The sequence below is a fragment of the Anaerocolumna aminovalerica genome (assembly GCF_900115365.1).
Classification (GTDB): domain Bacteria; phylum Bacillota; class Clostridia; order Lachnospirales; family Lachnospiraceae; genus Anaerocolumna; species Anaerocolumna aminovalerica.
This window is the reverse complement of record NZ_FOWD01000031.1, coordinates 1-51,592: the sequence shown is the minus strand read 5'-3', so window position 1 is coordinate 51,592 and position 51,592 is coordinate 1. Positions and strand designations below refer to the sequence as shown.

At 35.4% G+C, this 51,592-nt stretch carries 47 protein-coding genes and 1 riboswitch; of the genes, 25 read left to right on the top strand and 22 right to left on the bottom strand.

Annotation, left to right across the window (positions count from 1 at the left end):
* Positions 1–198 precede the first annotated feature (198 nt).
* Together BM183_RS15330 and BM183_RS15325 are read right to left on the bottom strand one after the other, a co-directional pair.
* Complete coding sequence (locus BM183_RS15330; protein WP_091687750.1) at positions 199–918, bottom strand: response regulator transcription factor; 720 nt, start codon at positions 916–918, stop codon at positions 199–201.
* Positions 919–949: 31 nt separating this feature from the next.
* Positions 950–3,328: an endonuclease MutS2 gene (locus BM183_RS15325; protein ID WP_091687749.1), complete on the bottom strand. Its 2,379-nt coding sequence runs from the start codon at positions 3,326–3,328 to the stop codon at positions 950–952.
* 280 nt (positions 3,329–3,608) lie between these two features.
* Here BM183_RS15325 and BM183_RS15320 point away from each other — a divergent pair, with 280 nt between their 5' ends.
* The 3 genes from BM183_RS15320 (at position 3,609) to rlmD (ending at position 7,841) form a co-directional block, all read left to right on the top strand.
* Positions 3,609–5,015, top strand: a complete 1,407-nt coding sequence (locus tag BM183_RS15320) for a S1C family serine protease (RefSeq protein ID WP_091687748.1) — start codon at positions 3,609–3,611, stop codon at positions 5,013–5,015.
* Between the two features lie 243 nt (positions 5,016–5,258).
* Positions 5,259–6,200, top strand: coding sequence for a 3'-5' exoribonuclease YhaM family protein (locus tag BM183_RS15315; RefSeq protein WP_091687747.1), 942 nt, complete (start codon positions 5,259–5,261; stop codon positions 6,198–6,200).
* Between the two features lie 255 nt (positions 6,201–6,455).
* The gene (gene rlmD / locus BM183_RS15310) at positions 6,456–7,841 is read left to right on the top strand and encodes a 23S rRNA (uracil(1939)-C(5))-methyltransferase RlmD (protein WP_091687746.1); all 1,386 of its coding nucleotides are present in this window, start codon (positions 6,456–6,458) and stop codon (positions 7,839–7,841) included.
* Positions 7,842–8,059: 218 nt separating this feature from the next.
* Here rlmD and BM183_RS15305 read toward each other — a convergent pair whose 3' ends face one another.
* From BM183_RS15305 to BM183_RS20790, 3 genes are all read right to left on the bottom strand, one after another.
* Positions 8,060–8,725 (bottom strand): hypothetical protein, encoded by a 666-nt coding sequence (locus BM183_RS15305; protein WP_091687745.1) that lies wholly within the window; start codon positions 8,723–8,725, stop codon positions 8,060–8,062.
* A 628-nt stretch (positions 8,726–9,353) separates the two neighbouring features.
* Entirely contained in the window at positions 9,354–10,082 is a 729-nt protein-coding gene (locus BM183_RS15300) for a GAP family protein (protein WP_091687744.1), read from the bottom strand.
* Between the two features lie 51 nt (positions 10,083–10,133).
* Positions 10,134–10,237, bottom strand: a riboswitch (guanidine-I (ykkC/yxkD leader).
* An 86-nt stretch (positions 10,238–10,323) separates the two neighbouring features.
* Complete coding sequence (locus BM183_RS20790; RefSeq protein ID WP_170848039.1) at positions 10,324–10,476, bottom strand: hypothetical protein; 153 nt, start codon at positions 10,474–10,476, stop codon at positions 10,324–10,326.
* Between the two features lie 595 nt (positions 10,477–11,071).
* On the opposite strand from BM183_RS20790, the gene BM183_RS20785 reads away from it, so the two are divergent.
* The 3 genes from BM183_RS20785 to BM183_RS15290 all read left to right on the top strand — a co-directional run bounded on the left by BM183_RS20785 (position 11,072) and on the right by BM183_RS15290 (position 12,418).
* Positions 11,072–11,218: a hypothetical protein gene (locus BM183_RS20785; protein WP_170848038.1), complete on the top strand. Its 147-nt coding sequence runs from the start codon at positions 11,072–11,074 to the stop codon at positions 11,216–11,218.
* Positions 11,219–11,244: 26 nt separating this feature from the next.
* Positions 11,245–11,976, top strand: coding sequence for a hypothetical protein (locus BM183_RS15295; RefSeq protein WP_091687743.1), 732 nt, complete (start codon positions 11,245–11,247; stop codon positions 11,974–11,976).
* Positions 11,977–12,049: 73 nt separating this feature from the next.
* Complete coding sequence (locus BM183_RS15290; RefSeq protein WP_091687742.1) at positions 12,050–12,418, top strand: hypothetical protein; 369 nt, start codon at positions 12,050–12,052, stop codon at positions 12,416–12,418.
* Between the two features lie 387 nt (positions 12,419–12,805).
* On the opposite strand, the gene BM183_RS15285 is transcribed toward BM183_RS15290, so the two are convergent.
* Positions 12,806–13,564: a MurR/RpiR family transcriptional regulator gene (locus tag BM183_RS15285; protein ID WP_091687741.1), complete on the bottom strand. Its 759-nt coding sequence runs from the start codon at positions 13,562–13,564 to the stop codon at positions 12,806–12,808.
* A 196-nt stretch (positions 13,565–13,760) separates the two neighbouring features.
* Between BM183_RS15285 and BM183_RS15280 the strand changes: the two genes are divergently transcribed.
* The 9 genes from BM183_RS15280 (at position 13,761) to BM183_RS15240 (ending at position 23,117) form a co-directional block, all read left to right on the top strand.
* The gene (locus tag BM183_RS15280; protein ID WP_091687740.1) at positions 13,761–15,104 is read left to right on the top strand and encodes a PTS sugar transporter subunit IIC; all 1,344 of its coding nucleotides are present in this window, start codon (positions 13,761–13,763) and stop codon (positions 15,102–15,104) included.
* Positions 15,104–16,048, top strand: a complete 945-nt coding sequence (locus BM183_RS15275) for a GNAT family N-acetyltransferase (RefSeq protein ID WP_091687739.1) — start codon at positions 15,104–15,106, stop codon at positions 16,046–16,048. The genes BM183_RS15280 and BM183_RS15275 overlap by 1 nt, the downstream gene beginning before the upstream one ends.
* Before the next feature lie 12 nt (positions 16,049–16,060).
* Positions 16,061–16,735, top strand: a complete 675-nt coding sequence (locus tag BM183_RS15270; protein ID WP_091687738.1) for a PIG-L deacetylase family protein — start codon at positions 16,061–16,063, stop codon at positions 16,733–16,735.
* Positions 16,736–16,761: 26 nt separating this feature from the next.
* The gene (locus BM183_RS15265) at positions 16,762–17,064 is read left to right on the top strand and encodes a PTS sugar transporter subunit IIB (RefSeq protein WP_091687737.1); all 303 of its coding nucleotides are present in this window, start codon (positions 16,762–16,764) and stop codon (positions 17,062–17,064) included.
* Positions 17,065–17,406, top strand: coding sequence for a PTS sugar transporter subunit IIA (locus BM183_RS15260; RefSeq protein ID WP_334292872.1), 342 nt, complete (start codon positions 17,065–17,067; stop codon positions 17,404–17,406). It abuts the gene before it with no gap.
* 1 nt (position 17,407) lies between these two features.
* Positions 17,408–18,313 (top strand): N-acetylmuramic acid 6-phosphate etherase, encoded by a 906-nt coding sequence (gene murQ / locus BM183_RS15255; RefSeq protein WP_091687736.1) that lies wholly within the window; start codon positions 17,408–17,410, stop codon positions 18,311–18,313.
* Positions 18,310–19,356 carry a MupG family TIM beta-alpha barrel fold protein gene (locus tag BM183_RS15250; RefSeq protein WP_091687735.1) on the top strand — a complete coding sequence of 349 codons (1,047 nt, stop codon included), beginning with the start codon at positions 18,310–18,312 and terminating at the stop codon, positions 19,354–19,356. The genes murQ and BM183_RS15250 overlap by 4 nt, the downstream gene beginning before the upstream one ends.
* Before the next feature lie 604 nt (positions 19,357–19,960).
* Entirely contained in the window at positions 19,961–21,415 is a 1,455-nt protein-coding gene (locus BM183_RS15245; protein WP_170848037.1) for a S8 family serine peptidase, read from the top strand.
* Entirely contained in the window at positions 21,408–23,117 is a 1,710-nt protein-coding gene (locus BM183_RS15240) for an ABC transporter ATP-binding protein (protein ID WP_091687733.1), read from the top strand. Before BM183_RS15245 ends, BM183_RS15240 begins: the two co-directional genes overlap by 8 nt.
* A gap of 193 nt (positions 23,118–23,310) precedes the next feature.
* Here BM183_RS15240 and BM183_RS15235 read toward each other — a convergent pair whose 3' ends face one another.
* From BM183_RS15235 to BM183_RS15195, 10 genes are all read right to left on the bottom strand, one after another.
* Entirely contained in the window at positions 23,311–23,559 is a 249-nt protein-coding gene (locus BM183_RS15235) for a hypothetical protein (RefSeq protein ID WP_091687732.1), read from the bottom strand.
* Between the two features lie 18 nt (positions 23,560–23,577).
* Positions 23,578–24,687 carry a TIGR04066 family peptide maturation system protein gene (locus BM183_RS15230; protein ID WP_091687731.1) on the bottom strand — a complete coding sequence of 370 codons (1,110 nt, stop codon included), beginning with the start codon at positions 24,685–24,687 and terminating at the stop codon, positions 23,578–23,580.
* 2 nt (positions 24,688–24,689) lie between these two features.
* Complete coding sequence (gene ccpM / locus BM183_RS15225) at positions 24,690–26,078, bottom strand: Cys-rich peptide radical SAM maturase CcpM (protein WP_091687730.1); 1,389 nt, start codon at positions 26,076–26,078, stop codon at positions 24,690–24,692.
* 108 nt (positions 26,079–26,186) lie between these two features.
* Positions 26,187–26,348, bottom strand: a complete 162-nt coding sequence (locus BM183_RS20780; RefSeq protein ID WP_170848036.1) for a hypothetical protein — start codon at positions 26,346–26,348, stop codon at positions 26,187–26,189.
* 423 nt (positions 26,349–26,771) lie between these two features.
* Positions 26,772–28,889 (bottom strand): methyl-accepting chemotaxis protein, encoded by a 2,118-nt coding sequence (locus BM183_RS15220; RefSeq protein WP_091687729.1) that lies wholly within the window; start codon positions 28,887–28,889, stop codon positions 26,772–26,774.
* A gap of 104 nt (positions 28,890–28,993) precedes the next feature.
* Complete coding sequence (locus tag BM183_RS15215) at positions 28,994–30,631, bottom strand: ABC transporter substrate-binding protein (RefSeq protein ID WP_091687728.1); 1,638 nt, start codon at positions 30,629–30,631, stop codon at positions 28,994–28,996.
* A gap of 58 nt (positions 30,632–30,689) precedes the next feature.
* A complete protein-coding gene (locus BM183_RS15210; protein ID WP_091687727.1) occupies positions 30,690–31,628 on the bottom strand; it encodes a carbohydrate ABC transporter permease in 939 nt (312 codons plus the stop codon).
* Between the two features lie 13 nt (positions 31,629–31,641).
* A complete protein-coding gene (locus BM183_RS15205) occupies positions 31,642–32,343 on the bottom strand; it encodes an ABC transporter permease subunit (RefSeq protein WP_242961021.1) in 702 nt (233 codons plus the stop codon).
* A gap of 881 nt (positions 32,344–33,224) precedes the next feature.
* Positions 33,225–34,097 carry an anti-sigma-V factor RsiV gene (rsiV, locus tag BM183_RS15200; RefSeq protein ID WP_091687725.1) on the bottom strand — a complete coding sequence of 291 codons (873 nt, stop codon included), beginning with the start codon at positions 34,095–34,097 and terminating at the stop codon, positions 33,225–33,227.
* Positions 34,098–34,131: 34 nt separating this feature from the next.
* Positions 34,132–34,632 carry an RNA polymerase sigma factor gene (locus BM183_RS15195; RefSeq protein WP_091687724.1) on the bottom strand — a complete coding sequence of 167 codons (501 nt, stop codon included), beginning with the start codon at positions 34,630–34,632 and terminating at the stop codon, positions 34,132–34,134.
* Between the two features lie 445 nt (positions 34,633–35,077).
* Between BM183_RS15195 and BM183_RS15190 the strand changes: the two genes are divergently transcribed.
* From BM183_RS15190 to BM183_RS15175, 4 genes are all read left to right on the top strand, one after another.
* Positions 35,078–35,941, top strand: coding sequence for a YitT family protein (locus BM183_RS15190; RefSeq protein ID WP_308742460.1), 864 nt, complete (start codon positions 35,078–35,080; stop codon positions 35,939–35,941).
* A gap of 178 nt (positions 35,942–36,119) precedes the next feature.
* Positions 36,120–36,437: a spore coat associated protein CotJA gene (locus tag BM183_RS15185; protein WP_242961020.1), complete on the top strand. Its 318-nt coding sequence runs from the start codon at positions 36,120–36,122 to the stop codon at positions 36,435–36,437.
* Positions 36,434–36,688 (top strand): spore coat protein CotJB, encoded by a 255-nt coding sequence (locus BM183_RS15180; protein WP_091687723.1) that lies wholly within the window; start codon positions 36,434–36,436, stop codon positions 36,686–36,688. Before BM183_RS15185 ends, BM183_RS15180 begins: the two co-directional genes overlap by 4 nt.
* Positions 36,689–36,691: 3 nt before the next feature.
* Complete coding sequence (locus BM183_RS15175) at positions 36,692–37,303, top strand: manganese catalase family protein (RefSeq protein ID WP_091687722.1); 612 nt, start codon at positions 36,692–36,694, stop codon at positions 37,301–37,303.
* A 166-nt stretch (positions 37,304–37,469) separates the two neighbouring features.
* Here BM183_RS15175 and BM183_RS15170 read toward each other — a convergent pair whose 3' ends face one another.
* From BM183_RS15170 to rpoD, 6 genes are all read right to left on the bottom strand, one after another.
* A complete protein-coding gene (locus tag BM183_RS15170) occupies positions 37,470–37,700 on the bottom strand; it encodes a hypothetical protein (protein WP_091687721.1) in 231 nt (76 codons plus the stop codon).
* Positions 37,701–37,804: 104 nt separating this feature from the next.
* On the bottom strand, positions 37,805–38,272 hold the full coding sequence (locus BM183_RS15165) for a low molecular weight protein-tyrosine-phosphatase (protein WP_091687720.1): 468 nt from the start codon (positions 38,270–38,272) through the stop codon (positions 37,805–37,807).
* A 362-nt stretch (positions 38,273–38,634) separates the two neighbouring features.
* Positions 38,635–40,860 (bottom strand): ferrous iron transporter B, encoded by a 2,226-nt coding sequence (feoB, locus tag BM183_RS15160; protein WP_091687719.1) that lies wholly within the window; start codon positions 40,858–40,860, stop codon positions 38,635–38,637.
* Entirely contained in the window at positions 40,861–41,109 is a 249-nt protein-coding gene (locus BM183_RS15155; RefSeq protein WP_091687718.1) for a FeoA family protein, read from the bottom strand.
* A gap of 166 nt (positions 41,110–41,275) precedes the next feature.
* Positions 41,276–41,989, bottom strand: coding sequence for a lysophospholipid acyltransferase family protein (locus BM183_RS15150; protein ID WP_091687717.1), 714 nt, complete (start codon positions 41,987–41,989; stop codon positions 41,276–41,278).
* A 209-nt stretch (positions 41,990–42,198) separates the two neighbouring features.
* The gene (gene rpoD, locus BM183_RS15145) at positions 42,199–43,314 is read right to left on the bottom strand and encodes an RNA polymerase sigma factor RpoD (protein WP_091687716.1); all 1,116 of its coding nucleotides are present in this window, start codon (positions 43,312–43,314) and stop codon (positions 42,199–42,201) included.
* 568 nt (positions 43,315–43,882) lie between these two features.
* On the opposite strand from rpoD, the gene BM183_RS15140 reads away from it, so the two are divergent.
* From BM183_RS15140 to pgmB, 6 genes are all read left to right on the top strand, one after another.
* Positions 43,883–44,860 carry a LacI family DNA-binding transcriptional regulator gene (locus tag BM183_RS15140; RefSeq protein WP_091687715.1) on the top strand — a complete coding sequence of 326 codons (978 nt, stop codon included), beginning with the start codon at positions 43,883–43,885 and terminating at the stop codon, positions 44,858–44,860.
* A gap of 240 nt (positions 44,861–45,100) precedes the next feature.
* Positions 45,101–46,405, top strand: coding sequence for a sugar ABC transporter substrate-binding protein (locus BM183_RS15135; protein WP_207650154.1), 1,305 nt, complete (start codon positions 45,101–45,103; stop codon positions 46,403–46,405).
* 189 nt (positions 46,406–46,594) lie between these two features.
* Positions 46,595–47,470: a carbohydrate ABC transporter permease gene (locus BM183_RS15130; protein ID WP_091687714.1), complete on the top strand. Its 876-nt coding sequence runs from the start codon at positions 46,595–46,597 to the stop codon at positions 47,468–47,470.
* Positions 47,470–48,306 (top strand): carbohydrate ABC transporter permease, encoded by an 837-nt coding sequence (locus BM183_RS15125; RefSeq protein ID WP_091687713.1) that lies wholly within the window; start codon positions 47,470–47,472, stop codon positions 48,304–48,306. Before BM183_RS15130 ends, BM183_RS15125 begins: the two co-directional genes overlap by 1 nt.
* A gap of 39 nt (positions 48,307–48,345) precedes the next feature.
* Positions 48,346–50,646: a glycoside hydrolase family 65 protein gene (locus tag BM183_RS15120; RefSeq protein WP_091687712.1), complete on the top strand. Its 2,301-nt coding sequence runs from the start codon at positions 48,346–48,348 to the stop codon at positions 50,644–50,646.
* Positions 50,647–50,787: 141 nt separating this feature from the next.
* Entirely contained in the window at positions 50,788–51,429 is a 642-nt protein-coding gene (gene pgmB, locus BM183_RS15115) for a beta-phosphoglucomutase (RefSeq protein ID WP_091687711.1), read from the top strand.
* Positions 51,430–51,592 lie beyond the last annotated feature (163 nt).

Genomic DNA, 51,592 nt, shown 5'->3' with positions numbered 1-51,592 from the left:
TGAAAACAGGTCTTTTTGTTATGCATAAATTTACATCTGATATTCAAAAACTTTTTCACTTACCTATTGACTTTTAATAGTTGGTCTTTCTATTTGTTATGAGAACAGTATATTAATATTATATCCTGCCATTCTGAACAACGTTAAATGACAGGTTCTATGATGTGTTTCTATCTTTACATAGATTAGAAACAAAGTTTAATTCTTCTTCACATCAAATTTATAACCAATGCCCCATACAGTTGATAAACTCCAGCTGGGGTGATCTTTAATTTTTTCGCGAAGTCTTTTTATATGAACATCTACGGTTCTTGTGTCACCTATGTATTCGTATCCCCAGATGTGGTCTAATAATTGCTCTCTGGTAAACACCTGGTTAGGATGGGAAGCCAGGAAATAAAAGAGTTCTAACTCCTTTGGCGGCATTTCAATGGTATGACCGTAGTATTGTACGGAATAATTGGATTGGTTGATAATCAAATCAGGGTATGAAACATATTCCCCTGTTTGCTCAGGAACTTCCGGTTCTGCTGGCTTTGCTGCAGCAGGGTGGAAACGGCGCAATACCGCTTTTACCCTGGCTACCAATTCTTTTGAATCAAAAGGCTTAATAATATAGTCATCTGCTCCCAGTTCAAGCCCTAATACTTTATCGAAGATTTCACCTTTGGCAGATAACATAATAATTGGGACAGAGGAGGTCTTACGTATCTCACGGCATACCTCATATCCGTCAATTCCGGGCAGCATTAAATCCAATAATATTAAGTTAGGCTCATAAGAAGCAAAGCTTTTTATAGCCTCTTCTCCATCATGAACCATTAAGGTGTCAAAACATTCTTTTGTCAAGTAAAGAGAAATTAATTCGGCAATATTTACATCATCATCTACAATTAAAATTTTTTGTTTCGTAGCCATTACTACCTCGATTCTGGCGCTTTAGCACCTGTTACTTAAATTCCACTACGGTAACACCTTGTCCGCCTTCTCCAAAGTCTCCTAAACGATAGGACTTCACATATTTGGCTTTCTTAAGGAAAGTGTGAACCGCATTCTTAAGAGCACCTGTACCTCTGCCGTGAATAACGGTTACCTTTGGAAGGTGTGATAAATAGGCATCATCCAAGTATTTATCCAATTCAGGAAGTGCTTCATCTACGGTTTTACCGATTAGATTCAGCTCCGGGCTGATAGAAGCAGTTTTAGATAGTTTGATTTTACCGCTTCCTGTACGGTTTAATGTAGGTCCTGTAATAACCGGTTCATCAATTAGCTCCAGGTCCTTTATATTCACTTGGGATCTTAATATTCCCATTTGAACGAATAAATCTCCTTTTGCATTAGGAAGACTGCTTACTGTTCCTTTTAAACCTAAACTCAGTACGTTTACTGCATCGCCAAGTCTAAAATCTTTTGGTTTTAAAACCTTTCGCTGCTTTGGTTTGTTTCCTATGGAAAGTTTAGATTCCGTTTCCGATAATCTTTCTCTTAAAGCCCCTCGCTGATTTTCCATATCTTTATTGAAGCCGCCTTCTGCATTCCACTTATTAAAGTTCTTAATGGAACGGTCCGCAAAATCTTTAGCTTCCTGAAGTATCTTTCTGGCTTCTTCATTTGCCTGTTCTAATATTTTTTCTTTTGCTTTATCTATTTTTTCGTTCTTTTGAGCCAATCGGTTACGAAGTTGTTCTACTTCCTGTTTAAGAGCAGTGATTTCCTCCCGCTCGTTTTCCATAGTGATTCTGCTCTGCTCCAAATCACTGATTAAATCCTCAAAGCTTTTATCTTGCTTACCAATGAGATTACTTGCATCTTCAATGATGTGATTTGGTAAACCTAGCTTAGAAGAGATAGCAAATGCATTACTCTTGCCGGGGATTCCAATCAAAAGACGATAGGTTGGTCTTAAAGTTTCCACATCGAACTCACAGCAGGCATTACTTACCCCTTCCGTAGACAGTGCATATACTTTTAATTCACTGTAATGGGTAGTTGCCATAGTTGTTACTTTTCTCTTATGAAGATTAGACAAGATAGCCATAGCAAGAGCAGCACCTTCTGTTGGATCGGTTCCTGCTCCTAATTCGTCAAATAATACAAGGGACTTATAATTGGCATGTTCCAGTATGGATACTGTATTGGTCATATGAGAGGAAAAAGTACTTAAACTTTGTTCAATACTCTGTTCGTCACCGATATCCGCATAAACTTCTTCAAACACTGCTAACTGTGAACCGTCAAAGGCGGGTATATGAAGTCCTGCCTGACCCATTAAGGTAAATAGACCTACTGTTTTTAAGGATACGGTTTTACCACCGGTATTTGGCCCGGTTATTACTAACAGGCTGAAGTCTTTTCCTAAATGGATATCAATAGGTACCACTTTCTTTGCATCTATCAGAGGGTGCCTTCCCTTTTTAATGTTAAGAATTCCCTTTTCGTTAAATTTTGGTTCGCTGCCCTTCATTTGCTTGGACAAATTGGCTCTGGCAAATATAAAGTCCAAGTGAGCCATGGTAGTTACATTGTTGTAAAGTTTTTCAATCTCCATACCTGCCAAATTACTTAATTCAGCCAATATTTTCTCGATTTCTTCCTGTTCCTTAACTGCCAGCTCTTTTAGATCATTATTTAATTTTACAACAGCCATTGGCTCAACGAATAAGGTGGAGCCGGAGGAAGATTGATCATGTATCATTCCGGGGAATTGGCTGCGGTATTCTTGTTTAATGGGAATACAGTATCTTCCGTTTCGCATAGTTATAATATTCTCTTGAAGCATAGTTCTTGAATTGGAAGAACTAACGATGGAATTTAACTGTTCGTGGATTTTGTCATTGGTTATTTTCATGGAACGGCGGATTCCCTTTAAAGTGGGACTTGCATCATCAGCTATTTCTTCTTCGCTGATGATACAACGTTTGATTTCGTTGTTTAAAGGGCTCAATGGCTCCAGAGAGGTAAACATCCCGTCTAAAGAATCCTGGCTGTTTTCTTCATTGTCTCTGCATCCATAGGCTTTTACCCGCAGGGTTGCATCTAAGAGTGAACTCATATGCAGCAATTCTCCTGCGCCTAAGGTAGAACCAATCTCCAGACGTTTTAAGGAAGAACGTATGTCGTGCAGTCCATAAAAGCCAAGGCTGCCTTTCTTAAAGATACGGGACAAGGCATCACTGGTTTCCTTTTGTTTTAGGTTGATTTCCTCTAAATCATCACTGGGAAGAAGGGCAGCACATAAGTCCTTGCCCATTCTGGAACCAGCAAGTTCTGTTAATTTATCTATAATCTTATTATATTCTAAGGTTTTTAATACTTTGGAATTCATAGGAATCCTCCTTCATTTACAAACTATATTGCCAAATTGCAGAGTATTTGATATGATGTCATTACCTATTTTACCTTATTTCACACAAAATTAAAACTATATTTTCAAAAGTAGCTATAAACCTTCCCTATGTTTACAAAACATTCATATATTGTTCATAAGTCGGTGATAAAATAGCCTTATGGATTGTCCTAAAGGAGAGGTGGAAGGAATTTCATTCTTCTCACCGTAGATTTGTCTATATATATCTACGGACTTTGAAAGGAGCATACTTATAAAGATGTCGGATGAATATAATAACAAGGATAATAATTTTTCTTTTATTCAAGAACAGATCACATCCAAAAAGAAAAGCAGGTGGAAAAGGATGCTGCTTTCCTTAGTCTGGACGATAGTATTAGGATGTATATTTGGTGTTATAGCAGGTGTGGCATTTTGTATTTCTGTTCCTAAGTTGAATGGGTTTCTGAATGTGAATAAGGATAAAAAGACAGTAGAATTTCCAACTATGTCACCGGATGATGAGCATAAAGATAACACAAATCCTGATTCTGGCGGTTTAACAGAGGAAAATAAGGAAAATACAGAGGGTAATAACGGACAAGACCCAGGCAATGAGAATTCCACAGGGGGAGAAAATACCAATGAGGGTACCGCTGGGGAACAGGCACATAATCCTGAGACTGTGGTTATTGAGAAATTCATACCTGCAACTATAGAAGATTATTCTAATATTTACGCAGAATTAAGGTCTATTGCCAATCATGCCAACCGGTCCATGGTTACCGTAACAAGTGTAAGTAAGGGCCTGGATTGGTTTAAAAATGAATATGAGGCTATAAAGGTTACCAGCGGGGTAATTGTGGCTGATAATGGCGCTGAGCTGCTTATTTTGGTTAGTTTAGACAAGATTAAAGAGGCCAACAGCATTAAGGTTACTTTCTTTAACTCCATTGAAGCAGAAGGAGCCCTGAAAAGTTATGATACGGATCTGAATATTGCAGCCATTGGGGTAAAATTAAAAGATATTCCGGAACAAAACCGAAAAGATATAAAACCTGCTAAATTAGGAGAATCCTTTGCTCTTGTTGTAGGAACTCCCATTATCGCATTAGGTAATCCCAATGGTTATGTAGGTTCAATGGAACTTGGAGCCATTACCAGTAAAGGAAATAGCGCATATATTACCGATAATAAAATAGAATTATTTAATACAGACATTAATGACAACAAGAATGGTGAAGGAGTCATCATAAACCTGAAAGGGGAAGTAATCGGAATCATTACACAGGTCCTAAAGGATGAAGTCAATGAGAATGTGAATACCGCCATAGGAATTTCCAGAATGAAAAAGATTATCGAAAGCCTGGTAAATAATCAAAACCGTGTTTATTTTGGAATAAAGGGTATTGACATGACTGCGGATGCCTTAGAAAAAGCAGGCATTGTAAGCGGAATTTCTGTTACAGAAGTAGAACCGGAATCCCCTGCCTTGGAAGCCGGATTAAAGAGCGGTGATATTATACTTACCGTTAATGAAACACCTATTAGTTCCATGAATTCTTTCTATAACATTATTTCCTTATATGAACCGAAAGCACCCATTCATATAACAGTAAAACGTGGCACTAAGAATGAAGCAAAGGATTTAACTCTGGATGTTGTTTTGGAGAAAAAAAATAACTGATATGAACTAAAAGTGAAGCTCCGGTTTTTTAGAGAAGATATTTAAATAGCATGAAAGTGATATTATATACCACTGAAAAAGTGCCAATGACCAGGCTGGACATAAGTTATGGACAGCAAAGGTACTTTTCAGTGGTTTTTCTTTTGGGCTTCCTTGAAATTAGGGAAAATAACCACTTTGATTCTATGTAATAATAGTGTACAATATAAACATGTGAGATTAGAAAGGTCAGGTAGTAACAGAATGAAATATATTAAGGATTTGCGTGAAGGAGATATTATATCCGAAACCTATCTCTGCAAGGAAAAAAGAAATTTAATGACTAAGGCAGGTAATGATTATTTTTCCTTGTCACTGCAAGACAAAAGCGGAAATCTTGACGGTAAAGTGTGGAAGCTTCATAATGGTATTGAAGAATTTGAAGCTATGGAATATATACACGTGGAAGGAAGAATTATTTGTTTTCAGGGTGCACTTCAATTAAATATTGAACGAGTCAGAAGAAGTCAGGAGGGGGAATATAATCCAGCTGATTTTGTACCTTCTACGAACAAAAATATTGAAGAAATGTACAGTGAAATATTAAAATATATCAGTAGATTACAGGAACCACATTTGAGAAAACTTGCGGAAAGCTTTTTTGTGAATGATACCGCTTTTATTCATAAATTTAAGAAACATTCTGCTGCCAAAACCGTTCATCACGGTTTTATCGGCGGTTTATTGGAACATACTCTAAGTGTTGTTAAGCTGTGTGATTATTTTGCCTGTCAGTACCCCATTATAAATAGAGACCTATTAATAACGGCTGCCATGTTCCATGATATCGGCAAGATGGAAGAATTGTCTTCTTTTCCTGAGAATGATTACACTGATGAAGGCCAATTATTGGGACATATATTTATAGGTGCTGAAATTCTAGGAAATAGAATTCAGACCATTCCGGGTTTTCCAAAACATCTGGCATTAGAATTAAGACATTGTATTCTGTCCCACCACGGTGAACTGGAATACGGATCACCAAAAAAACCGGCTATAGCAGAGGCTTTTGCTCTCAATTTTGCTGATAATGCAGATGCTAAATTGCAGACTATGACTGAAATATTGCAAGGTGCAGATGTCAAATGTGACTGGATTGGATACAACCGCTTTTTTGAATCCAATATAAGAAGAACGACTATATAACATAAGGTTTAATGAGTTTTAGATCTACCGATTCTATGACATAAGGTGAGCAAGCCATATAGTACAGAGCAAGTGTTGAAAAAGCAGCCGTTTTTCATATATGTTTGAAATGAGAAGTGGTTGCAATTGGAAATGGCTGTTTTAAGAATAATTGTAATCGGTAAAGTTGTTGGGATTCAATTCTTAGGGGATATCTTATAATCTTCTGTGAGAAAATATATAAAAAGAAAAATCAGATAATTTATGGAGACATAGATGATAGTTAATAAGAATGATGAAATAATAATAGACATTGAAGATATGGGTTCAGATGGAGAAGGAATTGGGAAATATCAGGGTTATACCATCTTTGTAAAGAATGCTCTTGTGGGGGACAGAATTAAAACAAAACTAATGAAGACAAAAAAGTCCTACGGATATGGAAGACTGATAGAAATCATAGAACCATCTCCCTACCGGGTAACCCCCAAATGTCCCATTGCAGATAAATGTGGTGGATGCAGCATACAGCACCTGGATTATAAGAGGCAGCTGGAATATAAACAAAATAAAGTAAAGAACTGTCTTGAGAGAATAGGCGGATTTCCTGTTGACACATTCAGTCAGGAAAATATAATGGAACCGATCATAGGAATGGAGGAACCTTTTTATTATAGAAACAAGGCCCAGTTTCCGGTAGGCATCAATAAAGATGGCAAAGTAGTTATTGGTTTTTATGCGGGAAGGACTCATTCCATTATAGATACCAGCCATTGTTATATTCAGGCAACTGTGAATGATGAGATTTTACAAAGGGTTCGTCAGTTTTTAGAGGAATATCATATTAGTGTTTATAATGAAGAAAAACATGAGGGCTTAGTACGCCATATCCTGACTCGTGTAGGTTTTACTACAGAAGAAATTATGGTATGTTTAATTGTTAACGGTAATGAACTTCCCCATAAGGAGCAGCTTATTGAAAGCCTTTGTCAGATACCTCATATGACAAGTATCAGTCTTAATATTAATGGAGAAAAAACCAATGTAATATTAGGTGATACAATAAAAACCCTATGGGGCAAACCCTATATTACGGATTATATCGGAGACATTAAGTATCAAATATCTCCGTTGTCTTTTTATCAGGTGAATCCAATTCAAACAAGGGTACTATATGAAACAGCCCTGGAGTATGCAGGTCTTACCGGAGAAGAAACAGTGTGGGATTTATACTGCGGAATCGGAACCATATCCTTGTTCCTGGCTCAGAAAGCAAAACAAGTGTATGGTGTTGAGATTGTTCCTCAGGCAATTGAGGATGCCAGAAAAAATGCAGAGATAAATCATATCACCAATGCAGAATTTTATGTAGGGGCAGCAGAAGAGATACTACCTAAAAAATATAAAGAAGATTCTGTCTATGGAGATGTGATTGTAGTTGATCCCCCAAGAAAGGGCTGTGAGGAAAGTCTGTTGGATACCATCCTGGCTATGGCACCAAAAAGAATCGTTTACGTATCCTGTGATCCGGCTACCTTGGCAAGGGATTTAAAGTATCTGTGTGATAAAGAGTATCAGATATCTAAAATTCAGGTAGTGGATCAATTTGGGCATAGTATCCATGTGGAGACGGTAGTATTAATATCAAGGGTAGAGAGATAGATGAACTGAAATTGTTAATAAATACAGGGCTTTCAAGTATTGGAGCTTCCGAAAGAAAAATGGAGGCTTTTGTACTGGGAAAGCTCTAATTTTTAATGTTGGAGAGATGTATTAAGTGATTTAGATTGAGGAGGGCAAAGCAGAAATCATGACCACCGAAACCGATGGCCATGTTTGAATCTCATAAGTATTTATATCATATGGGATATATCAACTAATTACTGGCATTCACCGATATAATCATATTTTGAACGGGTTTGAATATAATAACCGCTTCTTACTTCTGCAGCCCAGTTCTGCAGCATTTCTTTCCATTCTACACTTGCGAAGAAATAATCAATACCTTTGGAGGAGTCCCATATTAAAACACGGAAAGGAAATATACCTCCTTGTTGATTAACATCCTGTTCGGAAACATCTGCTTCAGTAATAAATAGTTCAGGAAGACCTTTTTGGTATGCCATTGCCGGTTCAATAAAGGAGAAAACAGATCCTGTCCAAAATTGTTTTCCGATGTCATTATCATATACAGTTGCACCGTTTGTTTCAATTACTTCTACTTTCCTTCTAGTAAGATTTAAAGTTATCATTCCAAAGCTTGAATTTACCATTCTTCGTATACTCGTCATAGTAGACTCTGGATATTGTTCCGTATTTGGGAGGGTCCTTGGAAATAATAATTCCTTTTTTAATTCATTCATAAGGCGAATTAAAAAACTTATTTGAAGATTATTCATAGTAACGCTGGTTGGATGACTTAGGAATACTGGAATTTGATAAAATCTATTAGTTTTCTCAACTAATTCAGGAGCAGGTATTTCATTCGTTTTTGTCATTTTTCCTAGATAAGACCTTTCATTTGTAATGTCCATGTCGTCTATCATAAAATCACCTCAATATAGATTATTCCACAAGCGACAATATGTTACAAAATACCTTATAAAATTACATCTGAAATGCTCCTACTTTTTCGCTGCATCAGATTTTTTGAGAGATAAGAGATGAGCGTCAAGGTAGATACTTTGGTCATCAGAATTGCAGCAACTAGGTACTGAAAACGGTGTATTGATGTCGCGGGTGGAGAACAGCTAAATTTGTATTATGGAAATGAGTGAGATAAGCCAATAATTAACTTTCAAAAGGCTAAGTGTTAGGTTGACTTTAATAACCTATGTGCTTAGTTTTTTTATAGCCCTATGAAAATCACTAAGAGATCTAGTTGCCTATAGTTTATTATTGTACTTCAGGATGTGGAAACAGTAGTTCTGATTCGTGAATGAAGAAATGAGAATAGTGAAAAGAATTAAACTACAGGGTTTCCAGGGACTGGGTATACCGTATGAGTTGTTGAAGGGAATGCAAGTCCCTGGAAACCTTTATTTTTCCGCTTAGGCAGAACATATCCATCTCATAAAAATGGATAAGACATCGTTGACAAGATGAATGACGGTTCTTTATTACACGCCATATGTTACTAATAGGTACTTGCTTTATGCTTTTGCACTAAACAATTTATTTTAATAAAAGTGATACGGAATGATAAACCATAATAGATCCAATAAGGCCAGCGGCAGTTGGAGCAATTATATTTGACCATTTTGTAATTCTTGATTTTATAATAGTATAAAGACTATCAAACTTGTCTTGGGCTTTTACATAAACAAAGTATAAAATCATCAATGGTAATGTGTAGATAGTATTGTACACGATAAGTATGAATGCCACTTGTATAAATGTAAGTTGATAATTAAAAAGGATTGTCAAAAAAGCAAAATAAGGCAAGGCGGTTGTCAATTCTGAAATGGTTGCGCATACACCCAGTGCCAGTAAGGCCGTTGGAGATACAGATTTTATTTTACTCGCAGCTTCTGTTTCGTCATTACTTTTACTTTCATCAGAATTCAAGGATGAAATCTGGCTTTTCAGTGATTGAATCTTAGCATTATGAACCAAATGAAAAAGGGCAATAAGAAAAACAATGCCTAGTATTAGTTCAAACGTATACAGCATTTGTCCATATTTATTCATAAGCTTACCGAAAAAATCACTTATGAAAGCGATAAGGCCAAAGTATGCCAGAAATTCACCAATCAAGTTTGTGACCCCGGTTGGTATAATAAAAAACCAAATATGTTTTGGCTTTTTTACCATGCCCTGCAGGATAAATTGCTGTGTTATAGCAATTGGGTTAAGGCTGTCTGCTGTACTTGTGAAAATTGTCGTAATTAATAATCCTAACATTTTATTTCCTCCTTTTTATGAACAAAAAATAAGCCTAGGAGTATTCAAAATAACTCCTAGGCTTTTATCCCACCGTGTACACAATCTATAAGACTGTGCGTTTTCTCTTGGACCAGACTAATAATTTCTATTACGGAACCCTAGAAAACTTAAATTATATTAACTTTTTTACCAAGTTAGAATAACAAAAAGGATGATTAATGTCAAGAGGTATTTATGCCCCCTTCCTTAGTACTGATTTTTATAATGCATCTGTTTGTCCGTTCAAATGATGTCTTCCTTTAGGTATGATAAATGGGGACCCGGATACAGAAACACTGATAACGGTGCAAGCTAGATTAAAGAACTGCTTAATTAATATTTCAGTAATAATATCCGTGGGCGTACCTTCCATCACGAATTTTCCTTTATTTAGAGCGAATTATAATCTGGAAACCGTGCTGATAAAACTACCGAATTATTACAAAAAATATTAATTTCTACAAAAATAGGTATTAATTTCAACATCGTACCTCATAAATATATTTTTATGTTATTATATGTTATTATATTAATATAAATCATCTGTGTAAGGTTGTTAATTTGTTCTAATGGTATTAACAGTTTCTAGCGCTAAACTCGAGTAAAGAAACTGCGATACATAAAAACTATTAAGCGAAGGGAGGGAAGTACATGAAAAGACAATATACGTTAAGGTCAATGGGAAAATCAACTGATCAGGCATCATTGTATTTAATGTTTCAACCCAAGAAACCAGATCGTTTAAGAAATCAAAAGAATATTAACAAACCGTAACAAGCTTATTTCAATTCTATAGTGTAACGATTAAATTACTTATTGAGTAAGCGGCCATTTCAAATTATGGGAAAGCCATTTGACACTAAATACTCAGTTATTTGACAAACAGTAAGTGGGATTTGAAAGAATTATATTTTAATTTATGTAGAGTCTTAAATTTTAAAATTAAGTACAAAAATAGGAGGGTGTATATGAAAAATATGTTTGTTTTATCAGTATTATGTTTAGTAGTTTTTATTTCTTCTTCTATTAAAGTTAGTGCAAATACTATTACTACAGAAAATGTGGAAAGCAATAGTTCTGTAGTAAATGAGTGGCACCTGGACATGAAGAAATAGTAATTTTTAAGATTAGTGAATATGATATGATTAATGATCTACAAGCACTTACGGATAATGAATTATATGAAATAGGTTATACTCAAGAGCAAATTAATGAGCTAAGAGCGATTGACTATGATGCTCTTTTGCGTAGTATGCAGAAAACTTCTGAAAGTAAGTTAAAGGATAAAGGATATAGTGATGCAAAGATAGCAGCAGTTAAAAGTTATAGTGGAACAGAAGCAGAAATGCGAGCAGCGGCTGCAACTTTAATTGGGACATATTCTCCTGTAATGTTCTCATATGCTAATGGAAAAACTACTTTTTCATGTAGGCTTTCTTGGAATTGGGATACAATGCCAGTTTGGACATTTCATGATATAGTAGCTTGCTCTATTAGTGAAAATATGTACTATAATTCTGAATCTTATCATCAAGTATCTTATTATTATCCGGATAATTACAACCAATATTATAAAACAATAAAGTATTCAATGAAACCTGATGCACCAACTGGAATAATGTCAAATACATTTGACATGAATTTATACAACACACCAGGTGGTGAAAAAGGTGTGGCAAAATATGGTTATGCATTTTTTAAATGGGATAAGATGGGGAGCGTTCCAGAAGTTGCTGGATTTATAAAATATGGACATGCCATTTTTAGTATAACACCAAGTATATCACTTGGTGCAGATGGAATTTCATTTAGTATAGAACCAGGACTTACGATTAATGAAGATTATAATAACTATTATCATGAATATAGATAATAATTTCATTCTAAACAAGCTAGTTAAGAACTGTTATAACAAACAGCTCTTAACTAGCTAGAGGTTATCAGATATGCGTAGTGTTAAATATTTTAAGTATGTTATAATTGCTTTGTCAATTATTGCATTATTATATCTAATTTTATTTATACAGGATCGGAATGAGCTTAATTATACGATTGAAGAAAATGTTCAAATGACGAATATAGAAAGTGATTATATTAAAATTAATGAAGCAGTATATGTAAAGTATGATAATAATGCTATTAAGCAAATTATGCTTCAATTAAAAGACAAAACGGGATTTCGTATTAAAGTCCAGAATAATGAAATGTTTATTAATTATGAGGAAAATAAATCAAATCAAGAATATGAAATGCATTTAATTAAAATTATTAAGGGTAAGTTAAAATCATTATATATAAATGATGAAAAACAATAAATTATATGGGTATAATAATTGTTCTAACTAGAATTTTTATAATACAATTTCTAATATGTAATGCTGGAGCTTTAATGCAGAAATCAAAAATACTTCAACCAAAGAATTTTTGATAAAAAGTCCTTATAGTGCTACTAGCGTGAGCGTAATCTAACGAGCGTAAGTCTCGAAACTACCCGGTAGCGGTGAGGTTACAGTGAGAATTAGAACACAGGCACGAGATTGGAGGATGAACTTGTACTAAGTCAATTTTATATGAATAAAAAATGAAGCAGGTGGCTATCAACCACTTGCTTCATTTTTTAACTTTTGATTGTCATATAAATGTTTAACTATTACTGTTCATTTAATGCGTATTATGGGAAAATCGTTTATAAAAGCGATAAGTTAAAGTAATTTTGATAGCTTATTAATAATCAGGTCAATAGTAATGAATATAATAGCCTGTGAGTCAAGGAACAATTGGTTTTTATCCAAGTTAAGAGAAGGAATAGAAATAAAGCAATCATATTTATTGGAATACTTAGCCTTGCTGTTCTGGGTAATAATTGCACAGGGAGTACCGCGGTCAAAAGAAGTTTTTGCGGCTGCTGTGATACAATCGGTAGTACCTGATACAGATATAAAAATATGAAAATCAGAAGTAGTAGAAAAAGCGGCTTTTTCACTAAAGATACCCCCATGTATGATTGCTTCAGAATCAATTCCAAGAGAGGCGAGACGATATGTGAAATATGTTGCAGAAAGGCCGCTTTCATGAAGGCCGAAAATTCGTATACGGGTAGCGTTGCGAATATAATTACCGAAAGAAATAAGGCTGTCTTCACTTATATAAGCCGGAACTTTTTGTATACAACTTATATAATGTTCAATAATATCCATATTAGATTTAACAACAGTTGGATTTTTAAATCTGCCAGATTGGAGGTACTTGGAAACCTCATATTTAAATTCTGAATATCCATTATAACCTAATTTTTTGCAAAAGCGCAGCAAGGCAGATTTGGACACACCTGCTTTGGCAGCAACATCAACAATTGGGTAAGAGGATATATAGTCAGGATTATTAATGACAAATGTTTTTATTTTCTCATCAGATTTTGTAAATTCTGATTCATGTAGATTAATTAATTCAATAGGGTTCATATAATTTCTCCATATAATAACATAATGATTTTAACTGTAAAAATTATAACATATAAATATAAAAAAACAAAATGGTAAATTAATATTGGGAAATTTCCCAAAGAAAATGAGAAAAGTATTGAAATGAGATAAAAATTATTGTATAATGTGTAAAACAGAATAAAGAGAGAAGTTAGAAAGGGTAAGGTATTCTATTATGGAAACACAAGCAAAAAAAACAGTATTGGAAAGAAGTACAGATTTTATTGAGCAAAAGATAGCACCGCCCCTGTTAAGGCTGTCACAGGTACGGTATCTCGAAGCATTACAGAGGACTTTTATAACATTGATGCCTTATATGGTATTAGGTGCTACTGCAACCCTTATTTTAAATCTTAGCGGGTTGTTTGCTGCGGAAACCGGATTAAATATGCCTGGTGTTGCTAAAGCTATTGATAGTGTGATTACTCCATGCAGGCCATGGCTGGTCCAGATTGTTTTTGTGACTATTAATCTGTTGGCAATGATTGCAGCTATGTTGAATGGTTACTTCCTTGGTGATCATTATAACAAGAAAGATTCCAATGTTACTGCAATAGCATCGTCAGTTGTGGCTGTGATAGCATTTCTTTGCTTTATTGATTTTTCGCAACTTAGCGCGAATTTTGACTGGCCGGCATATATATTAGGATCCCCCAGTTTATTTGGAGGATTATTGATTAGTATTTTTGCAGTAGAAATTTACAGACTCCTTATCGGAAGAAAGATCACGATTAAGATGCCGGAAGCAGTACCACCAATGATAGCATCAGCATTTACCAGTATGATTCCCGTTTGCGCGGTTATTATATTGTGTACTTTGATAGGACAGGGTCTAGGCGATTTTGATTTCCTGAGTATATTAAATAAGGCTACCGCATATCTGGTAGTAGGAGGAAGTGGACCCATTGCACAGGGTATTGGTTTTGTTTTGGATAGGGTACTCTGGTTTGTGGGATTACATGGATCCAATATTGTTTCTTCTGTTATGCAGCCGGTCTGGACTACAATGATAACAGATAATATTAATGCCTTTGCTGCACATCAGGAAATACCATATATGTTTACGGAACAATGGATTAATTTTTATGTAAGATGTTCCGTATTTCCGATAGCACTTCTTTGTACTATGAGTAAGGTAAAACGTTTTAAAGTATTAGGAAAGCTATCACTTCCAGGAACTATTTTTAATATAGCCGAACCTGTTATGTATGGACTGCCAATTGTGTTGAACCCTCTTATGTTTGTGCCATGGGTACTTGGATTCGCAGGGCTTTATGTTTTCAATGTGATCCTTGGAGTAATAGGAATCACGCCACCTGTTGTTGCCATGACTGTATGGACTATGCCTACTCCATTGGCATCCTTTATTGGCAGTGGGTTTAATATTATAGCACCAATTATTACTTTAATGAATATTGCTATCATCTTCTTCATGTTTCTTCCATTTTTCAAAGTAATGGAAAAACAGGTTTTAAAAGAAGAAGAACAATACGAAGCAGAATTAGGCAGGGAAAAATAATGGAAAAATATCGAATAGAATCATTCAAACAGAAATATATGGAACAGCTCATTACTGGCTGGAATGAAACATTAATTTTTGATCCGATTAGTGAAGAAAGATTTTTGCAACAGGTTTTAATGGATGAAAATTTTAATCCTGATTTTGCACTTGTTTTATTGGTAGAGGATAAGGTTGCAGGATTTTGTCTTGGAATTAAAAGAAGATATCCATATTTAACACGAGGTCTTGAGGAAAATAGAGGTTGGATCAGCATTATGTTTGTCCGAACAGAGTATCAGGGAAGAGGATATGGAAAGGCGTTACTAAATGAAGTGGAAAAACGTCTTAAGAAAGAGCAGGTAAAAGAAATTACACTATGTGCTTACAGTCCAAATTATTTTACACCGGGAGTTGATCTAAAGTATGAAAAAGCGTTGGCTTTTTTTGAACAAAATGGTTATGTAAAAGGAATGGATGCTGTAAGTATGCAAAAAGACTTGTTTTCCTATAGTATTCCGCAAAAAACACAGGATATGATAGAACAGTTAAAGGAAGAAGGAATAAGTTTCAATACATATTCGCAATTATATATGGAAAAACTATTGGCATTTGTTGAAAGGGAGTTTGATGCCGGCTGGGTTAGGAACATTTTACAAGCAATCCGTAATGGAGAAGCAGAAGATACTATTTTAATTGCAACAGATAAGGAAGATCAGGTAATTGGGTATTGCATGCGAAAAATTGATGGCAATGATGCCAGATTTGGCCCTATTGGGGTAAAAGAGTCCGTTCGCTCAAAAGGAATCGGAGGTATTTTATTTGATTTACAGATGAGAGAAATGCAAAAAAGAGGAATTTATTACGCATACTTTTTATGGACTCATGGCGCTGCAATGAGGTTCTATGAACGCCATGGAATGAGTGTGTATAGGACATATCAACTCTACCGAAAAAATATATAGGAGGAATATTGAATGGCAAAATACAATAGAATCGTATCCATTGGTGCACATCCATTAGATGCGGAACTTATGGGCGGACCAATGCTAATAAAATATGCTGAGCAGGGAGCTACCTGTACATTTGTACATGTGACGAAGGGACGCCTTACAGATTTAACTGCAACTGAGGAAGAGAAGAAGGCATATGAGGATGCATTAAACGATGAGATTAAAAGTGCGGCTGCTGCCATGGGATGTGATAGCTTTAGTATGAATTACATATCCGCGGAATTACCGGCGGTGGAGGAATTTACCAATATAATACTGGAATATCTGAAGAGAGAAAAAGTAGACTGTGTAATAACCCATGCCCGGGGAACATTACATCCCAGACACTATTATACTTATGAGGCAGTAACACAAGCGGTAAGAATACTTCGTGATGAAGGAAGTCCAATACAAATATATTATGGAGAGAATTGCGAAGACCTGATTGGATTTACTCCTACCGTATATGTAAGGATGAGTGAACAGAAGATGAAGACCTGGTTTGAGGGATTACAGAACTATAAAATTTTTAAAGGTAAGGTTAATGATGTTCCATATTATAATTATTATCATTCCATGGGAACCGTAAGAGCCATTGAGGCAGGGAGTCATGGTTTTGTAAAAGCATATATGCATGGTGCTTTAATTGATAACGAGTAGAGAAAAAAGAAAGGCAGGTAAATAATATGAAAAAAATCGTTTTAATATGTGTGGCAGGAATGTCAACGAGCCTTCTGGTATCACATATGAGAGATGCTGCAAAAGCGGATAATTATGAATGTGAAATAAATGCATATCCCATAGCAGATGCGCCCAGTGTAATTCCTAAAGCGGACATTGTTTTATTAGGTCCACAGGTCAAATATATGTCTAATAAGCTGAAAAATGAATATCCTGAAAAAATAATTGAAGCGATAGACATGCGGGTATATGGAATGATTGATGGCAAAGGTGCATTGGCACAGGCAAGACGGAGTATGGAGGAATAGGTGATGGAAAACTTAGAAACTATGCTGTTTCAGATTATTACTTATGTAGGAAGTGCCAGAAGCAGTTATATTGAAGCAATTGAACAGGCCAGATATGGGGATTTTGATAAATCAATGGAATTGGTAGAGTTCGGAAAAGACCAATTTAAAGAAGGGCATCATACTCATATGGAATTAATACAGAAATCTGCATCCGGTGAGTTGGATATAGAAAATTGTCAAATGCTTCTAATGCATGCAGAAGATCAATTGATGAGTGCAGAAGCATTTGGAATTTTGGCAGAGGAATTTATAGAATTATATAAAATTTTAAAGGAAAAAAGCATAATCGGAAAGGCATAAAATGATAAACTTAGCTACATATACAACAGAAAAAAGAAACAGGGATACGATGAATCTGGATAATATGAGTTCTATGGAAATTGCCCTGGTTGCAAATAAAGAGGATGAAAATGTGGTAAAGGCTGTTCGAAGTGTTATACCCCAGATTGCAGATACGATTGATATGGCTGCAGAAACACTGGAACAACGAGGACGACTGATTTATATTGGTGCCGGAACATCAGGACGCTTGGGTGTACTAGATGCCAGTGAATGTCCGCCAACCTTTGGGGTATCCCAGGAATTGGTAACCGGTATTATAGCAGGGGGAAAAGAAGCACTTTTTCATGCAGTAGAAGGAGCAGAAGACAGTAAAATACTTGCGGAGCAGGAATTGAAGAAACTGGAATTAACAGGAAGAGATATGGTAATCGGATTGTCTGCAAGCGGCAGAACTCCCTATGTATTATATGGATTAAAATATGCATCAAGTATAGGGTGCAAAACAGCCGCTATAGCATGTAATAAGGATTCCGTAATAGGAAAAGAGGCGGATATATCCATAGAGCCTGTTACTGGTCCGGAGATATTGACCGGTTCCACAAGATTAAAAGCAGGAACCGCGCAAAAAATGATTCTGAATATGATTTCTACCGGAAGTATGGTTAAAATCGGAAAAGTATATGAAAACTTGATGGTGGATCTGCAAAATACTAATGAGAAATTAGCAGTCAGGACAGAAAATATTGTGATGAGTGCAACATCATCTGACAGAGAAACTGCCAGGCGGTTATTAGAGGAAGCAGATGGAAGTGCAAAATTAGCAATAACTATGTTTATATTGGATAAGCCTGCCAATGAAGCAAAAGAGATATTAAAATCAACCCATGGAAGTATTCGTAAGGCAATAAGGGAGAGTAAAAAGTGAAGATAGGAATTTCCATATATTTAGGCACAAACCTGGAGAAAAATATAGAAATCTTAAAAAAAGCAAAAACCGCGAAAGTTTCTTATGCATTCACCTCTTTGCAAATTCCGGAAGAAAATGTTGATGATTACGAAAAAGAGACCAAAAAACTTTTGGGAAAATGCAAAGAGTATGGAATACAGCTGATTGCGGATGCCAGTCCTGAGACAGTAAAAAAACTGTCCTGCAATACAATAGAAGAATTAAAAGCTTGGGGAATTACATCAATAAGATTGGATTATGGATATTCACCGATAGAAATAGCAAAGCTGTCAGAGACTTTTCAAATAGTATTGAATGCTTCCACGATTACGGCAAAAGATATACAAGATTGGAAAACTGCCAAAGCAGATTTGTCAAGATTCATTGCCTGCCATAATTATTATCCAAAGGAATATACTGGGCTTTCCATTGAAAGAGTACGTGAGATAAATAAAAGCTTAAAAATGGAAGGCTTTCAGACCATGGCATTTGTACCAGGGAATATGACAATGAGAGGGCCATTGTTTGCAGGATTACCTACAGTGGAGGCACATCGCTTTAATAAGAATGATATTACGTTAAATATGCTTGAAATGCATTTTGATGGAAAATGTGATATGGTTATGGTTGGAGACGTTGATGTATCAGAGGAAGCATGGAAAAGTATAGAGTTGTTGAATCAGGATATGGTTGAGATAAAAGCAGCGTTAGATAAAAAATATCAGAACATTTGCAGCATGATTCATCACGATCGTATTGATTCCAGCAGCTTCGTTTTCCGTTCTGTGGAATCACGTATAATAAAAGATAAAATTAATCCGGAAAATTGTATTGAACGTAAAAAAGGCAGCATTTGCATTTCCAATAGCAAATATCTAAGATATGAGGGAGAAGTGGAAATAGCAAGGCATGATTTACCTCAGGATGATAGAGTAAATGTAATTGGTCATGTGGATTTGGAATATTTAAAGTATCTTCCATATATTAAGAATGGAATGGGTATCAAATTAAAAGCTGAATAAGAGAATGGGATAAATTTATAAAATGTTTAAGAAGCAATTGCTATCTGTCCATCTGCTTTACTTTTCAAAATGGTCGTAATTAATAATCCTAACATTTTATCTTATCCTTTTTATGAACAAAAAATAAGCCTAGGAGTATTTGAAAAAATGCCTAGGCTTTATTTCGTCGTGTACACAATTTATAAGGCGGTGTGTTTTCTCTTGGATCAGACTAATAATTTCTATTACGGAACCCTAGAAGACTATATATAAGTATAACAATGCAGCAAACAAGAATCGCATAAAATAGTAAAATTTAGTAGAAGTATTGAAGTTAAATAGGTATAATAATGTGGAGGGGGAAGAGTATGATTTTACGAATTGCAGCATGTGAATAACAAAGATGAGATGTTGTCACTATTAGACCTAATAAAGGAAATTATGAAAGAATATTCTATATCTTACTATATCTGGGAGTTTACATCAGGGGAAGGACATGAACATTATGAATAATAAAAAGCATATTACAGGACAAAAATCGGTATCTCGATCAAAAAATATAAACGCTTAGAATTTTAATATTATATTAAAGAAGGTTGTTGATATAGGGGGAGTAGGTGATAGTTTGAAAAACATTAAAATTGCCATTATTGATAATGGTGTAAATGAATCGCTTTTGAAAAGTCCATTGGAACATAAGATTTTAGTGTCGAATGAAGGAGAATGTTTCTTTGATAATGATAACATGGAGCAGGTGAGTTTTATGCATGGGACTATCTGTGCAATGATTATTGAAAAATATTTTCCTGAAAGTATTTTAAGCAGTGTTAAAGTTTTAAATGAAAATGGGAAGGGCTTACTATCTAAACTACATCCAGCAATGGAGTGGTGTCTGCAGCATCAAATTCAAATTATAAACTTAAGTCTTGGGTCAACATACTTTGAAGACAAAGAGCCGATACAAAAGCTAATCAATCAGTACGCAATGCAGGGATTACTTGTCATTGCAGCGAATTCAAACAGTGAATATGTTTCTTATCCGGCCTCTCTTTCCAATGTAATTGGAGTAGCAACAGATAGCAAGAAATATAACAGATTCACGTACAAGGGGAATCTTGGAATTAATGTGCTTGCACCAGTAAAACAGGAACTTATGATTCGAGAAGAGAAAATTATTATACAGCAAAGCAATAGCTATGCTGCACCATACATTACGGCACTAATAAGCAGAATATGTACCAATATATCATCTGTTAATATACATGAAGTCATAAAAAATTTACAACCTATTGCAAAGAACTATGGAATATTTTTTCTCCCACAATATTATGAACCGGACTGGATTCATACAGCCTTGGTCAAAACTTCAAAGATTAAAAGTAGGGCGAAGTATTATTTTAACACAGTGGAAGGAATGACAGGAGAAAAAATGCATCTAATTGATACTGTTATCATTGATGATTTATCTCAAATAAAGGAAGGAAACTTTTACAATAAGAATATTGTTTATTTGGGTAACCAGATAGTGAAACAACCAATTACGGATAGATTTTTCTGGAGTTCCCAAAATAAAATGAAATATATTCTGGATAGTAGAAATGATGAAGAAGTAACGGAACTCAATATTCCAACTATTTTATGTGAATGGGACGGATACATGGATGAGATGTTTTTTCTTTCCGAACTAAAAAGAAGTTTTTACCAGGACAACTACCATGTATATACAGTTAGTTTTCATGTGGAAAGCGTATTATATGGCTTGGAGTATATACCAGAGGAAGCATTGAAAGAGGAATATGAATCAGCTCTCGATTATTTTTTTTATCGGCAGACTTATTGTAAGCAGAACGTCGCATTGCTGCTTGGTCTATCTCCAGATATTATGCCGCACTCAGAGCGATTACAGGAAAAGGCTGATTTACGGGTTATATTTGAAAAGCAGGAGTACAATTATCAGGTTTCGTTTTTCTGTGAAGATATTATCACAGAACAAATCCTGCTTCAAGAGGTAGGTTTTGAGTCTATACAAATAATATTTCAGAAGATAAAAGAAATACTAGGGGGAAATATAAATGAGTAATAAAGATGCAGTTAAAAAATTGGTTAGTCTTTTGAAAGAATATAAAAGAATAATTTATTTTATTTTCGGTTGCCTAATTATTTCTACTGGGCTTAATTTATGTATCCCTTTGTTAAGTAGGAGTATCATGGATTATGGATTTATTGGAGGGGATAAAGAATTATTGATTAAGTTGGTTATGATATCAGCTATTCTACCTATCGTTAATGCGGCAATTGATTTACTAAAAGAGAAAAAAAGGATAGATATTTCGGCTAAACTAGAATACTCTCTATCAGAGAAAGCCTTTCAACATTTAATAAAGATAAAAGCAAATTATTTTACCGGGAAAAACTATACAGAAATTTTCAATAATTTAAATACGGATATTGCGTATATGGTATCTATTACCGATGGGGCGGCTTTTTTTATTGTTACCCAGGTTTTTAGCATCACTGGAGGTATCATTGGTCTTTTTATTATCAACTATAAGATGACTTTACTAGTACTCATTTATATTCCATGCAAATATTTACTCATGAAATATCTTGCTCGGAGGAGAAAGTTGTATGCAGATCAATATATTGAGGATGCTCAGAAGTACGCAAAGTGGTTTGGGGATACTGTGGGTGGTGTCCATGAAATCAAGCTATTTAATATTGCAGATGGGAAAAAGCAGGAATTTGAAGACAAACAAAAGAAAGTCATTATACAAAAGAAAAAGATAAACTTGCTTGGGGTATGGAATGCTTCAATGGATACCCTTATGATCCAACTTCTGATTATGGTATTGTATATCCTGGGAGCTAATTTAGTATTTGATTTTAAGCTGTCAGTGGGAAGTGTTTTTGCCTTTATTACCTATAGCACTTATGTGACCGCACCCATTTCAGGAATATTAAATATTGGATATATGCTATCTGGCATTATTCCTTCCACAAAGCGCTATTACGAATTTATGGATTTACAGGAAGAAGAGGAAAGAGGCAACCCTTTGACCCATCCTGTATTTGGAACAATAAAACTGCGGGATGTCAGTTTTTCTTATGTACTTGATAAGCCAATCCTGAAAAATATGTACATAAGATTTGAGAAAGGGAGCAAGACAGCATTAATCGGTAAAAATGGGACAGGAAAATCGACTATAATCGGATTGATTACACGGATGTATGAGCCTGACCAGGGGAAAATTTTATTAAATGAGGAAGATGTTCTATCTTTTGCATTATCCGAATATCGGGAAATGATATCGGTGGTTAGCCAGCAAGTATATTTATTTGATAATACAATCCGTAATAATATCTGCCTGTATAAAAAGAAAAGCGAAGAAGAAATAATGCAGGCTGTGATTGATAGCGGATTAAAAGATTTCATAGATGAAGTGTCTTTAGATTATTCGGTAGGGCAAAATGGTTCCCTATTGTCAGGAGGACAAAAGCAAAAGATTGCAATGGCACGTGCGTTGCTCCATGATAAGTCAATTATCATTTTTGATGAAGCAACTTCCAATACGGATGTGTATTCTGAAATGCAGATTAATAATTTGCTTCATAGCAGGCTAAAGGAAAAAACGGTTATTGTGGTTACACATAAGCAAGAAGTATTAAAAGAAGTGGATCAGATTATTTTGTTAGGTACTGAAGGACTTGTAAGTGGAACCTATGAGGAGTTATATAATGGTAATCAGGATTTTTCCGAGATGGTAGATTTGTTAAATAGATGATAAACAATGAATTACCCCGCATTGATGCGGGGCAATGCCTTATTTCATTCATTGCCTTCCCCATCTGTGGTCATCTTTAGAACCCTTTGGTATTCCGGTAAACGAAAACTCATTTCTGGTGTTATGGCCCTTGTTTCAATGAGTAAAAGGCGGTTTCAGATTTCTCACTTATATATTATAATTCGTGATATATTTACTTGGAACATATACAGATTGCATCTGCTAAATGATTAATGGTTATATTGGGAAGTTCATCCATGAAACGGTCATCTATGGTAATGGCAAATTTTTTTTCTAATTCCAATAGCAGATAAACCATATTTACTGGAGAAATATTGATATTACTGCTGAATAAATTGACATCACCATCAGCAACGGTTATCTGTAATAAATTATACAGTATTCTTTTTAATTCTTCTATAACTAGTTCTTTATCCATCATAATCAGTTACCTCCCCCGTTAGCCTGTTATAACAACGTCTTCATTTTGTGAAAGTTTGCACAGGATATCACGATATACAGCATCCACACTGACTAAATCATAGGTATGGAAGAACATGCAATCATAGTCCTTAAAATTAGAACCGATGGAATTAAGCAATATATCCCGATCCACGGATACATAATGGAGAGGGTCTGTGTAATTAATTTCCTTAACAAACATGGTTTCGTTTGTCATGTTGATATAATTTACTTCTGCATTTAATGCATACCTGCAAAAAGTCCTCAAGCGGTCAAGATATTCTTTGTCATAGTCACTATAATAAAGGCTCAATATACTAACATCTGCCTGAGCTGATTTTGAAATAATTGTTGGAATGACTCCAAAGTGATTCGTAATTCTGTTATTGTATGGAAGGATTGCTTCCTCGACTTCCAACAAGAGAATATCGGGTTGATTATCTTCTACAATAGAATTAAGAAAATGATTGAAGCTGACAATTTTATCTTCGTAAGGCATATGGGGGTCATAGATATAGTCTGGCACCATATGAACGTTGAATAATGCCCCAAGTGTATTGGAACTGACCTTACTCACCCGATATCCTTCTTTTTCAAATCGTTCTGCCATCAATAGCTGGGTGTCAAAGCCATGACAAAACTCTCCGACCTGAAAGAGTGATAAAATTGGAACGTTGATTTCTTGTATAGTATTTGTATCATTATATGATACCCTTAGCTGATCAGGATTACTTCCAAGCACTTTGACACCTGTAGGGATACTTTTTTGAGCATTAATAAAGTCCTTGACCAATTCTTTTGTAATCCATATCTCTTTACCGCAATTACCAGCCTCTTGAATTTTTTCTTCGTAGTAGTTCATATCCATAAGAAAAGTACTGGCAGAAAATAAAATACAGTCACATTGTTCAAGCCCTTCTCGAAATGAGGAAGTGATTGTGATACCGACAAATTCTCCGCCATCTATGTAGGAAACATCTTTACCATCATAACCGTAGTTTTTAGGGGATACGGCCGCTGTTAATATGTAACCTTTCAACAATTGAGCGTACCTGGCAATTGCACTAACCCGTTTATTAAAAGGATATATCATCAAATTTTTATCCATATTTATTTTTCCTCATATGCTGATTCTTCAAAGTTATAGTTAAATTTTTTGAGCATTGTTATTAACTTCATATCTGTTAATGCTGAATATTTGATATTGTTACAATTGGCGAGTTTCTTCTCTCTCGACAGTTCCGTATTACCGTCGGCACTAGAGCAGCAGGCTTTACAGAAATTAAAGGCAAAGCAGTTTATGCATTCCTGCTCCGTAATGGCTCCCACATTTAGTAGATATTTTGCTTTCACAATGTCAATTCCCGAATCTATATGACCGATTCTCATAATCTCTGATGATTCACTGACCCGCTCGCATGGGTAAAAGTTACCGTCGACATCCATAAAAAGGCGGGAAACACCAGGTAGGCATGGGCCACCGGGATGGGTTTCTTTTTCTTTTATTTCATGGGGTTCCAATGTTTTATATATGCTATTCACTTGCCCTATACTTGACTTATATAGCTTTGATACATGACGCTGTGAGATTTTCCCTATCATATATAGATATGCTTTACATGTTTCAAAGTCGTTGATTATTTTAAAGCTATCATCATAAAGTATGGAATCTTTGGAATTATGTTCACTTAACGTAGTCATATTTACAACGAGTTGTTCCAAAACTTCGTCTGCGTTAAAAAAATCATTGCTACAAGATAAATCATTATTAGTACTGATAACAGAATTAATTGTTAACTTGGAAAAGAATGTTGGATATTTCTCCTTTATATGTCTGAGTTTTTTCATAATAACATCGAAAGATCCTTCACCATTAGGAAACACCCGGTTGGCATTATGGTATTCTTTAGCACCATCAAGACTTATAAGAATTTGAAAACTTTTTTTCATAAAGAATTCCACATTATCATCAGTCAGTAAAGTTCCATTTGTCGTCAAAGTAAGGACAACCTCCCGGCCTTCCTTTACTTCCTCTATGTATTCTACGGCTTCTTTAAGTAAAGGCATTTCCAATAATGGCTCACCGCCGTAAAAACCGATTGCAATCTGTTTTGAATTTTGTGAATGGGCGAATAGAAAATCAATTCCTTTCCGGATTGTTTCAATGGAGATTATTTTATTGGAATACTTTCGATTATCATACCCACCCATATAAGGGCAATAACTGCATCGCAGATTACAATTCTGTGTTAGCTGTATAGTAAGTTGTTCTATATTATTATGAAGGTAATGTTTAAGATAATCCGTACTAAGGTGCCTAATCCGCTCAATACTATTATCTTTCATATAACCTTTTTTCTTAAATTGTATAATTGTTTGATTATCATTTTTGTTTAGTAAATCAAATTCATTTCTTTCAATGTTAATAATAGAGTTCGTACTTCTATCATAAACATAGAATCCGCTTAGTGTCGAAAAAGTTTTATAAATAGGGTTCATATGATTTCCTCCTGCTATGTATTATAGGGGATAAGGATACTTATATAATCAAATATCCTTATCCCCAAGTTATGTTACACTAGGCGCTTTCATCTGCCTGATTGCAGATTACCATTCTCTAACAGTAGAACCTATTGTATTTACCTGCATTCCTGCACTGCTTCCGCCGTAACAGCTTTTATCGCACTGGCAGTAAGTAGTACATGCATATGAAGTGAGACCGCTTTTTGAAACATTGTTATTTTTGTTTAATTTTTTTGGCTTATTCATTTTACAATCCCCTTTCGTTTGAATTATTTTTGAGATGATTGTAAAATATACATTCATTACGAAGACTGAATTTTCAAGTTTAAGATAGCAAGACTAATCTTCATTTACAATCACAGGTTCTATTTTCACAACAAATTCAACTGCGCGCTTTCATCTTTTGAAATTTGTTGAAAAATATATATATTGAAGAATTATTGGTATCAGATAATGTATCTGACTAATATTAAATTGAACTAGTATTAACGCTGTGATAATGGTATTAACTGCATTTTAAATGTATAGCCTTTATGTCTAACGTACACATTTTATGTCTGACATACGCTTTTAAGTGATTTCTAAGGGATATTGATGGAGTATATCAAAAAATGTAAATTTCATGGTAAATGATGTACTGAGTTTTTGTGTTTTTCAGCAGGATTATAATTATATTTGAAACTTACACACTGCATCTACCAGATGTTTCGCATTCTCCTTTAAGTTACTTGCTGACTTATTCAAAGTTTCCACTGATGATAACTGTAAGTTGGAGCTCTGATTCACCGTATTTGTTGAAGCTGCGATTTCTTCCATTACTGACGAGATATTCTCTATGGCTTCCGTAGTGCTAATTCTTGCATCTTCCATGTTTCCTACATTATCAGTGATATGATTTAAATAAGTCATCAGATCCTCAACGCTGACAGAGATATTATGAAATGATTCCATCGTATTTTTTACAGCTCCATCCTGTAATTTTAATGCTTTTTCTGCTTCCAGAGTAATTTGTACCGCGTTTTTCGTATCATCCTGTATACTGCTTATGATATCCTTAATATCATTCACCGATTTTTGGGATTGTTCTGCCAGCTTCCTTATTTCATTAGCGACTACTGAAAAGCCCCTTCCATAGCTTCCTGCACGAGCCGCCTCAATGGAAGCATTTAAAGATAGCAGATTTGTTTGGTCTGCAATCTCATTAATTACATTCACAATATTGCTTATGGTAGAGGATTTTTCTGCTAATTTTTCAATCTTATTAATGATATCTGTAGTAATCTCAATGGTGGTCTTAGTCTGTTGATTCAAGTGTTCTGTTACAACGGCTCCGTCCTTTGTATTATGTATCGTTTTATCTGCAATCTCTGCAATTTCCCTGGTATTATTGCTTACTAACCCAATTTTTTGAGATAACTGATCCATCTGGGTTAAGCATTGTTCTGATTCCTTTGCCTGCTGGGAGATACCCTGTTCAATCTCAAGCATGGCTGATGTAATATCCTCTGTAGATTTGAAAAACATTCCAGAGGCTTTTGTCACATCAACGGAGGAGTTTGATACCTCACGGCTTAATTCCTTCGCCTGCATAATTAAAGATTTCATATTCAGGAAGGTATTCTGTATTTCATTAATCAAAATTTGAAACTCATCCTTGCTTCTGGAATGGAAGCAGACTGTAAGATCACCTTTTGCTGCTTTTTTAAGTCCAATGATAATTTCCTTAATCGTCTTATCGATACCGATTGATATTCCAAAGCAGGTTAAACCAGCTATAATACATGCAAGGGTTACAATTGCATAGGTAATCCACTTAATATTATTTGCCTGACTGGTAATTGTTTTTTCCGGTATTAGTGAACAGATAATGATACCGGTATTCCCTATCTTGGAATACATGAACAAATAATCCTGTCCCCGATAATCAACGTATTCTGCCCCTGTTTCCTCCTTAGCAGTTACAGCCGTCTGGTAGAAGGCTTCTCCATAGAATAACTTCTCTTCACTATTATTTAATGTGATTTCTCGCCCGTCTTCAGTAACAACCCCAACAAAGCCAGTCTGGTCAATCTTAAGATTCTCAAGGATTTTATCCACAGTATCCTTACTGATATCAATCACCATTAGAGCCTCTGCGGATGTAAAATTACGAACATAACGCAAAGGATAACGGTCGTCGGAGCTTCCAAGCTTACTATCCAGATATTCATTCCTCCCAATCCACTTATGCCTCATTCTATTCGTCTTCAAGTAAGCACCGAGGTCGGTCTTAGTAAAGCCTTCATATAAATTACTTTGGAGATTGGGTACCGTTGCTATTGATGAGACTTTATCCGATATGATATAAATATTCTCGATAAATTCATCCGTATTTTTTTTCGTTTTTAATTGATTTATTATTCTGTCTTCTCTATTCCTATATTCTAATGCATCACTACTATATAGATTTAAAAAATGTTTAGTAACGGTATCGTCTTGCATATACTGGACCCCAGTATTTTCTGCTGATTCTAAGCCAAAACGCAGATACTCACTAGCCATATCAATGGATTGAAGGGTTGCAATTTCATAATTACGGACGATGCTGTCAGCTGCCACCCGAAAGGAAACTATACCTAATAATATAATGAATGCGATGGGCACCAGAAAAGATGCAATTAGTTTAAAACGTATTGAAAAGAAATACTTACTAATTTTACTGATGTTTTTCTCATTTTTTCTATTATCCCCATCACAATTTTTATCCGATGGATCTATGTACTTAGAATTCTTTAGCCCCTCACGCATTCTATGTCCTCCCGTTTCTCTTTAGATTCCTTAATAAAAACGTGCCGGATATTAAAATTCTAGTTAATATACGACACGTCTTTTTTAGATTATATCAATGGTTATTATTTATTTTTTTCCTCGAGGAACTTTTCTAATTGAGTACTTGCCTCATCTACTACTTTATCAATTCCATTGTCTTTTAGTTTCTGTATAAATTCAGGTAATTTTGTTGCAGGATCAATAGCACCAGTATTAAGCGCAAGAGCGTATTCTCCACCTACGTTGGCTAACGCAGCCATTTCCGTTTCAACATTTGATTGATCAAAAACAAATCCGTTAATTGGAATTGCAGTTGCTGATGCATAATATTCCTTAAAAGTATCATAGAAATTAAGTCCCTGACCTTCCTGTGGAGGAAGAATGGTAACATTACCCATACCATTGGTCCAAGGCTGATAGGTGCCACGAGCCTCTGTTATAAATTTAACTTCGCCACCATTCACCACCTCATAATGAGTACCTTCTATACCAAAGTTTAATAAAGTCATAAGTTCTGGATCGGTATTTAGCAGGTTAAGGAACATGAGAGCTCTTTCAGGATTTTTGCTAGTTGCTGATATAGCCATCATAGCACCTTGGGAAGCTGTGGTATCAACATAAGCAGGTGTGCAAGGAACCATCTGTACTTCAATTCCACGTCGTGCACTTGCCTGAGTTTCATATCCAAGAGAATAGCTTTGTGTTCCTATGAGATATTTTCCTGCATCCTGAGCTGCAGTACGAGCATCATTTGCCTGGTCAGCAATAGCCATTTGAGGATCAATATATCCAGCTAAATAATATTCACGAGTCTTTTCAACAAATTTCTTATATTCAGGTGTCTCAAACTTACCAAATATCTTATTGCCATAACTACCCTCTTTTGATACATCTGTAGGATTGATATAGTAAGAAAGCATATTACAAGCTTGGGAGTCACCAGTAACCATAATCGAATTATTTACCATTCTTTCAAGTACCATACCCTCAACTAAAAGTGGATAGAAGTCTTTTCCTTCTCCTTCTTTCACTTTCTTAAGGATCTCTTCAAAACCATAATAATCTGTATTCCTAATATCATCAATGGTATAGCCATATTTCTCTAACAATGTTACATTCACATCCCAGCAGTTCTGGGTAGCATAATCCTTAAATCCTGGAAGTGCATATACACCTTCTCCATCAGATCCAGGAACTTTAGCACTGTTTTTCAAAATATCAGGAAGCATGTTCCATGCGTCGGGAGCATATTTTTCAATCAGGTTATTGTCTTCTCTATCCAGGCGAAGCCAAGCACCATCTTTAGCGTATTTATTGTATTCATTCTGAGTCCATGAGCTGGTGAAATAAATATCCACGTCATCCCCACCACTAATGGAGAGCACTACGTTGTCTTCGAAATTACCCCAGGTGCCCCAGATTGGCTTCAAGGTTACATTCAATTTCTCCTTCAGGTATTCGTTAGCTTTTTCCAATACGGCCTTATCATCGGAAACACTATTTCCATTGAGAAACCAAGTTAATGTAACCGGCTCCGATATATCGATATTTGCTTCTTCTGTTTGTGCCGGATCCTTACCATCCGTGCTCGGTGTATCAGTTACGTTATTGCTTGAAGTTTTTGTGTCTGTCGTTTCTTTGTCTTTTGTTTTGCCACAGCCAGTAAGTAGTACGGTCAGCGTCATGATTGTCAGGACAATTGATAGTACTTTTTTCTTCATTTTATAACCCTCCCTAAAAATATTATATTATGTAAGCGACTTTTTAAAAAAGCCGTTCTTACCCTTTTACTGATCCTACCGTAAGACCCGATATGATAAATCTTTGGAAAAATGGATAGGCGAATGCAATCGGAACTACAATCAGTACAGCAAGCGCCATTCGTAAATTTTGCTGCGGTAAGTCATTTACGATTTTTGCAATCTCTGAACCCAGCATGGTGGCATTCCTTGTTAAAAAGTCAATATTTTGCTGCGATCTCATTAGCAGATACTGCAGAGGATAAAGCTCTTCGGTTCGGATATACAGCATGGCCAGATACCATTCATTCCAGTATGCCAGTGCATTCAGTAAAGCAATGGTAGCAATACCAGGTTTTGCAATCGGAACGATTATTTTAAACAAGGTGTTATATTCTCCGCTGCCATCAATTGCAGCAGCTTCAATCAGCTCCGTGGGCACTGAACTTTGAAAAAACGTACGCATAACAATGATATTAAATGGATTAAATAACGCAGGTACAATTAACGCCGCATAATTATCGTTTAAGCCCAAGATATTCTTACTCACATAATAGGTTGGTACTAATCCTCCTCCAAACAACATGGTAAAGAAACAGAAGAAGGTAAAGAATTTGCGATACTTAAAATCCTTTCGGAATAGTGGATAAGAATATAATACACAAATTAGAACACTTAGTGCCGTACCCAAAATAGTAATAAAAAAGCTATTAAAGTAGGAACGCCAAATTCCTTTGTTCGAAGTGAATGCGAATTTATAGGCTTCTAGTGACCACTTAATCGGCCTAAAGGAGTAGCCAATTTCTCGTATACTATCTTCGGCACTAAAGGAAATGATTACAACAAATATAAACGGAACAACGCAAAGCAAACAAAAAAGACCAAGTATAATATTAATTACAACCTCAGCAGGTAGGCCAATGGAATTCATTCTAGACTTACGCTTTGCCAAAACAAATTTTACGGTATCAGATTTCATAATTCTCCTCCTCCTAGAACAAACTGCTTTCTTCATCTATTTTACGTACGATTGAGTTAGCAGTTAAGACACAGAAGAAACCAACTACATTCTGCAACAGACTGGCTGCCGTACTCATACCAGGATTATTAGTAGCCATAAATGCGCGATATACATATGTATCCATAACCTGTGTGGTAGGGAACAGAGGTCCGGAGTTTTTAGGTACCTGATAAAACAAGCCAAAGTCCGAGTTAATAATGCGTCCTACGCTCATGATAAACAGGATGATAATCATAGGTTTTAAATGAGGAATTGTTATATATCGGATCTGTTGCCATTTACTTGCTCCATCAATACTTGCTGCTTCATACTGGGAGCTGTCGATACCGGTTATGGCGGCCAGATACAGAACCGTCGAATAGCCGATATTTTTCCAAAGATAAGCAATCGTCAGAATGATGGGCCATGGCTTATTAATGAAATACCATTGGGTTACCTCCATTCCCGCCTGCTTCTGAAGGTGAGAGATAAGACCGTATGTGGGATCCAAAAAAGCCATTAAGAAATAGCTTGCAACAACCCAGCTTAGAAAGTAAGGAAAGAACATCAGGGTCTGATAGGTTTTTGCTACAAATTTTTTGGTTATCAAGCTTAACATAATCGCAAAAGCTACTGCAATAACAGTTCCAAGCACAATCCACAAAGCATTATAACCAACTGTGTTCCTGATCATATTCCAAGAGTCCGAGGTGGCAAACAAAAACTCGAAGTTTTTAAAGCCTACCCATTTGCTATGTATAATATTGTTAAGTAGAGTTGGAGCTTTTGTGTAAATTGTAAATTTCTGAAATGCAATTACAATACCGAACATCGGTAGGTACCGCAACAGAACAAGCCAAATTGCTCCTGGAGCAAGCATACTTAATAAGACAATTGTTTTTTTTCTTTTCGCTAAACCCTTTGAAGGTGACTTTGCAGACACCATCGAATTAGACATATTATTACTCCTCCCTTAAAAAGCTCAGCGCCAAATATATGAAAATCGCCCAATTAAACTATATTCCGCACTAGTTTTTTTGTTGTTTTTCCATATTCATTTTACTTGTTATTTGGTAAAAAGTCATGAAACGAATTTGTTATTTTTTGCATAGTGTTGTTATCTTGCTATAAATTAATTTTTTTGAACAGAAGGAGCTATTGCCAAACAGATGAATAATCCTTTTGCAATAGCTCCTTGTTAATTAAAACATTTGTAATAAATCAAAGAGAGAAAGGTGACAAGAGATGTTGATGATATATAAAGGTCTTTTAAATAATTTCAGAAAGTTCGCAAATAAAAACGCTTATCTTTTGGAATTTAAAATGAGGAAATTACTGTTCAATCCTATTCTGATTATAGGTTCAACTGGTACTCCTACACTAGTAATTGCAGAAATGAATTAAAAGCTCGTTACCGAAAAAATTAAATTAAATGAACCATTTAGATAATATTAAAAAATAGAGCAGCATAAAAATATCTCCAACCACATAAACATGGCCGGAGATATTTTTATGTTCTCTATTTTTCCACATCTACTTAACAAAGAGCGGATCATTCTGCAAAGTTCTTCTGTATTATTTAATATAATAATTACTTTCCAGTACATCCTGTAGTACATTCGTTGGAATAGTAAATTCTACAATACCCATATATCCAGGTGCAACTTCATACTCATCAAAGGAGATTATCAGTTTGCCATCAGAATTGATATAAAAGTTCTGATCTTCTTTAATAGAAGTAAAGCTGTCCGTCATATCATTCTCTAAGAAATATGACTTATCTTCGTCTGCTTTCATTTGTTCTTTCATCTGAGATTTAATATTTTCACTAATCAATTCAATGTAGCTGTCATCTTTGAATAAGCTTGGAAGTGTAATTAAAAGTTTATTCTGTTTATCAATATTGTTATAATGCACGGTTTCATAACCGGAGGCAGCAATTTCTGTTTTGTGATTAGCTACAACCAATAAGTTGTCTGTATTTGTTTTTACTTCATAGTCTGTGTAAAGTGCAAAATACTTTTCATTTAAATTGTCTTCATTGCCGATTTGCTCCATGAATTCTTTATAAAGCTGTTCATTTTCTTTAATATAATTATCATTTAGTATGTCTTCCAGCTCACTATTTTCTAATCCATTAATTTGGGGAACTTTAATGTCCAGTTCATGGCTGTCGTCCTCATAATGATATTCACGGAAGGTTACCACCTTAACCAAATCCTTAAGAACAGGAACATTTGACATAGCCTGAGCTGCAACAGGGCTAATATTAATTGTTCCCACAAAAACTGCAGCTGCAGCTGCCACAGATGCTGTACAAGTTAAAAATTTTCTCTTTCGTTTCATATTTTTCTCCTTTTTCATAATTGATTTTTTAACTAGAAATTCTAATTCATCAGGTATTTGTACTTTAAGATAATCATTTTTTAAATCATAAAGTTTTTTCATATTCAACCTCTTTTCTTTCTTCGGGTTAGGGAATTTAATGAAACTCTGCTATATCGTCCAACTCAATTCGAAGCTTTCGGATGGATGTGTAAAACCTTGTTTTGACAGTATTAATATTTTGATCCAATATTTGAGCAATTTCTTCAAAGGTCATGTCTTCAAAAAAACGTAAGGTTATAATTGTTTTGCTCATGGTTGGAAGTTTTTCAAGGGCTTGCTGAAGGTCAAAATCCTCATATTGATCGCTTTTGCTTGGTCCTAGCACTTCTAAGTCCTCATCTTCTACATATACCAATCTTTTATTCTTCCGGATAAAATCAAGGGATGTATTTACCACAATGCGGTAAAACCAGGACTTTATAGCGGTAGGATCATTTAAACTTTTAGAAGAGCCTAATGCTTTACAGATTGCATCCTGCACAATATCAAGAGCATCGTCCTTGTTATGTACATAACTATAAGCTAATCGATAATAAGCTTCTCTATTCTCTATCAAAAAATTCTCTACAATATTTTGGTTAATCTTTGGTTTCATACTAATTCCCTTCTTGCACAATCCCGGATGAAATAATTAAATCATTTATAAATAAGAATTGCATGCTTTATCTTATTCTAATAATAAGACGGTGTAAACATAGAAATAGTTTTAGCGAAATTATAAAATATTATCATTATTTAAAAATATAAATAATATTACAAGGGTATAAGGAATTTTATTATTTCCTTGTCTGTTCTGGGAATCTTAATATGTATTTAAACTTGCATATAAATAGACATAAAAGTCTATTTATTATATAGGATGTAAATGCTATAATACCAATGTCTTGCAAGTGACGAAATAAGTGTTTTTTTGTAATAAACCCTTGACTTTTTAGTTGGACAATAGCATACTATGGAGTGGAGTAATGGCAAATTTAGCTATAATAGCATGATAAAAATATACTTGTATAGAGGCTTAAGTGTATTTTAGAGGAGGACCTGTGATACCATTTAATACTATGAAAGAAAAAGTGAAAGAGTATGTTCTGATTACAATTGGAGTGTTGCTGGTAGTTGTCGGAGTATACTTTTTTAAATTTCCAAATAATTTTTCCATCGGGGGAGTTACTGCACTGGCAATACTTCTAAGCAGCTTTTTTGGTGAAGGGGTCAGCTCAGGAACTATAGTTTTAGTAGTTAATATTTTATTACTTATAGTTGGATACCTTATCTTAGGGAAAAATTTTGGAAACAGGACAGCATATGGAAGTATTTTAATGTCTCTGGCTTTAAAGGCATTAGAAGTCCTTGTACCAATGAATAGACCAATAACTAATGAGCCGGTTTTGGAACTGGCATTTGCTGTTGCACTTCCGGCAGCAGGAGCGGCCATACTTTTTAATATAGGCGCATCCACCGGGGGTACGGATGTTGTTGCCATGTTACTGAAAAAGTACACGAATACAGATATAGGACGCTCGTTATTCTATACGGACTTATTATTAACTTTAGCTGCATTTCTGGTTTTTGATGTAAAAACGGGGTTACTTTCTTTACTTGGGTTGATATTAAAATCAGCAGTAGTAGATAGTGCAATAGAAAATATGAATTTACACAAGTATTTTACAGTGATTTGCGAAGATCCAAATCCTATTTGTGATTATATTATAAATGGTTTAAATAGAAGTGCTACTGTATTTGAAGCGCAAGGGGCATTTTCACATAAGAATAAAAAAATTATTCTAACTGTAATGAGCCGTGTACAGGCCATTCAATTACGTAAGTTTATAAAACAGACTGAGCCGGAAGCATTTATGCTAATAACCAATACAAGTGAAATCATTGGGCGGGGATTTCGAGGTTAATATAAGGTTAAACAGGCTTGTAGTGTTCTTTTAGGGAAATTCAATTTTGTTTATTTATTTTGACACATATTCTATGTGATAAATCCGTAGAATATGTGTCTTTCTTTATTTTAATTGTCACCATACAAAATTAGTTTCATAAAATAGTGGTATATATAAAATAAAGGAGATTTACTAAATGGATTACAGACAACAAAGGTATGGACGTTCCAATCGTAGAATGATGGAACCATACCGGAATTCTGATGATTCCTGTGGCTGTGAATCTGAGTTGCGAGAAGAAGTAAAAAGAGAAATTTGCAACGAAGATCTTGCAAATACATGCCTGGATAGAATGCCATTAGCTATGGCATATGTCCCGTTCCAAAAATGGAGAAAGGTATTTGACGCACCTACAGGCCTTGCTCATGGTACTATATTCGAAGAATTAGTACTACCATTCTGCGGATACAAAAACAACACATGTGGATGTGGAATGAGGGGTGATAGATCATGACAAGAAGCAGAGAACAATTAATGCGCTGTATTACAGAAGTAAGTTTTGCTATTGATGATGTAAAGCTATACCTTGATACCCATCCGTGTGACAAGGACGCTTTAGAGTATTACGAAAATTATAGACAATTAAGAAATGAAGCTATAAAAGAGTATAGAGATTGTTTTGGTCCTATCTCTTCTTATGATGTAAACGCAGAAAATGTTTGGACTTGGGTTACTGAGCCATGGCCATGGGAAGGAGAGTGCTAATTTATGTGGAGTTATGAAAAACGATTACAACACCCTGTAAATATTAAAACCCCAAATGCCAGAATGGCTAAGTTCATCATCACTCAATTTGGTGGTCCAGATGGAGAATTGGCAGCTTCCATGAGATATCTTTCTCAAAGATACTCCATGCCTTATAGAGAAGTGGCAGGTGTATTGAATGACATAGGAACAGAAGAATTGGCTCATATGGAAATTGTAAGTACCATCGTGCATCAGCTAACGAGAGACCTTACTATTGAAGAGATTAAAGCCCAAGGTTTTGAAACTTATTTTGTTGATCATACCGTAGGATTATGGCCTCAGGCAGCTAGTGGAATGCCTTTTACTTCAACCTTTTTCCAATCAAAAGGAGACGCAATTACAGATCTTCACGAAGATATGGCGGCAGAACAAAAAGCAAGAACCACTTATGATAATATCTTACGTATGGTAACAGATGAAGATGTAGCAGATCCAATTCGTTTCTTAAGAGCCAGAGAAATTGCTCACTATCAAAGATTTGGTGAAGCACTAAGAATTGTTCAAGATAAATTAGATTCTAGAAACTTCTATGCTTTTAACCCGGAATTTGATAGAAATTTAAAATTAAAATAATGTATGATGCAATATGTTATTGATAACATATTATAATGCTGCTTTAAGTTGTAAATATCTTGAAGGGTAAAGGATTGGCTTCATTGCATATGCCATTCCTTTACCCTCTTAAGGTGTTTTTATGATATTAACAATTATTTGTATCCCAGAGGTAAGCATTCATTAACTATTCGTTAAATTCCACTACTACATAATAACCTCGCTGGGTATGTTTTACCTCTTTCACAATGCCGGTTTTAGATTTGATTCGTTCGCTAAATGGAATACATCCAGACATTGCTACGGCAGGTTCTATGATATAAGAATAATTAACCGGGGAAGGACGCTCGATGATACTGACTTCATCACCTTCTTTTACTAAACCTTGACGTTCCATTTTAAAAGTTACTTCCCGCATTTTTCAGCCTCCTTACAGCTAGTTACCGTTGTTGTTCATGATATAATCCAAATGGAGTGAAGAACTGCAAGCTTATTCTTGCAAGTTCTGAACGTAGTGCAAAATCATGAATCGCTATCTTGGTTCATGATATAATCCAATAGGGCTTCACAGCCTTCATAAATGTCCCGGTAGGTCTGATCAAAATCTCCGGTATACCAGGGATCTGCTATATCTCTTGAGTTAGCAGTAAAGTCTAAGAGTTTTTTTACTTTATTTTTCCCGTCAGAGCCTACGATTTTGTTTATGTTTATAATGTTTCTTTGATCCATTCCAATTAGATAATCGTATTTGTCGTAATCTTTCCTGGTCAGCTGTACAGCATATTTTCCTTTTGTGGATATGCCGTATTCATTTAATTTATTTCTGGTGCCGTAATGGACTGGATTACCAATTTCCTCAGTACTGGTAGCAGAAGAGGCGATATGAAAATCACCGCCAAGTCCTTTCTTAGTAACTATGTCACGAAATAAAAATTCCGCCATTGGAGAACGGCAAATATTGCCATGACAGACGAACATTACATTTATCATATTCTCAAACTCCTTATTCTATATTTTCAAGGTTTCTGGCATTTCAGCCATACTCCCCGTGCCTTTTTAAACCCTTTGTTATGAAATTAGGATTAAATAAAATTTACCAAAAAAAGAACACAATAGAACCTACACCTATTAAAAGTAAAGTTATACATGCACTTACGAACATCATTAAACCACCCCATTAACACGGGATTTATTGATATTTATAATTCTGATTTTACTAACTGAATCTATTATATCAAATTTGTACATAGAAATATAGCACTGAATATTTATTCAGTGCTACTAAGGAAATCGACTTCGTCTAATTCTTTTGTATTAAATATAAGAATTCTGAGATAAAAGGAAAATCTGTTCTATATAATGTGGATAACTATTCTGCCTATTGCAGCAACTATAGTGCAAATAAAGAAGCCCGCTGCAGTTGGTATAACAATTGCCAGAGCAGTCCATTTTAAACTTCCGGTTTCTTTTTTAATGGTCAGGCAAGTGGTGGAACATGGCCAGTGCATTAAGGAGAACAAGATGGTGCATATGGCAGTTAAGGAGGTCCATCCCTGTGCTGCCAGAAGCTGTTTTAAGGCCGCTAGATTATCAAATTCCATAATGGTGCCATTTGCCAGATAAGTCATTATGATGATAGGCAGTACGATTTCATTAGCAGGAAAACCAAGTATAAAAGCAGTTAATATAACTCCGTCAAGGCCCATTAACCTACCTATGGGATCTAAAAAATTGGTGCAATAATTTAATATAGCAATATTGCCAATTCTGACATTGGACACCAGCCAAAGAATGAATCCTACAGGGGCAGCGATTATCACTGCTCTGCCTAAAATAAATAATGTCCGGTCAAATATGGAGCGAATGATAATTTTCCCTATTTGTGGCTTTCGATAGGGAGGAAGCTCTAAAGTAAAAGAGGAAGGAACCCCTTTTAAAATGGTTTTCGATAATATGCGGGATACAACAAAAGTTATTACCACACCTAAGATAATAACGCCTGTTAAAATTGCAGCAGATAGTAAAGAGCTTAATATATTGTATGAAAGGATAGACGAAGCCGAAGCAGTATTTGCTGTACTTTCTATATAGTTAGAGGATGGTATGTTATGAGTACCCAATATTCCGGTAACAAAAAACATGGTAATAATGGAAAGGATAGTAGGGAATCTTCCGTTACAGGGAACAAAATTATTGGTTAACATGGCAATCAGCCGTTCTCTTGGAGAATCTATGATTCTACATCCGGTTACCCCGGCAGCATTACAGCCAAATCCCATGCACATAGTTAAAGATTGTTTTCCACAGGCACAGGCCTTCTTAAAATAATGATCCAGGTTAAAGGCAATGCGGGGCAGATAACCAAGGTCCTCCAATAAGGTAAACATAGGGAAGAAGATAGCCATAGGAGGCAGCATAACCGATACCACCCATGCCAGTACCCGGTAAGCTCCCTGAATAAAAAGTCCTTGTAAAAATTTTGGAAAGCCCAGGTAAGAGGTTAATTCCATTAATTTATCTTCTATAAAGAATAAAAACCGAAATAGTAATTGAGAAGGATAATTTGCTCCCCATATGGTTATCCAAAAGATTAACAGCAGTAGTAACACCATGATAGGAAAACCGATCCGTTTTCCGGCTAATATGCGATCAATTTTTCTGTCTTTTGTATCATAATTAATATTCTGGTAACTGATAACGCTTTTACTTAATGTTTCAACCTTATGTAACAATTCTATAATCATTACATCTTCGCAAACCCTTCTTGTTATACCGTGTTTATGTAAAGATTCCAGGGCTCTATTTCTTTTATTAATAATCTCTGTATAGTGATATAAATCTATGTCCAGATAATGATTTAAAGAATGTATTAAAGTATCATCCCATTCCAGCAGCTTCATGGCTATCCAGCGGCTGTTTAAATGTTCCGGAAGAAATTCCTGTAACAATACCTCTAATTCCTTGATAGCTTCTTCCACTTGTTCAGAGTACAGAATTGGTTTGGGAGTCCCGTAAGAATTGTTGTTAATTATATGAGAAGCTTTTTTCAGAAGCTCCTTCAGATCCATTTTTCGAAAGGCATTTATACCAATAACCGGAACGCCTAATATGCTTTCCAGCTTTTCTAAATCCAGTAAAATATGCTTTTTCCGGGCTTCATTTATAAGATTTACGCAAACCAGAACTTTATTGGTTATTTCCATGATCTGTAAAACCAAATTCAAATTACGTTCAAGACTGGTGGCATCACAGACAACTATAATCAAATCCGGATTTTCAAAACAAATATAATTTCTTGCAATTTCCTCTTCCCTGGAATGTGCCATCAGGGAATAAGTCCCGGGTAAATCTACAAGTAAGTAATTCTGGTTTTCGTATACACAATTCCCAGTCTGGCTGACGACGGTTTTGCCCGGCCAGTTACCGGTATGCTGTTTCATTCCTGTTAAACCGTTAAAAACGGTACTTTTGCCTACATTAGGATTACCTGCCAGGGCAATAACATGACCTTCCTTATCATTTAGTTCTGGGGATGATTTTGATGCCCTATATCCAACGGAATTAAGACTCAGACCCACTTAATCAACCCCTTCTATATTCTCTACTATTATTTTCTGAGCTGTATCGTTTCTTAAAGCAATAATAGTACCTCGAATAGAGTAAGCAATTGGATCACCGCATGGTGCAGACTGAATGCATTTTACTTTTGCACCGGCAGAAAAGCCAAGATCCAATAAGCGCCTCTTCATAGAGTAAGTATCATCAGAACTTTGTATAATTGCAGAACTTCCTACTGATAACATAGAGAGCGGATAATTTTTGGCCATGGAAAAAATTCCTCTAAATAAACGTCTTAATATCCTATGCCCCAATTCAAAACATGTGCATATTCAATTTAATTAGTAAAATGCTCTTATCAAAAAGGAAACAGACCTTAGAAAGCAGTTTGTCCAAGGTCTGTTATTAAACAAAACAATATGTATATTTATTGTTTTAAATTATTTCATTTTCTTTAATTGTTTTTTGAATCATATGAGAAACCGTTTCGGCAATTTCCACTGTTTTCATATCTTTATAATCTTCATAATAAAGAGGCTTCAGATAATGAATCTGAACGGTTAATTTAGATAAAGAATTGGTATCAAAAGCTTTGTAGGAGTCAATAATTGCTACCGGAACGATTGGACATTTGGCATTAGCAGCACATTTGAAACTGCCGCCTTTGAATTCAAGAATATTATTTTTATCACGAGATCTGGTTCCTTCTGCAAATATTATATAATTTCGTCCTTCTTTCAGTTCCTTGGTTACCTCCATCATAACTTTCATGGATTGGCGTACGTCTTCCCGGACAATAAATTTGGTACCCAGCATTCGGAAAACATATTTAATGAAAAAAAGGTCTTCAACTTCTTTTTTGGATACAGTAGAAACCGGACGTTCATGAGTCTCTAAAATTGCTAATACATCAAATAATCCCTGATGATTTGGATATAAAACATATCCGTCCTCTTTAGGAAGGTTCTCCAGTCCGTGGCACTCTATTTTGACCCGGCCGCGGCGGTTTGCAATTGGGGTTAAATGATGCAGTAAAGCATATCTAGTTGATTCATGGTATTTCTCTGCATTAGATAATTTTCGTATTTTATAAAACCAAAAAGGTAGTTGGAAGATGCTCCTAACTGCCATTAAAATGATTCGTTTCATAGCTGACTCCCAGCCTTTCATGTATTATATCAAGAAAATAAAATGTTTTCTTCATCTTGACATTCCAATCAGCATTTGCAAGTAACATGTAATTAATCTAATTCTGTTTATATTTTAAAGTTTCGTGGGTGATATAAACGGAAAGTTCTTTTCATGATTTCCAGCTTTCTCTGAAATTACAAAAGTTTACTGTTCCAGTGAAGCTTCTTTTATATAATATCATATCCTTTTAACATTCTGGCCCTACTTGGATGTCTTAATTTTCTTAGTGCTTTTGCTTCTATTTGTCTTATTCTTTCTCTTGTTACATTAAATTCTTTGCCTACCTCTTCCAGTGTGCGAGTTCTGCCGTCCTGTAATCCAAAACGTAGAATTAATACACGTTGCTCTCTATCTGTTAAGGTTTCCAGCAATTTAGCGATTTGATCCTGAAGAACTGCATAAGAGGCGGCTTCTTCAGGTCCCATAATGGAATCGTCCTTTATGAAATCTCCCAAATGGCTGTCATCTTCTTCGCCGATTGGAGTATCAAGTGAAATTGGATCAGCAGAAACTTTTAAAATCTCCCTTACTTTTTCAATAGGAAGTTTCATAGCATCTGCAATTTCCTGTTCGGAAGGCTCCCTGCCCAGCTCTTGAAGCAGGTTTCTGGATACTCGGTATGTTTTATTAATTACTTCAGACATATGTACCGGGATACGGATAGTACGGGATTGGTCGGCAATGGATCTTGTAATTGCCTGGCGGATCCACCATGTGGCGTAAGTACTGAATTTGTAACCCTTGTTATAGTCGAATTTGTCAACTGCCTTAATTAGACCTAAGTTACCCTCCTGTATTAAATCAAGAAAAGATAAACCTCTGCCCACATAACGTTTTGCAATACTAACCACTAAACGGAGGTTGGATTCTGCTAACATTTGCTTGGCCTGAGCATCTCCTTCCTCTATTTTTTTGGCTAATTCTATTTCTTCTGAAACAGATAGCAAAGGATAGGTACCGATTTCTTTTAGGTACAATTTTACCGGATCATCTGTTATGGTAGATGCAAAGGAAGCATCATCATATTCAAGTAATGCAGCTTCTTCACTTTCTTCTAATTCTAAAAGTGTATCGTCATCCGGCTCGTCCTCTTCTACAGGATTTAAAACAACGATGTTATGTGCTTCCAAATACTCATAAATCTTATCTATTTGCCTAACATCCAAGTTTAACTCTTTAAAAAAGTCATTTACCTTATCAACCTCAACAATACCCTTATTAGCATTTGCAAAAGCTAATAACTCTTTTAAGCTCTCTTCAAAATTATGTACTACATCGTTCATTGCGTTCCTCCAAGTGTTTGCTGCTTTATTCAAAAGAAAAATATCTTATATGTTAAATAAAACTTAATCGAATAAAAAAAGAAACTATTTACATTACCATGATAAAAAAAGAAATGTGTTTTCATGGAAATATACTTAGTAAATTCGTTTCTTATGGCGTCATTATCACCAAATAACATTATAGCACAGCAAGTACTATAAAGAAAGAGAAATTTTTTCTATTACAGAAAGAGAAATTTTCTACATTAAGCATAGGTGAAAGAGCCTCATCTTTAGAGTTTGCAAATAGGGTACTTCTTTATTATATGTTACAAATATGGGAGTGTGTAAGACTACAAAAAAATCTTTGGAGTTAGTCATTCTTAATGATATGATACTAGATTTATATTGTTTTTATGCCAGCATTTAGAGATTAGGAAGTTTTTCGGAGGAGAAAATTCATTCCTCCAATAACAGCAATGATATAATTTGCCAAATTATTTAGTAAAATATTAATAAAATTGTTGTAAAATATTTAAAAAAGAAGTAAAATAATTTATAAGAAAGAGTATTCTGGGAGGCAGGGAATATGGTTGGTATAAAAGAAGTGGCAAAAGCCGCAGGAGTTTCTATTTCTACGGTTTCTAATGTGTTAAACGAAAAAAAGAATGTAGGTGAAGAAACCAGGGAAAGAATACTGAATATATGCAAAGAGATGGGGTATTACCCTAATAGCGTAGGTAAGACATTAAAAACAGGAAAAAGTAATACGATTGTATTTAATTTCAGTGATTTTGACAGAAGCTTTTATTTAAAAATTATTAATGGCATTAGTGATTATGTCAATGACAATGATTTTGATTTGATAATTTGCACGGATAAATCATCCGAAAAGTATATGCGAAGCAATCTAAGCAGCGGAAGCATCATATTGGACAAGAATATGAAGGATGATACTTTAATTAAAATAGCCGGTGAAAATTACCCTATTGTAGTTCTGGACAGAATCTTGGACAACCCATATATCAAATCCGTTGTGGTAAATAATTACGATCCTATGAGCGAGCTTATTCAAGGAGTTATTGACAGAGGTTACCGCCATTTTGGATTTGTGGGAGGACCGGAGCAAACAGCAGACAATAAAGAAAGATATAAAGCATTTCGAGATGTTTTAGAGGCAAATCGAATTAATTTTCAGCAAAAATCTTATTTTGCAGGAGATTATCGTGAAAAGAGCGGCTATACAGCAGCTAAGATTCTTTTATTAAGCCAGGAACTTCCGGATTGCTTGGTATGTGCCAATGACAATATGGCTATTGGAGCGATTAAAGCTTTCAGGGACAATGGAATACGGGTGCCCGGTGACATTGCTGTAACGGGATTTGACAATTGTGATTTAGCAGAACCTATGGGGCTTACAACTGTTTCCATTCCTAACTATGAACGAGGCTATATTGCAGCCAGGTACTTAATAGAGAATATCAGAGGTAAACGGAATGTAGAACCCTTTAAAATATCGGCTAAGATTATATGGAGAAATAGTGTTTCTGAAAAGAAGAGTAAATAGAGATAAATATGTAATTTAGTAAAATAATAATTAATATTTTACTAGATTTTAATAAAACCACTGTTAAAAGTTACAAAAGCAAGCTTTTAATAGTGGTTTTATTTTAATTTTACTATGCAAAATAATCAAATTTGTGCAATTTAATCAAAAACAGCAAACAAATAGTTGACATATATGGGAATATGCCCTAATATAATAGTGTAACGTTTTATTAAAAATGTTTATGAAGGAGAGGGAACGATGAAAATGAAAAAAATATTTCGTATTTTACTAGTTATGACCCTGATTGGGATTATGACCTTAACCGGATGTGGAGGGGCAAAAGATAACAAGTCAGCCAATTCGGATGGAAAGACTGCGGAAAAGGAAGAAGATAAGACAAATTCAGAAGAAAAAGGAACAACAGAATCTGCAAAGAAGATAGTTGTATTTCAGTCAAAAGTAGAAATTACTGATCAGCTAAAAGCACTTGCACAGGAATACAAAGCAGAAACAGGAGTTGAAGTGGAAGTATGGAATACAACAGGGGATGATTATTTACAGCAACTAAAAATTAAACTGGGTAATAATCAGGGACCTACAGTGTTCTCTCTTGCCCCTGGTTCAGAGTCCAATGAACTTTCTGCTTACTTGGCAGATTTAAGTGATTTATCTTTCGTAGGTGATATTGCCGAGAATATGGCTGATGTTAAAGAAGGGAAAGTAACGGGCATTCCTTATACTGTTGAGGGATTTGGTGTTGTTTATAATAAAGGTTTAATAGATGCTTCAAAGGTTACAGATTTCGCTTCTTTCGAAACAATGCTGAAAGAACAAAAAGATGCCGGTATTAATGGATTTAGTTTATCTTCTGAAAGCTATTTCTTAATCGGGCATATTCTGAATACTCCTTTTGCCTTACAAGGAGACCCTGGGGCTTATGTTGAACAGCTTATTAAAGGAGAAGTAACTCTTGAAAAAACACCTGAGTTTGTAGAATTTGCAAAGTTCATGGAAGCTATAAGAGAGAATACTAATAATCCTCTTGAAGTTAAATATGATAAAGAAACCGGTGATTTTGCCATGGGTAAATCCGCTTCTATTCATCAGGGCAACTGGTGTTACGGCATGTTTGCGGATTATGATGTTAACTTTGAAATGGGTATGATGCCCCTTCCTATATTGGGCAATGATAAAATTGCTGTAAGCGTTCCAACCTGTTGGTATGTAAATTCTCAGGCTACAGATGCTGAAATTCAGGCAGGAAAGGATTTTATAGAGTGGTTATATACCAGTGAAACAGGAAAGAAGTATTTAATGGAAGAGTTCGGATTTATTCCGGTTGTTGCAAATATGAAAAACGAAAAACTGGATCCACTTTCACAAGCTGTTGCAGAATATACCAATGGCGGCAAAACTATTCCATGGCCAATGAACTCCTACTGGCCGGCTGGTATTGTTGATGTTTACTTAGTGCCAGTTGCACAAGAATTCTTTACAACAAATATGACCGGAACGGAATTACTGCAAGCTTTAAATGAAGCATTTGTAGAAGCCGGTAAGTAATACTGATCTGCCAATACAGTCGGAGCATAGACCCCGGCTGTATTCTGTAAGAAAAGGTATATCAAAATGTCATTCTAAGCCTGGTGGAGAGATTCAGATGTAAAGCTCTTCCTGGTAAAAGCCTTCAGTATGACATACAGATTGTTGATAGTTAGGATTATGAATATCCGACATGGCAGGAGGGATTTAATGAAGCGAAAAAGTGACAAGGCTTGGTATGCATTGTTTGTATTACCTCTTGTATTTGTATTTACAACGGTTGTCATAATTCCTTTTTTTATTGGAATTGGATACTCCTTTATATCATGGGATGGAATGCCGTTAAATAAAAAAACTTTTGTAGGGTTTTCTAATTACATACAATTGTTTTCAGATAAAAACTTTATAAGCTCTGCCGGGCATACTTTGTTATTCACGGTAGCTGCGGTTTTGATTATTAATATTTTAGGTTTAGCATTTGCTTTATTGGTAACCGGTAAACTTAAAGTGCGGAATATAGCCAGAACCATGTTGTTCATGCCTTACTTAATCGGCGGCTTAATTCTGGGTTATATATGGCAGTTCATATTTACTGATGTTTTTAAATCCATAGGGGAAACTACAGGGCTTACAAATATATTCTTCAGCTGGCTTCTGGATCCTAAATTTTCACTGTTTGCCTTGATTATCGTAGCTACCTGGCAAATGGCGGGCTATATAATGATTATCTATATAACAGGTATCCAGGCGATACCGGAAGATGTGGTGGAAGCTGCCCAGGTGGATGGGGCAAACTTCTGGCAGACTTTGTTTCGGATTAAATTTCCGCTTATAATGCCTTCTTTTACAATATGCCTGTTTATGACGTTGTCCAACTGTTTTAAGATTTATGACGTAAATGTATCCTTAACAAAAGGCGGACCCAACAGGGCAACGGAAATGCTTGCGATGAATATATACAATGAAATATTCTCTCTGAATCATTATGGATATGGGCAGGCGAAAGCAATTATATTTTTTGTTGTTGTAGCAGTCATAACCTTAATTCAGGTTTCAATAACCAAGAAGAAAGAGGTGGTTATGTAATGAAAAGAGTAGTCAGGATTCTGGGAGAGATTCTATTACTGGCGGCATGTGCATTTTATTTATTTCCTGTTTACATGGTCTTTGTTAACTCTTTTAAGAACCGCCAGGAACTTTATGAAAATATGTTAGCCTTACCGGGTAAATTTACGAAAGAATACTATGTTACTGCTATGGAAAAAATGAGATTCCTTAAGGCATTTAGCAACTCTCTCATTGTCACCATTATTTCTATTGCAATCATTGTTGTTTTGGCTTCTATGACTGCCTGGATGTTAGTAAGAACCAATGACAAATTAAGCAAAACCTTATTTATGATCTTTGTTGCAACTATGCTGATTCCTTTTCAAACTATTATGATGCCTTTAATGCAGGTAATGGGTTGGGTTAGAAATAATCTGCATATACCTATGCTGGAATCCTTAGGTGGTTTAATTTACATGAATGTTGGATTTGGAGCGAGTATGGCAGTATTCTTATACCATGGATTTATAAAATCCATACCCGTATCATTAGAGGAAGCGGCAACCATAGATGGGTGTAACAAATTTGGAGTATTTTCAAAAATTGTATTTCCAATGTTAAAACCCACTACTGTAACGGTAATTATACTGGATGTTATCTGGATCTGGAACGACTATCTGCTGCCATCTCTTGTTCTTTCCGGAGAAAAATTGCGCACTATTCCCTTGTCCACTGCTTCTTTCTTCGGACAATTTACTATTCAGTGGAATCTGGCAATGGCAGGGCTGATGTTAACCATTATTCCGGTTATTATATTCTATCTGTGTGCCCAAAAATATATTATTAAAGGTGTTGCAGCAGGTGCTTTAAAATAAGGTGCACCAAAAGAGAAGGGATAAGGAAAGAGAAAAAGCATGAGAGAAGAATTACTAGTTTATGAAATCAATGATTTTAGTTTAAATAATGATGAATTAATGTTAAACGAAACTGTTTTTCACAATGCCAATGGATATATTGGCATTCGGGCAAATCTGGAAGAGGGCTACCCAAATGGATATGATACCATTCGGGGATCCTATGTTAACGGATTTTATAATATTTCTGAAATGAAACAGGCGGAAAGATTATATGGCATGGCTGAAGAAAAGCAGACGATGGTAAATGTGGCAGATACACAAAGTATATTGCTTCAGCTAGGGGAAGAGACCTTTTCTATGTTTCAAGGTACCATATTAGAAAGCAAGCGGCTGTTGGACATGGAACGGGGATTCACAAGCAGAGTGGTAAAATGGAGATCTCCAAAGGGAAAAGAAGCAGAAATAATCATAAAGCGGATGACCTCCTTTTATCAATTATCCTTATTTACCATTGAATATAGTGTGAAAGCATTAAATTTCAATGGAGATATCCGATTTATATCCGGTCATATAGGTAATGTGCTGAATTATAGTAACCCCAATGACCCAAGGGTGGCAGGGGAAAGTTTTGTCCATATCCTTCCGGAAAAGATGGAGATAGAAAATCAAACTTCTTATATTACATCAAGAACTTCAAAATCCGGCTTATATGTATGCACCGGTGTTACGAACCTGCTATCAAAAGAAGGTGCAAATGCAGGTACTTGTACCATAAAAAAAGAAGAAAACAGTATGGAAGCGGTAATAGATTCCTCCATTCAGATCGGAGAAACCGTAACTTTAACCAAATATACCGTCTTTGCAGACACCATCCGATATGATGACTGTAAGGCAGGCGCAGAAGGGGAGATGAAAAAGGCCCTAAGCCTGTCCCTTAATGAATTATATGACCGTCAGAAGGCATTCTTGAATTCCTACTGGAAGAATAGTTTTGTCCGGATAGATGGAGATGATGGGTTAAGTTTAGCGGTTAATTATAATCTGTATCAACTGATGCAGTCTGTTGGCAAAGATGAACACTGCAATATAGCGGCAAAAGGCCTAAGTGGGGAAGGCTATGAAGGGCATTACTTCTGGGATACGGAGATGTATATACTTCCTTACTTTATATTGACCAATCCGGACATTGCCAGAAGTTTACTGGAATACCGTTATAAAATTCTGGATTCAGCCAGAGAAAATGCAAAGCTGCTGGGACATAAGAAGGGAGCACTGTATCCGTGGAGAACTATTATGGGAAAAGAGTGCAGCGGATATTTTCCATCCGGTTCTGCCCAATATCATATTAACGGTGACATTGCTTATGCCATTACATCCTACTATCTTGCAACGAAAGATATAGATTTTATAGCGGAAAAGGGTGGAGAAATCATCTTTGAAACAGCTAGGCTGTGGATGGATACAGGGTATTTTTACAAAGGCCGGTTTAGAATCAATGAAGTTACGGGACCTGATGAATATACCTGTATGGTAAATAATAATTATTACACCAATGCATCAGCAAAATATAATCTGCAATGGGCGGTTCAATTTTATTATTTGTTGATAAAGGAGAAAAAACTGGCACCCATTGTTGATAAGATAGGAATTAGGGAAGAAGAAATTAAGGAATTTGAAAAAGCGGCAGATCAGATGTATCTTCCATATGATGAAGAATTAAAAATAAATCCTCAGGATGATTCTTTCTTAGAGAAAAAAGTTTGGGACTTTGACCATACACCTAAAGAGAATTATCCATTGCTGCTACATTACCATCCTATGTATCTTTACAGGCACCAGGTCTGCAAACAGGCAGATACGGTGCTGGCACATTTTATATTTGAAGATTTCCAGCCGATGGATACCATTAGGAATTCTTATGAATACTATGAAAAGATTACAACCCATGATTCCTCTTTGTCAGCCTGCATCTTTAGTATTATGGCATCAAAATTAGGGTATGTGGATAAGGCATACGATTATTTCGGTGATTCTGCTATGTTAGATTTATATAACACCCATCAGAATTCCAAAGACGGTATACATACGGCTAATATGGGCGGAAATTATATGGCCATTGTATACGGATTCGGGGGTCTGCGGCTGAAAGAAAAAGGCCTATACTTTGCGCCTAAACTTCCGAAAGAGTGGAAAGGTTATGAATTTAAGATTATTTATGAAGGCAGCCATATAGAAGTAAAAGTAACAAAAGAAAATGTCATATTTACTTTGTTAAAGGGAGAAGCTAAGAACATATATGTAAATGACAAACCATATGAATTAAAAGATTCTATTGTATTAATTATGACTGAAGTGTAAAATAGAATATTGTAGCAGGAAACATTTATCAAACTTCAAAAGCAGTGATTTATATTTCCGGAATATTATCTTCCAGTGATAAGAGAGTCTTAATAACAGGGATAATTCTTGGATATATAAATAGACAGAAAGCAGGAATTTATGAAATACGAAGGGATTATATTTGACTTAGACGGCGTAATCTGCCATACGGATTATTATCATTATCTTGCCTGGAAAGAGCTTGCAGACAAAATGGGTATCTATTTTGATGAAGAAATCAACAACAGATTGCGGGGAATAAGCCGCATGGAAAGCTTTGAAATTATTTTGGAACGATATCAGGGAGAAGCTTTATCCTACGAAGACAAGGTAAAATATACAGAGGAAAAAAACGAAATCTATAAGAAACTTCTGTATAAAATGACTCCCAATGATGTAAGCTCTGATGTTGTAGAAACCTTACATGCTCTTCGGAATCTTGGATTAAAACTAGCAATCGGTTCCTCTAGTAAGAATACGAAACTGATTCTAAAACAGATAGGATTGGAAAACTTTTTTGATGCAATATCCGATGGTAATAATATTACCAAATCCAAACCAGACCCGGAAGTATTCCAAAAAGCGGCCGAATATCTGGGAATATTGCCTGAGCACTGTCTGGTAGTAGAAGATGCTGTGTCTGGAGTAGAAGCAGCCCTATCCGGCAATATGGACTGCGCAGGGATAGGAGAAGCAGCAAAATCCTCCCGGATAACCTATCGATTATCCAAATTTTCAGACTTGATGGATTTTATTCAATAAATATATTTTTAAAGAACTTGTATCTTTGTAATATTGCGTTAATAGACCTTCCAGAGTATTAATACCCTTGTACCGACCCCCAAAAGTTAGACCAAAAATCTAGCGATTGAGAGGTCGGTATTTTTATGGCTAAATATTCATTTGAATTTAAGAAAAAAATAGT

Coding starts and splice junctions, on each gene's coding strand:
- BM183_RS15330 (WP_091687750.1), bottom strand. CDS start 918: ATGGCTACGAAACAAAAAATTTTAATTGTAGATGATGATGTAAATATT.
- BM183_RS15325 (WP_091687749.1), bottom strand. CDS start 3,328: ATGAATTCCAAAGTATTAAAAACCTTAGAATATAATAAGATTATAGAT.
- BM183_RS15320 (WP_091687748.1), top strand. CDS start 3,609: ATGTCGGATGAATATAATAACAAGGATAATAATTTTTCTTTTATTCAA.
- BM183_RS15315 (WP_091687747.1), top strand. CDS start 5,259: ATGAAATATATTAAGGATTTGCGTGAAGGAGATATTATATCCGAAACC.
- rlmD (WP_091687746.1), top strand. CDS start 6,456: ATGATAGTTAATAAGAATGATGAAATAATAATAGACATTGAAGATATG.
- BM183_RS15305 (WP_091687745.1), bottom strand. CDS start 8,725: ATGATAGACGACATGGACATTACAAATGAAAGGTCTTATCTAGGAAAA.
- BM183_RS15300 (WP_091687744.1), bottom strand. CDS start 10,082: ATGTTAGGATTATTAATTACGACAATTTTCACAAGTACAGCAGACAGC.
- BM183_RS20790 (WP_170848039.1), bottom strand. CDS start 10,476: ATGGAAGGTACGCCCACGGATATTATTACTGAAATATTAATTAAGCAG.
- BM183_RS20785 (WP_170848038.1), top strand. CDS start 11,072: ATGAAAAATATGTTTGTTTTATCAGTATTATGTTTAGTAGTTTTTATT.
- BM183_RS15295 (WP_091687743.1), top strand. CDS start 11,245: ATGATTAATGATCTACAAGCACTTACGGATAATGAATTATATGAAATA.
- BM183_RS15290 (WP_091687742.1), top strand. CDS start 12,050: ATGCGTAGTGTTAAATATTTTAAGTATGTTATAATTGCTTTGTCAATT.
- BM183_RS15285 (WP_091687741.1), bottom strand. CDS start 13,564: ATGAACCCTATTGAATTAATTAATCTACATGAATCAGAATTTACAAAA.
- BM183_RS15280 (WP_091687740.1), top strand. CDS start 13,761: ATGGAAACACAAGCAAAAAAAACAGTATTGGAAAGAAGTACAGATTTT.
- BM183_RS15275 (WP_091687739.1), top strand. CDS start 15,104: ATGGAAAAATATCGAATAGAATCATTCAAACAGAAATATATGGAACAG.
- BM183_RS15270 (WP_091687738.1), top strand. CDS start 16,061: ATGGCAAAATACAATAGAATCGTATCCATTGGTGCACATCCATTAGAT.
- BM183_RS15265 (WP_091687737.1), top strand. CDS start 16,762: ATGAAAAAAATCGTTTTAATATGTGTGGCAGGAATGTCAACGAGCCTT.
- murQ (WP_091687736.1), top strand. CDS start 17,408: ATGATAAACTTAGCTACATATACAACAGAAAAAAGAAACAGGGATACG.
- BM183_RS15240 (WP_091687733.1), top strand. CDS start 21,408: ATGAGTAATAAAGATGCAGTTAAAAAATTGGTTAGTCTTTTGAAAGAA.
- BM183_RS15235 (WP_091687732.1), bottom strand. CDS start 23,559: ATGATGGATAAAGAACTAGTTATAGAAGAATTAAAAAGAATACTGTAT.
- BM183_RS15230 (WP_091687731.1), bottom strand. CDS start 24,687: ATGGATAAAAATTTGATGATATATCCTTTTAATAAACGGGTTAGTGCA.
- ccpM (WP_091687730.1), bottom strand. CDS start 26,078: ATGAACCCTATTTATAAAACTTTTTCGACACTAAGCGGATTCTATGTT.
- BM183_RS20780 (WP_170848036.1), bottom strand. CDS start 26,348: ATGAATAAGCCAAAAAAATTAAACAAAAATAACAATGTTTCAAAAAGC.
- BM183_RS15220 (WP_091687729.1), bottom strand. CDS start 28,889: ATGCGTGAGGGGCTAAAGAATTCTAAGTACATAGATCCATCGGATAAA.
- BM183_RS15215 (WP_091687728.1), bottom strand. CDS start 30,631: ATGAAGAAAAAAGTACTATCAATTGTCCTGACAATCATGACGCTGACC.
- BM183_RS15210 (WP_091687727.1), bottom strand. CDS start 31,628: ATGAAATCTGATACCGTAAAATTTGTTTTGGCAAAGCGTAAGTCTAGA.
- BM183_RS15205 (WP_242961021.1), bottom strand. CDS start 32,343: ATGATCAGGAACACAGTTGGTTATAATGCTTTGTGGATTGTGCTTGGA.
- rsiV (WP_091687725.1), bottom strand. CDS start 34,097: ATGAAAAAACTTTATGATTTAAAAAATGATTATCTTAAAGTACAAATA.
- BM183_RS15195 (WP_091687724.1), bottom strand. CDS start 34,632: ATGAAACCAAAGATTAACCAAAATATTGTAGAGAATTTTTTGATAGAG.
- BM183_RS15185 (WP_242961020.1), top strand. CDS start 36,120: ATGGATTACAGACAACAAAGGTATGGACGTTCCAATCGTAGAATGATG.
- BM183_RS15180 (WP_091687723.1), top strand. CDS start 36,434: ATGACAAGAAGCAGAGAACAATTAATGCGCTGTATTACAGAAGTAAGT.
- BM183_RS15175 (WP_091687722.1), top strand. CDS start 36,692: ATGTGGAGTTATGAAAAACGATTACAACACCCTGTAAATATTAAAACC.
- BM183_RS15170 (WP_091687721.1), bottom strand. CDS start 37,700: ATGCGGGAAGTAACTTTTAAAATGGAACGTCAAGGTTTAGTAAAAGAA.
- BM183_RS15165 (WP_091687720.1), bottom strand. CDS start 38,272: ATGATAAATGTAATGTTCGTCTGTCATGGCAATATTTGCCGTTCTCCA.
- BM183_RS15155 (WP_091687718.1), bottom strand. CDS start 41,109: ATGGCCAAAAATTATCCGCTCTCTATGTTATCAGTAGGAAGTTCTGCA.
- BM183_RS15150 (WP_091687717.1), bottom strand. CDS start 41,989: ATGAAACGAATCATTTTAATGGCAGTTAGGAGCATCTTCCAACTACCT.
- rpoD (WP_091687716.1), bottom strand. CDS start 43,314: ATGAACGATGTAGTACATAATTTTGAAGAGAGCTTAAAAGAGTTATTA.
- BM183_RS15140 (WP_091687715.1), top strand. CDS start 43,883: ATGGTTGGTATAAAAGAAGTGGCAAAAGCCGCAGGAGTTTCTATTTCT.
- BM183_RS15135 (WP_207650154.1), top strand. CDS start 45,101: ATGAAAATGAAAAAAATATTTCGTATTTTACTAGTTATGACCCTGATT.
- BM183_RS15130 (WP_091687714.1), top strand. CDS start 46,595: ATGAAGCGAAAAAGTGACAAGGCTTGGTATGCATTGTTTGTATTACCT.
- BM183_RS15125 (WP_091687713.1), top strand. CDS start 47,470: ATGAAAAGAGTAGTCAGGATTCTGGGAGAGATTCTATTACTGGCGGCA.
- BM183_RS15120 (WP_091687712.1), top strand. CDS start 48,346: ATGAGAGAAGAATTACTAGTTTATGAAATCAATGATTTTAGTTTAAAT.
- pgmB (WP_091687711.1), top strand. CDS start 50,788: ATGAAATACGAAGGGATTATATTTGACTTAGACGGCGTAATCTGCCAT.